Source organism: Microvirga sp. P5_D2 (genome assembly GCF_054049475.1).
On record NZ_JBFUMH010000015.1, the window covers coordinates 1 to 55,797 of the forward strand.

The 55,797-nt window shown below is 58.8% G+C and carries 58 protein-coding genes, 1 tRNA gene and 4 pseudogenes (1 of these 63 only partly in view); 38 read left to right on the plus strand and 25 right to left on the minus strand.

The window, feature by feature from the left end:
• Positions 1-452: 452 nt before the first annotated feature.
• On the plus strand, positions 453-1,433 hold the full coding sequence (locus tag ACXJKO_RS07200) for an aldo/keto reductase (RefSeq protein ID WP_457090405.1): 981 nt from the start codon (positions 453-455) through the stop codon (positions 1,431-1,433).
• Between the two features lie 187 nt (positions 1,434-1,620).
• Here the strand turns inward: ACXJKO_RS07200 and ACXJKO_RS07205 are convergent.
• Positions 1,621-2,025: pseudogene (locus ACXJKO_RS07205) on the minus strand (IS6 family transposase); the annotation flags it as partial.
• A gap of 56 nt (positions 2,026-2,081) precedes the next feature.
• The gene (locus ACXJKO_RS07210; protein WP_457090406.1) at positions 2,082-2,792 is read right to left on the minus strand and encodes an IS6 family transposase; all 711 of its coding nucleotides are present in this window, start codon (positions 2,790-2,792) and stop codon (positions 2,082-2,084) included.
• Between the two features lie 51 nt (positions 2,793-2,843).
• Between ACXJKO_RS07210 and ACXJKO_RS07215 the strand changes: the two genes are divergently transcribed.
• The 4 genes and pseudogenes from ACXJKO_RS07215 (at position 2,844) to ACXJKO_RS07230 (ending at position 4,370) form a co-directional block, all read left to right on the plus strand.
• Positions 2,844-3,212, plus strand: coding sequence for a hypothetical protein (locus tag ACXJKO_RS07215; protein WP_457090407.1), 369 nt, complete (start codon positions 2,844-2,846; stop codon positions 3,210-3,212).
• 444 nt (positions 3,213-3,656) lie between these two features.
• The gene (locus ACXJKO_RS07220) at positions 3,657-3,920 is read left to right on the plus strand and encodes a hypothetical protein (protein WP_457090408.1); all 264 of its coding nucleotides are present in this window, start codon (positions 3,657-3,659) and stop codon (positions 3,918-3,920) included.
• 171 nt (positions 3,921-4,091) lie between these two features.
• Positions 4,092-4,262 (plus strand): annotated as a pseudogene (locus tag ACXJKO_RS07225) (IS3 family transposase); the annotation flags it as partial.
• Positions 4,251-4,370, plus strand: coding sequence for an Rdx family protein (locus ACXJKO_RS07230; RefSeq protein ID WP_457090459.1), 120 nt, complete (start codon positions 4,251-4,253; stop codon positions 4,368-4,370). The pseudogene ACXJKO_RS07225 and the gene ACXJKO_RS07230, both read left to right, overlap by 12 nt.
• Positions 4,371-4,539: 169 nt before the next feature.
• Here the strand turns inward: ACXJKO_RS07230 and nadC are convergent, their stop codons facing one another.
• The 4 genes from nadC to ACXJKO_RS07250 form a co-directional block, all read right to left on the minus strand.
• Positions 4,540-5,415, minus strand: a complete 876-nt coding sequence (nadC, locus tag ACXJKO_RS07235; RefSeq protein WP_457090409.1) for a carboxylating nicotinate-nucleotide diphosphorylase — start codon at positions 5,413-5,415, stop codon at positions 4,540-4,542.
• The gene (locus ACXJKO_RS07240) at positions 5,412-7,007 is read right to left on the minus strand and encodes an L-aspartate oxidase (RefSeq protein ID WP_457090410.1); all 1,596 of its coding nucleotides are present in this window, start codon (positions 7,005-7,007) and stop codon (positions 5,412-5,414) included. The genes nadC and ACXJKO_RS07240 overlap by 4 nt, the downstream gene beginning before the upstream one ends.
• 9 nt (positions 7,008-7,016) lie before the next feature.
• Positions 7,017-8,015 carry a quinolinate synthase NadA gene (gene nadA / locus ACXJKO_RS07245; protein WP_457090411.1) on the minus strand — a complete coding sequence of 333 codons (999 nt, stop codon included), beginning with the start codon at positions 8,013-8,015 and terminating at the stop codon, positions 7,017-7,019.
• 158 nt (positions 8,016-8,173) lie between these two features.
• Positions 8,174-9,154 carry an NUDIX hydrolase gene (locus ACXJKO_RS07250; RefSeq protein WP_457090412.1) on the minus strand — a complete coding sequence of 327 codons (981 nt, stop codon included), beginning with the start codon at positions 9,152-9,154 and terminating at the stop codon, positions 8,174-8,176.
• 313 nt (positions 9,155-9,467) lie between these two features.
• Between ACXJKO_RS07250 and ACXJKO_RS07255 the strand changes: the two genes are divergently transcribed.
• The 8 genes from ACXJKO_RS07255 (at position 9,468) to ACXJKO_RS07290 (ending at position 18,318) form a co-directional block, all read left to right on the plus strand.
• Entirely contained in the window at positions 9,468-10,022 is a 555-nt protein-coding gene (locus ACXJKO_RS07255) for an NAD(P)H-dependent oxidoreductase (RefSeq protein ID WP_457090413.1), read from the plus strand.
• A gap of 637 nt (positions 10,023-10,659) precedes the next feature.
• Complete coding sequence (locus tag ACXJKO_RS07260; protein ID WP_457090460.1) at positions 10,660-11,832, plus strand: acyl-CoA dehydrogenase family protein; 1,173 nt, start codon at positions 10,660-10,662, stop codon at positions 11,830-11,832.
• A 76-nt stretch (positions 11,833-11,908) separates the two neighbouring features.
• Positions 11,909-13,342, plus strand: coding sequence for an LLM class flavin-dependent oxidoreductase (locus ACXJKO_RS07265; RefSeq protein ID WP_457090414.1), 1,434 nt, complete (start codon positions 11,909-11,911; stop codon positions 13,340-13,342).
• A 3-nt stretch (positions 13,343-13,345) separates the two neighbouring features.
• Positions 13,346-14,128, plus strand: coding sequence for an ABC transporter ATP-binding protein (locus ACXJKO_RS07270; RefSeq protein ID WP_457090415.1), 783 nt, complete (start codon positions 13,346-13,348; stop codon positions 14,126-14,128).
• Positions 14,125-15,006, plus strand: a complete 882-nt coding sequence (locus ACXJKO_RS07275; protein ID WP_457090416.1) for a branched-chain amino acid ABC transporter permease — start codon at positions 14,125-14,127, stop codon at positions 15,004-15,006. Before ACXJKO_RS07270 ends, ACXJKO_RS07275 begins: the two co-directional genes overlap by 4 nt.
• Positions 15,007-15,009: 3 nt before the next feature.
• Positions 15,010-16,077, plus strand: a complete 1,068-nt coding sequence (locus tag ACXJKO_RS07280) for a branched-chain amino acid ABC transporter permease (RefSeq protein ID WP_457090417.1) — start codon at positions 15,010-15,012, stop codon at positions 16,075-16,077.
• A 39-nt stretch (positions 16,078-16,116) separates the two neighbouring features.
• Positions 16,117-17,463: an ABC transporter substrate-binding protein gene (locus ACXJKO_RS07285; RefSeq protein ID WP_457090418.1), complete on the plus strand. Its 1,347-nt coding sequence runs from the start codon at positions 16,117-16,119 to the stop codon at positions 17,461-17,463.
• Between the two features lie 87 nt (positions 17,464-17,550).
• Complete coding sequence (locus ACXJKO_RS07290) at positions 17,551-18,318, plus strand: ABC transporter ATP-binding protein (protein ID WP_457090419.1); 768 nt, start codon at positions 17,551-17,553, stop codon at positions 18,316-18,318.
• Positions 18,319-19,563: 1,245 nt separating this feature from the next.
• Here the strand turns inward: ACXJKO_RS07290 and ACXJKO_RS07295 are convergent.
• The 8 genes from ACXJKO_RS07295 to ACXJKO_RS07330 form a co-directional block, all read right to left on the minus strand.
• Positions 19,564-20,286: a Crp/Fnr family transcriptional regulator gene (locus ACXJKO_RS07295; protein WP_457090420.1), complete on the minus strand. Its 723-nt coding sequence runs from the start codon at positions 20,284-20,286 to the stop codon at positions 19,564-19,566.
• 789 nt (positions 20,287-21,075) lie between these two features.
• Positions 21,076-21,152 (minus strand) — tRNA-Pro (locus ACXJKO_RS07300).
• A gap of 129 nt (positions 21,153-21,281) precedes the next feature.
• Positions 21,282-21,491 carry a cold-shock protein gene (locus ACXJKO_RS07305; protein WP_457090421.1) on the minus strand — a complete coding sequence of 70 codons (210 nt, stop codon included), beginning with the start codon at positions 21,489-21,491 and terminating at the stop codon, positions 21,282-21,284.
• Between the two features lie 240 nt (positions 21,492-21,731).
• Positions 21,732-22,844, minus strand: a complete 1,113-nt coding sequence (locus tag ACXJKO_RS07310) for a mandelate racemase/muconate lactonizing enzyme family protein (protein WP_457090422.1) — start codon at positions 22,842-22,844, stop codon at positions 21,732-21,734.
• 69 nt (positions 22,845-22,913) lie between these two features.
• On the minus strand, positions 22,914-23,603 hold the full coding sequence (locus ACXJKO_RS07315; protein WP_457090423.1) for a GntR family transcriptional regulator: 690 nt from the start codon (positions 23,601-23,603) through the stop codon (positions 22,914-22,916).
• A 28-nt stretch (positions 23,604-23,631) separates the two neighbouring features.
• Positions 23,632-25,140, minus strand: a complete 1,509-nt coding sequence (locus ACXJKO_RS07320) for a tripartite tricarboxylate transporter permease (RefSeq protein WP_457090424.1) — start codon at positions 25,138-25,140, stop codon at positions 23,632-23,634.
• Between the two features lie 43 nt (positions 25,141-25,183).
• Positions 25,184-25,651 (minus strand): tripartite tricarboxylate transporter TctB family protein, encoded by a 468-nt coding sequence (locus ACXJKO_RS07325; RefSeq protein WP_457090425.1) that lies wholly within the window; start codon positions 25,649-25,651, stop codon positions 25,184-25,186.
• A gap of 69 nt (positions 25,652-25,720) precedes the next feature.
• A complete protein-coding gene (locus ACXJKO_RS07330; RefSeq protein ID WP_457090426.1) occupies positions 25,721-26,695 on the minus strand; it encodes a Bug family tripartite tricarboxylate transporter substrate binding protein in 975 nt (324 codons plus the stop codon).
• A gap of 1,167 nt (positions 26,696-27,862) precedes the next feature.
• Here ACXJKO_RS07330 and ACXJKO_RS07335 point away from each other — a divergent pair.
• The 11 genes and pseudogenes from ACXJKO_RS07335 (at position 27,863) to ACXJKO_RS07385 (ending at position 37,142) form a co-directional block, all read left to right on the plus strand.
• Positions 27,863-28,657, plus strand: coding sequence for a MetQ/NlpA family ABC transporter substrate-binding protein (locus ACXJKO_RS07335; protein ID WP_457090427.1), 795 nt, complete (start codon positions 27,863-27,865; stop codon positions 28,655-28,657).
• A 28-nt stretch (positions 28,658-28,685) separates the two neighbouring features.
• Positions 28,686-29,432: an enoyl-CoA hydratase/isomerase family protein gene (locus tag ACXJKO_RS07340; RefSeq protein ID WP_457090428.1), complete on the plus strand. Its 747-nt coding sequence runs from the start codon at positions 28,686-28,688 to the stop codon at positions 29,430-29,432.
• A 38-nt stretch (positions 29,433-29,470) separates the two neighbouring features.
• Positions 29,471-31,012, plus strand: a complete 1,542-nt coding sequence (locus ACXJKO_RS07345) for a class I adenylate-forming enzyme family protein (protein ID WP_457090429.1) — start codon at positions 29,471-29,473, stop codon at positions 31,010-31,012.
• 413 nt (positions 31,013-31,425) lie between these two features.
• The gene (locus ACXJKO_RS07350) at positions 31,426-32,871 is read left to right on the plus strand and encodes an aldehyde dehydrogenase (RefSeq protein ID WP_457090430.1); all 1,446 of its coding nucleotides are present in this window, start codon (positions 31,426-31,428) and stop codon (positions 32,869-32,871) included.
• Between the two features lie 104 nt (positions 32,872-32,975).
• Positions 32,976-33,464, plus strand: a complete 489-nt coding sequence (msrB, locus tag ACXJKO_RS07355; RefSeq protein ID WP_457090431.1) for a peptide-methionine (R)-S-oxide reductase MsrB — start codon at positions 32,976-32,978, stop codon at positions 33,462-33,464.
• Positions 33,465-33,482: 18 nt separating this feature from the next.
• Positions 33,483-34,226, plus strand: coding sequence for a peptide-methionine (S)-S-oxide reductase MsrA (gene msrA, locus ACXJKO_RS07360; RefSeq protein ID WP_457090432.1), 744 nt, complete (start codon positions 33,483-33,485; stop codon positions 34,224-34,226).
• Positions 34,227-34,515: 289 nt separating this feature from the next.
• Positions 34,516-34,707: pseudogene (locus tag ACXJKO_RS07365) on the plus strand (PepSY domain-containing protein); the annotation flags it as partial.
• A 542-nt stretch (positions 34,708-35,249) separates the two neighbouring features.
• On the plus strand, positions 35,250-35,618 hold the full coding sequence (locus ACXJKO_RS07370) for a hypothetical protein (protein ID WP_457090433.1): 369 nt from the start codon (positions 35,250-35,252) through the stop codon (positions 35,616-35,618).
• 180 nt (positions 35,619-35,798) lie between these two features.
• Positions 35,799-36,125 carry a hypothetical protein gene (locus ACXJKO_RS07375; RefSeq protein ID WP_457090434.1) on the plus strand — a complete coding sequence of 109 codons (327 nt, stop codon included), beginning with the start codon at positions 35,799-35,801 and terminating at the stop codon, positions 36,123-36,125.
• A 114-nt stretch (positions 36,126-36,239) separates the two neighbouring features.
• Positions 36,240-36,971 (plus strand): cysteine hydrolase family protein, encoded by a 732-nt coding sequence (locus ACXJKO_RS07380; RefSeq protein ID WP_457090435.1) that lies wholly within the window; start codon positions 36,240-36,242, stop codon positions 36,969-36,971.
• A 15-nt stretch (positions 36,972-36,986) separates the two neighbouring features.
• Positions 36,987-37,142 (plus strand): glycoside hydrolase family protein, encoded by a 156-nt coding sequence (locus ACXJKO_RS07385; protein WP_457090436.1) that lies wholly within the window; start codon positions 36,987-36,989, stop codon positions 37,140-37,142.
• 195 nt (positions 37,143-37,337) lie between these two features.
• On the opposite strand, the gene ACXJKO_RS07390 is transcribed toward ACXJKO_RS07385, so the two are convergent.
• Positions 37,338-37,832, minus strand: a complete 495-nt coding sequence (locus tag ACXJKO_RS07390; protein ID WP_457090437.1) for a MucR family transcriptional regulator — start codon at positions 37,830-37,832, stop codon at positions 37,338-37,340.
• Positions 37,833-38,210: 378 nt separating this feature from the next.
• On the opposite strand from ACXJKO_RS07390, the gene ACXJKO_RS07395 reads away from it, so the two are divergent.
• From ACXJKO_RS07395 to ACXJKO_RS07415, 5 genes are all read left to right on the plus strand, one after another.
• Entirely contained in the window at positions 38,211-38,567 is a 357-nt protein-coding gene (locus ACXJKO_RS07395; protein WP_457090461.1) for a cupin domain-containing protein, read from the plus strand.
• A gap of 160 nt (positions 38,568-38,727) precedes the next feature.
• Positions 38,728-39,366, plus strand: a complete 639-nt coding sequence (locus ACXJKO_RS07400; protein WP_457090462.1) for a LysE family translocator — start codon at positions 38,728-38,730, stop codon at positions 39,364-39,366.
• Between the two features lie 194 nt (positions 39,367-39,560).
• Positions 39,561-40,355, plus strand: a complete 795-nt coding sequence (locus ACXJKO_RS07405; protein WP_457090438.1) for an NYN domain-containing protein — start codon at positions 39,561-39,563, stop codon at positions 40,353-40,355.
• Between the two features lie 63 nt (positions 40,356-40,418).
• Positions 40,419-40,763 (plus strand): hypothetical protein, encoded by a 345-nt coding sequence (locus ACXJKO_RS07410; protein ID WP_457090439.1) that lies wholly within the window; start codon positions 40,419-40,421, stop codon positions 40,761-40,763.
• 795 nt (positions 40,764-41,558) lie between these two features.
• Positions 41,559-42,305 (plus strand): Crp/Fnr family transcriptional regulator, encoded by a 747-nt coding sequence (locus ACXJKO_RS07415; protein ID WP_457090440.1) that lies wholly within the window; start codon positions 41,559-41,561, stop codon positions 42,303-42,305.
• 21 nt (positions 42,306-42,326) lie between these two features.
• Here the strand turns inward: ACXJKO_RS07415 and hpf are convergent, their stop codons facing one another.
• Entirely contained in the window at positions 42,327-42,752 is a 426-nt protein-coding gene (hpf, locus tag ACXJKO_RS07420) for a ribosome hibernation-promoting factor, HPF/YfiA family (protein WP_457090441.1), read from the minus strand.
• 53 nt (positions 42,753-42,805) lie between these two features.
• Positions 42,806-43,249, minus strand: a complete 444-nt coding sequence (locus tag ACXJKO_RS07425; protein ID WP_457090442.1) for a response regulator — start codon at positions 43,247-43,249, stop codon at positions 42,806-42,808.
• Between the two features lie 658 nt (positions 43,250-43,907).
• Here ACXJKO_RS07425 and ACXJKO_RS07430 point away from each other — a divergent pair.
• Positions 43,908-44,006 (plus strand): annotated as a pseudogene (locus tag ACXJKO_RS07430) (DUF1194 domain-containing protein); the annotation flags it as partial.
• 32 nt (positions 44,007-44,038) lie between these two features.
• Positions 44,039-44,551 (plus strand): DUF1194 domain-containing protein, encoded by a 513-nt coding sequence (locus tag ACXJKO_RS07435; protein WP_457090463.1) that lies wholly within the window; start codon positions 44,039-44,041, stop codon positions 44,549-44,551.
• Between the two features lie 64 nt (positions 44,552-44,615).
• Here ACXJKO_RS07435 and ACXJKO_RS07440 read toward each other — a convergent pair whose 3' ends face one another.
• Positions 44,616-44,852, minus strand: coding sequence for a hypothetical protein (locus tag ACXJKO_RS07440; RefSeq protein WP_457090443.1), 237 nt, complete (start codon positions 44,850-44,852; stop codon positions 44,616-44,618).
• A gap of 164 nt (positions 44,853-45,016) precedes the next feature.
• Here ACXJKO_RS07440 and ACXJKO_RS07445 point away from each other — a divergent pair, with 164 nt between their 5' ends.
• Entirely contained in the window at positions 45,017-45,766 is a 750-nt protein-coding gene (locus ACXJKO_RS07445) for a Crp/Fnr family transcriptional regulator (RefSeq protein WP_457090444.1), read from the plus strand.
• A gap of 880 nt (positions 45,767-46,646) precedes the next feature.
• On the opposite strand, the gene ACXJKO_RS07450 is transcribed toward ACXJKO_RS07445, so the two are convergent.
• Positions 46,647-46,808 carry a hypothetical protein gene (locus ACXJKO_RS07450; RefSeq protein WP_457090445.1) on the minus strand — a complete coding sequence of 54 codons (162 nt, stop codon included), beginning with the start codon at positions 46,806-46,808 and terminating at the stop codon, positions 46,647-46,649.
• Between the two features lie 191 nt (positions 46,809-46,999).
• Here ACXJKO_RS07450 and ACXJKO_RS07455 point away from each other — a divergent pair, with 191 nt between their 5' ends.
• Positions 47,000-47,446, plus strand: a complete 447-nt coding sequence (locus tag ACXJKO_RS07455) for a hypothetical protein (RefSeq protein WP_457090446.1) — start codon at positions 47,000-47,002, stop codon at positions 47,444-47,446.
• Positions 47,447-47,988: 542 nt separating this feature from the next.
• On the opposite strand, the gene ACXJKO_RS07460 is transcribed toward ACXJKO_RS07455, so the two are convergent.
• The gene (locus ACXJKO_RS07460; protein ID WP_457090447.1) at positions 47,989-48,129 is read right to left on the minus strand and encodes a hypothetical protein; all 141 of its coding nucleotides are present in this window, start codon (positions 48,127-48,129) and stop codon (positions 47,989-47,991) included.
• Positions 48,130-48,531: 402 nt separating this feature from the next.
• Positions 48,532-49,149 carry a recombinase family protein gene (locus ACXJKO_RS07465; RefSeq protein ID WP_457090448.1) on the minus strand — a complete coding sequence of 206 codons (618 nt, stop codon included), beginning with the start codon at positions 49,147-49,149 and terminating at the stop codon, positions 48,532-48,534.
• A gap of 96 nt (positions 49,150-49,245) precedes the next feature.
• Here ACXJKO_RS07465 and ACXJKO_RS07470 point away from each other — a divergent pair, with 96 nt between their 5' ends.
• The 3 genes from ACXJKO_RS07470 to ACXJKO_RS07480 all read left to right on the plus strand — a co-directional run bounded on the left by ACXJKO_RS07470 (position 49,246) and on the right by ACXJKO_RS07480 (position 51,571).
• Positions 49,246-49,737, plus strand: a complete 492-nt coding sequence (locus ACXJKO_RS07470) for an IS1096 element passenger TnpR family protein (protein ID WP_457090449.1) — start codon at positions 49,246-49,248, stop codon at positions 49,735-49,737.
• 614 nt (positions 49,738-50,351) lie between these two features.
• Positions 50,352-50,780: a hypothetical protein gene (locus ACXJKO_RS07475; RefSeq protein WP_457090450.1), complete on the plus strand. Its 429-nt coding sequence runs from the start codon at positions 50,352-50,354 to the stop codon at positions 50,778-50,780.
• A 347-nt stretch (positions 50,781-51,127) separates the two neighbouring features.
• Positions 51,128-51,571 carry a cupin domain-containing protein gene (locus ACXJKO_RS07480; RefSeq protein ID WP_457090464.1) on the plus strand — a complete coding sequence of 148 codons (444 nt, stop codon included), beginning with the start codon at positions 51,128-51,130 and terminating at the stop codon, positions 51,569-51,571.
• A 6-nt stretch (positions 51,572-51,577) separates the two neighbouring features.
• Here the strand turns inward: ACXJKO_RS07480 and ACXJKO_RS07485 are convergent, their stop codons facing one another.
• The 3 genes from ACXJKO_RS07485 to ACXJKO_RS07495 form a co-directional block, all read right to left on the minus strand.
• A complete protein-coding gene (locus ACXJKO_RS07485; protein ID WP_457090451.1) occupies positions 51,578-53,008 on the minus strand; it encodes a pyridoxal phosphate-dependent decarboxylase family protein in 1,431 nt (476 codons plus the stop codon).
• A 355-nt stretch (positions 53,009-53,363) separates the two neighbouring features.
• Positions 53,364-53,777: a VOC family protein gene (locus tag ACXJKO_RS07490; RefSeq protein ID WP_457090452.1), complete on the minus strand. Its 414-nt coding sequence runs from the start codon at positions 53,775-53,777 to the stop codon at positions 53,364-53,366.
• Between the two features lie 54 nt (positions 53,778-53,831).
• A complete protein-coding gene (locus tag ACXJKO_RS07495; protein ID WP_457090453.1) occupies positions 53,832-54,557 on the minus strand; it encodes an HAD hydrolase-like protein in 726 nt (241 codons plus the stop codon).
• A 64-nt stretch (positions 54,558-54,621) separates the two neighbouring features.
• Here ACXJKO_RS07495 and ACXJKO_RS07500 point away from each other — a divergent pair, with 64 nt between their 5' ends.
• Positions 54,622-54,987, plus strand: coding sequence for a GlsB/YeaQ/YmgE family stress response membrane protein (locus ACXJKO_RS07500; protein ID WP_457090454.1), 366 nt, complete (start codon positions 54,622-54,624; stop codon positions 54,985-54,987).
• A 195-nt stretch (positions 54,988-55,182) separates the two neighbouring features.
• Here ACXJKO_RS07500 and ACXJKO_RS07505 read toward each other — a convergent pair whose 3' ends face one another.
• Positions 55,183-55,419, minus strand: coding sequence for a hypothetical protein (locus ACXJKO_RS07505; protein WP_457090455.1), 237 nt, complete (start codon positions 55,417-55,419; stop codon positions 55,183-55,185).
• A 144-nt stretch (positions 55,420-55,563) separates the two neighbouring features.
• On the opposite strand from ACXJKO_RS07505, the gene ACXJKO_RS07510 reads away from it, so the two are divergent.
• Positions 55,564-55,797, plus strand: partial view of a DoxX family protein gene (locus ACXJKO_RS07510; protein ID WP_457090456.1) — the 5' portion only. The gene runs 171 nt beyond the window's last position; 234 of the gene's 405 nt are visible here — the first part of the coding sequence; it begins with the start codon at positions 55,564-55,566; the stop codon falls past the right edge of the window.

Sequence of the window (55,797 nt, forward strand, 5' to 3'; positions counted from 1 at the left end):
GGATTGTCCTCGCTGACGTACTCGTCGAGGCAGGCCGGGAACAAGGTGCCCTGGCTGCGCTCCTGGCCTTGGACAAACCGCTTCATCGCGATCCCTCCAGTCCGTGCTAACCCCACCAGATTACCAGATCCCGCGTTTTGACACAGCCTCGACCCGAAGCGGCCCTTCAGGGTGCGGGATTCTTTTACCAAAAACTATGGTGACTAAAGACGATAGGGAAGCTCAAGCTGAGAGGATCACTCAGATCGGTCGCACGTGCATCAGACCTTTCCAGCCAGTCGAGCGTTCTAATCGACACAAGATCTGTTCAATGTTCGCGCTGGCGACTGATCGCCTTCTGGGCGCCCAGCAACTGAGCTCTATAACCCCTCGGTCCAGTCGAAGCTCGGCACGCGGCCTCAGCCCGAGGGATGATCTGGCGAGGCCCGAACGAACGCTAGGAGACATAGGCTATGGATTATGTGAGGCTTGGCCGCTCAGGCCTTGAGGTTTCTCGCCTGTGTCTCGGCTGCATGACGTACGGAACTCCCGATCGTGGCAACCATCCCTGGACGCTGGACGAGGAACAAAGCCGGCCCTTCATCAAGCGTGCGCTGGAACTCGGCATCACGTTCTTCGATACCGCCAACGTTTATTCCGACGGCACGAGCGAAGAGATCGTCGGCCGGGCGCTCAAGGACTTCGCCCGGCGCGAAGAGGTGGTGATCGCTACAAAGGTGCACGGGCGCATGCGCCCCGGACCGAACGGTGCTGGCCTGTCACGCCTTGCGATCATGACCGAGATCGACAACAGCCTGCGCCGGCTCGGCACCGACTACGTTGATCTCTACCAGATCCATCGCTGGGACTACTCAACCCCGATCGAGGAAACGCTTGAGGCGCTGCACGACGTCGTCAAGGCCGGCAAGGCTCGGTACATCGGAGCCTCCTCGATGTATGCCTGGCAATTCGCCAAGGCCCTTTTTACCGCTGATCTGAATGGCTGGACACAGTTCGTATCCATGCAGAACTACTACAATCTCCTCTACCGCGAGGAGGAGCGGGAGATGCTGCGGCTGTGCCAAGCCGAGGGGATCGGCGTCATCCCCTGGAGCCCACTTGCACGCGGGCGTCTCACCCGTGACTGGGATGAGAGTAGTGCCCGCTCGGAGACGGACGAGTTCGGCAAAACGCTGTATGCCAGAACAGGCGAGGCCGACCGCAAGGTCGTGCAGCGCGTCGCCGAAATCGCGAGCCGACGCGGAGTTCCTCGGGCGCAGGTTGCATTGGCTTGGCTGCTGCACAAGTCGGTGGTGACGGCGCCGATTGTCGGCGCCTCAAAGCCGCAGCACCTGGAGGATGCGGTGGCCGCCCTGTCTATCAAGCTGACACCTGAGGAGATAGCTGAACTGGAAGAGCCGTATGTGCCACACGCCGTAGCAGGATTTGCATAGTCGGAAGAGCCAGGAGCAAACGCGAAACCGATAATCGCCGTGGGTTGACCCCCAGCCATCTCAGTGTGGCTTGGCCAACGTCGGTTCCTGGCACTCCCGGGACGTCAGCGCTTGGTCCGCTTCGGCGGGGTGTTGTCACGTTAACCAGCCTCGGGCGCATTGAGGCAAATTTGGCCACATGACAGTTTCAAGCGGCGACATTCGCCGCTACTTTCCACTCTGCCATGGCGTTGAGGCGGTGAAGGTAGGTCGCACGGGCACAGCGGCGGGAGCGGGGTGGAACGAACAGGTTGCGCACGGCCGAGAACACGCTGACGAACCGCTGCAGGTACCTGGGTGATCRAAAGCCTTGCATCACCCGCTCTCGGCGCCGGAACGGTAAATGCGAATTCTCGGCCCGGTTGTTGAGCCCTTTGTGCGAGCGGTGCTCGACGTCTGGCATGACTTGGGGCCGAGCGGCTGCGTAGGAGCCCAGCGTATCGGTGATCATTCGCCGGGGTGGGCCGCCCTGTGTCTTCAACAGGCGGATCAGCAAACGTTTGGCGGCCTTGGTGTCGCGGCGGCTCTGGACGATTTCATCGAGCACATAGCCGGGCATCGTCAACTTAACGGCTTGAGATAGGCCTAGCCTCTCGGTGGAGCGTCCGATTAGGGGCCCGTCGTGACGCCCGAGATCTCCGTCCAGACCCGAAAGGCGTGAGTTCGGGACATGCGATGATCGGCTGCGTTGGTCTTGGCAGGACGGCGGAAGAGATTGGCAACCTCATCGTGAACCGAGAGGAAGCGTTGCGCCTGGCCGGCTGACTTGAAGCGCTTCATGATGCGCTCTCGCCGGCGAGTCGGCTGGTGACTGTTCTCAGCTCGGTTATTCAATCTCCGATGCTGCCGATGTTCGACACCCGGCATGATCTCGCGCTTGGCCGCGCCATAGCTGGCCAGCTTGTCCGTGATCATCACCCGCGGAGCGATGCCTTGTTTCTTGAGCAGCTTGCGCAACAGGCGCTTGGCGGCTTTCGCGTTGCGGCGGCTCTGAACCAGAATGTCGAGCACGACCCCATGTTGATCCACGGCACGCCACAACCAATGCTTCCGGCCCGCAATGCTGATGGCAACCTCGTCTAAGTGCCATTTGTCTCCCGGTGCCGGAAGACGCCTGCGGATCTGCTTGGCAAAGCTGTCGCCGAACTTCAGCGCCCACTGCCGGACCGTCTCATGACTGACCTCGATGCCGCGGGCCGCCAGCATCTCCTCGACCATCCGCAGGCTCAAAGGGAAACGGAAGTACAACCAGACAGCATGGCTGATGACTTCAGCCGGGTAGCGGTGACGGGCATAGCGGGGATGACGGGTTGGTTTCATACCCCGCTTATGCTCGGGTCCAGTCACCGTCGCGTTAACCTGACGGTGCCCATGCGTGATACCCTGCATCTCGCAACGGCCGAGAACTGGTTTGTACCGCAGCGCCTAACAGCGGCAATGAACGATCGTCTGCAAACCACCGATATTCCGTTCGGTACCGTCATTGCACCGCTCAATCCTTTCCGTCGCACACTCGCGGTGCGCTCCGCGCCTTTCACGAGTGGGTCACCTGTAACTCCGGCATGGCTTGGCGGCTTATCCGATGATCCGCACCCCGAAATCATCTTGGAGCACACTGCCGTGATCCTCAGCAGCTCTGGAGCACCGCTGGCATTCGTGAGAGAATGGTTCCGGTCAGACCTTGTCTCGTTGGTCCCAAAAGTCTCGGCTCATAGCCAAGCCGCAGAGTACGAAGTGTGAGCGATGACAGCTCAACAGAACCTGGCGTCTCACGCCCTCAATGATCCTGAGTTGCTCGAGGAAATCCAGTTCCTGGACCACCAAGTTCAGTTCAGGCCGACGCACGCCGGCTGGATGTCCTTTGTGGTACAACAGGGACACCGACCGACCGTTCTTCTCGCGTCCAATCGCGAGACCCTTCTCATGGAATCATATAAGACCGTGGAGCGCCGGACGAGGGGAAGGGCTAAAGATTACGTACAGTCACCTTCTGCAGTTGTCGTCCGACAGCTTAATGGAACTCCAAGGCTGTCAAATGCGCGTGAGCTCAAGCGACTTGGAAAGGCAATCTTCAGACGCGGCCCAGACAGGGCCTGAGCCTGATCTTGGCTCGAGACCGAACCGCTGCTGCGCCAAGGCCCGCAATCCGATTAACTGACAACCTGCCTCTTACAAGGACCCAAGATGGGCTACAGCCTGATCCCACTGGCGCCCGGCGCCTATGATCTATTCCTGAACGACACCATCGTTGCCAGTGTGGTGAGAAACGGCTCACGTCAGCCTTACACCTGGACCGCCGAGTTGCTGGAGGATCTGCCACGCAGCAAACGTCCCTTGCCGTTCAAAGATATCGAGCACAGCTTTCCATCCTTGGAGGAGCTATGCGCCTGGCTCGGCCAGCCGACGCTGCAGATCAACAGTCGCCAGAACCCCACTCAGAGTATGTGAGATTGCAGGGGCGCTTCGTCAGCTCGTCCGCCTCTATGACGGGCAGTGTCAACTCCGGTTGAATACTGCCCCACTTTGAGCGATGGACTTGCTCCGAAAAATGGATGGCCTCTCAGGAAGGAGGATCTCGAGGATCTCTATCCCGCACATTTCTCCAAAGAGTTGTAGGATGAGGCCGTCCGGCTTGCTCGGACGAGCGGCCGCAGCCGACACGAAGTCGCCCAAAATCTCGGGATCGGCCACCGCGAGCCCGAGATTGATAATTCCCTTAAGGAGCGCCAGGAGGACATGATGCCCGAGCTGAAATGGCTGCAGCGAGAGAACGAGATCCTGGGCCAGGAACTCCTCTCGACGTTTGGTACCAATCTCGATGAAGTGGCCTTGGCTCCGGCCAACAGCGGTGTGTTTCAGATCACCTACGAGGCGAGATCGTCTAGGATCGCAGCGTGACGAAAGCTTTCTAGAGGCCAAGATCCTGAAGCAGCGTGTCTGCGACCCATTGGGCCCTAAACGGAGCCTCGCTCACAGTAACCAGTAGCGCTCCGACGGGCATTGGATAGCCACCGGAGCGCATGGCCTTGTAACTACCCTTGAGCTCAGCCTGATCGTGCAACCGACCTCATGCCACGTCCAGGCCTAGATCTAGGATCGGTGCGCTGTGTGTGATCCAGCCAGTGGAGATCAGGTCCACGCCTGATGCCGCGATCTGGGGTGCTGTTGCCACCGTGATCCGGCCGGATGCTTCCGTGGCGGCTCGCTTGTTTACTCGCCTTACGGCCTCTGCGAGGGTGTCCGGGCTCATGTTGTCGAGCAGGATCGCGTCAGCTCCGACCTCCAGCACCTCATCCAGCTGATCGAGGGTGTCGACCTCGATCTCGATCTTGACCAAATGGCCGACAGCCGTACGGGCACGCTCCAGCGCCGGTCGGACACCTCCAGCGATGGCGATGTGGTTGTCCTTGATTAGAACGGCGTCATCCAGCCCAAAACGGTGGTTGGCTCCACCTCCCGCCCGGACGGCATGCTTCTCGAGCGCACGCAGCCCCGGTGTGGTCTTGCGCGTGCAGACGATCCGCGCATGGCCATGAGGTCGAACAGCATCGACGAGTGTCGCCGTTGCCGTTGCGATGCCCGACAGCTTGCAGAGCAGGTTCAGAGCCACACGTTCCGCTGAGAGGATGCTCCGGGCCGGACCGTCAACCCGAAGAATAGCCTCGCCCCGTTCAACTCGAGCGCCATCGGGTCGGTCGATCACGATTGCAACGGCAGGGTCAATCAGTGTGAAGGCCAAGACTGCTGCGTCGACGCCAGCCACCACACCGGGCTCCCGGGCCATAATGGCACCGCGCAATCTGGCGTCAGCTGGAATAACAGCATCGGTGGTGATGTCGCCGGCTCGGCCCAGATCCTCGAGCAGTGCTGCGCGCACGATCGGCTCCACCAGCAGGCGAGGGAGCGGGGACAAGACGTCATGTGTGGGGACGGTGGGCTTCATGCAACTCTCCTGGTAGGCGCGGCTGTCTCCTCGATCTCGGCCGCGAGGCGCAGCGCCTGATCGAGGGTGATCTCGGTATGCTCTCCAGGCATTCGGGCAGGGTGGTCGAGCCGCTGATGGGCGCCCCGGCTTTCACGCCGACTGTGTGCGCAGACTGCGATCATCAGGCTCACCAGCGCAGCATCGCGCTCATCCGGTGAAGGCACCTCGTGAACCCGTGCTCGGAGGTGACGGATCGCATCCGTCAACCCTGCCGCATCACGGCGGACGCCAACCTGCCGATCCATACGCGACCGGATCTGCGAGAGACGCGAAAATGGTGGATCATCAGAGGCGGACGATTGCAGAGCAAAAGGAGGTGAGGGGGACTGGCCCGTCCTCGACCGGAGTGCTCGGCTCTTAACATCATCGGCAATCCAGGCGGCATAGGCCAGCGCCTCGAGGAGCGAGTTGCTCGCCAGCCGGTTTGCCCCGTGCAGACCGGTGGAAGCAACCTCGCCGCAAGCCCAGAGCCCTTCGACCGTGCTGCGGCCCTGATGGCCCACCTTGATCCCGCCCATGTGGTAATGAGCGGCTGGGCGTACCGGAATAGGCTCACGCACCGGATCGAGGCCGGCGGCTCGGCACAGCGCCGTCACGCCGGGGAATTTGTGGGTGATCTGCTCACCAAGCACCTGGCGTGTATCGAGGAACACGCGTGCACCCGCGCTGATCTGGGCAAAGATCGCCCGAGCGACGACATCGCGCGGCGCCAGTTCCTCTCCGGGAATGTCGTGCATGAAGCGCTCGCCACAGCTGTTAATGAGCAGGGCTCCTTCGCCACGCAAGGCTTCGGTGGCTAGCGGCATCGGATCACGGCCAGCCGCAATGGCCGTGGGATGGAACTGAACGAACTCGAGATCGCGCAGGATCGCCCCAACGCGGGCCGCCAGCGCCAGTCCGCCTCCTATTGCTCCCAAGGGGTTGGTGGTGTGCGCATAGAGCCCTCCGATTCCGCCTGTCGCCAACACCACGGCGCGGCCAGGGATCAGGATGGGCTCATGTCTGCGCACGGAGCCCCACCCCGCACAGAACACGCCGGTCACCTGACCGTTAGCATCGAGCGCCAGGTCAGTCACCTGATGACCCTCCCGAACCTCAATCCACGAGGCGCTCAAAACAGCTTGGATAAGGGCTTCCAGGACACGCTTGCCGGTTCGGTCCCCATCCGCATGAACAATCCGCCGGCACGAGTGCGCGGCTTCCAGTCCTAGGACCAAGTTGTCCCCAGAGGCGGTTCGATCAAAGACGGCGCCTTGAGCCACCAGCCACTCGATGCAGGAGGGGGCAGCGGCTGCGACCCGAGCGGCAACATCGGGATCGCAGAGGCCAGCGCCGACCCGGAGGGTGTCAGTCGCGTGCAGGGCAGGGTGGTCATCATCCCCGAGAGCGGCCGCAATCCCACCTTGCGCCAGCGGCGTGGAGGCCTGCTGCCCTAGGGGCGATGCCACAAGCAGGGTCACGGGCAGCGGCGCTAGCTGCAGGGCAGTTGCGAGCCCCGCGATGCCGCCACCCACGACCACCACTCGGTCGAGCGGATAGGCTGTTCTCATGGCCAGCCCTCAGCGCACAGCGAGCATGCGCTCGACAGCCCGCCGCGCCCGCCCGGCCACCGCCGGATCGATCGTGACCTCATGCCGACGCTGCTCCAGAGCCTGCCGGATCTTAGGGAGGGTGATGCGCTTCATGTGCGGACACAGATTACAGGGCCGCACGAATTCGACCTCCGGATACAAAGCCGCTACGTTGTCGCTCATCGAGCACTCGGTCACGAGGGCGACACGGGCGGGGCGCTTCTCGCCGACGAAGTCGGCCATGCCGGCCGTCGATCCGGCGTAGTCGGCCTCCGCTACGACCTCGGGTGGCGCCTCCGGGTGGGCTAGCACCACCACGTCCGGATAGCTCGCGCGCACCTCACGAATATCTTCTGCGGTGAAGCGCTCATGGACCTCGCAGTGGCCGGCCCAGGTGATGATCTCAATGCCAGGCACCTGGGCGGCGGTGTTCTGGGCCAGGAACTCGTCCGGCAGCATGATCACCCGATCGACACCAAGGGACTCGATGACCCTCTTGGCGTTGCCCGAGGTGCAACAGATGTCCGCCTCGGCCTTCACGGCCGCTGATGTGTTGACATAGGTGACGACCGGCACGCCCGGGTAGCGCGCCCGCAGCTGCCGCACATCCTCTGCGGTGATCGACTCGGCCAGCGAACAGCCGGCCTCGGCATCCGGGATGAGCACCGTCTTGTTTGGATTGAGAAGTTTGGCGGTCTCGGCCATGAAGTGCACACCGGCGAGCACGATGACATCAGCATTTGTGTTCACGGCTTCTCGCGCCAGGGCCAGGCTGTCGCCGACAATGTCCGCCACCGTGTGGAAAATCTCAGGCGTTTGATAGTTGTGGGCCAGAATGACCGCATTGTGCTCGCGCTTGAGGGCAAGGATAGCCTCAATATCACCGGCGAAGAAGGGCCATTCCATAGCCGGAACATGGTGCCGCACACGCGCATAGAGGTCGGGCAGGGGCAGGGATACGGACGCAAACGAAGCAGCACTGGCCATGGCAGCCTCCTATGCTCGTTCAGAGCATTAACTAATTACAATAATACTCTCAATGAGCATTACTGACTCGCAAGAAAGCCGGCTGAGTAGCCGGCGCATGACTTATGCTAAGCGCGAGTATAAGTGTTCGTCAACCCATAATCTGCTGCAACAGTGGCTCACCGTAAGCGGGGCAGGCGCACGCCGGGCGCCGGGCGCTCGACCAGCACCTCGCGCCGGAAGCGCACCAGCCGGGCCGGGCGCCCGCCCGTCTCGGTTGTGACCTCGCCTGTTTCCTCAACGAGCCCTTGCATCTCCACGAGACGGCGGAAGTTCTGCTTGTGCAGGCGCACGCCTGATAGAGCCTCCACCGTCCTCTGAAGGTCGAGCAGGGTGAAGGAGGCGGGCATCAGCTCGAAGATCACTGGCCGGTACTTGATCTTGCCGCGCAGGCGGCCAATCCCGGTCGCCAAGATGCGCCGATGGTCGAGCGCCATGGGCTGACCGGGGGCCAGCCGCACTTTCGAAGAGGCAGGCGGTTGTGCATCGCGGAGGGCCTCAGGCACCAGGCCGGCCTCGAACAGGAGCTCGTAGCGCTCAAGAACCCGGTCATCGGTCCAGCTCTCTGCCTCAAATCCAAACGTGAGTTCAATGCGCTCCTCGCGGAACTGTCTCAGGGGTTTGCCGCCAGCACGCGCCCACGCCTTCAGGGCAGGCTCAATGACGGTAAGTGCATTAGGCCGACCGTCCCGCCAATCCTCCCACGGAAGATAGACATACCAGTTCCGCCAAGTGGCATGGGCCAGTCCAGCTGGTTTGGCCTCTCGAACGAGGGCCAAGTAAGCGATCGACAGGGCATGCCCCGCAACCGGATCATGAGCTTCAGCCCGATCGCGGTCGCCAAACGTGTAGAGCTGCTCGACATAGCCTAAGGTCAGCTGGGTCTGTTCGGCTACCCAGGTCCGCAGCCCCATCTCCAGCGTTCGGTGCTGCGAGTGCAGGGGACCGGAGGGAAGGCCCTCCGGGAGCTGCGAGGCTGTCCTGACGGTAAGAACCCGCGGCTCGTCCGGGGTGGCTGCCATGATGACCGCACTGAGATCAATAGTGGGAGCAGGCTGCTTGAAGGCCTTGGGTCGCTGGGAGTTCGAGGCAGGAGACATGGAAACTCAAAAGGATATGAGGCGAGATGGTGGGAGCCTTTGTCACCCCTGTCGAGGGATTTGTCACGACGACCTGACGTGCAGCCAGCGCCAAGTCATCAGATTCAGTGCTTCTCCGTTTTTGAAGGCTTACGTAAACGGTACTATCTTGTGCCGCTTCCTAAGCAGTTTTGCTCTAGGCAAGGCATTTCCAGACTACGGCTGCCAGAAGGGAAAATTTCTTCTCTATCCGCATCGTTTTTTAGAACGAACAAATATTGCTTGCCCGTTCTTTATTCCGTACAAATTCTCTCTCAACTAGAGAGTGGATGCCATGTCCAAGATCGTTGCCCTGATCGGTAGTCCTTCGCCACGTTCACGAACGAAGGGCGTTGTTGATTCAGTTCTCGCGCAGATTGCCCAGAAGGGCGGCGCCTATGTCACAACAATCCATATCAGCACCCTTTTGTCCGATCTTGCTGTCCTGTCGYGCGAAGAGGCGTCGGATCAGGTCCGCGCTGCCTTGAGGGCTGTGGAGGAAGCCGACCTCTTGATCGTTGGCACCCCCGTTTACAAGGGATCCTATCCTGGGTTGTTCAAGCACTTCGTTGATCTGCTCGATTACAAAGCGCTTGCGGGTCTTCCTGTCGCCCTCATTGCAACTGGCGGCTCCGATCGCCATGCCCTCGTTATCGAGCATCAGCTGCGGCCCTTGTTCGGGTTCTTCAATGCCCACACTCTCCCGACAGGAGTTTTCATCCAGGACGGTGCGATTTCGGATGGCGAGGTGCAGGATGAACTCGTTGCGGCTCGGCTCCATCAACTCGTCCAGGAGGCAATTGCGTCCTTGGCTGGAAGCTCGATTGAATCCGTGAGGCGCGTCGCCTAATACCTGTTGATGATTTATCCCATCTTGCGATGACGTGAGGTGCTTGTTGGGCAGAGCGCATGAGCGCGCCGACTACAGGGCTGTTGGCTCCATGCCGAGATGCAGATGTACTGCCGTATTATCAGCCACTCTGCTGAAGAAGCCTTAAGGGTCAGTGGCATGGAGGCGGAGCGCTGGTGCATGGTGCTCTTCAAGCGGCAGCAATCCGTTCAATGAGTGCTGGGCCGACCGGAATGATCAAAACCCAATCAGTCGGCCTCTCTTGTTCTTTATACAGAACACTATGTACTCGCCTGACGCTGAGGGAGATCTTAGCTTGGATGCTGCCAAACTCCCTTGGAAGCAAGGCGCGCCGTAGTTCTTGCTGCGATAAAAGGCTTCTATGACTCTGTCAGCCTAGGCCGGTCAGCGGGCAACTATACTGTTGAAGCCAAGCCAGAGAATATTCTTCCCCGTACGCCTGTTTTTTAAAAAGAACGTTTCCGTTGACTCGGACGAGGGTTGGCCTCACGTTGAGGTGCATCTTTCACGGGACAGCAACAGGCAAAAAATGAGCGCCACAGCTTTTGCGAACATTCAACAATTTCAAGGTGACGCTTCGGATGACAGCTCTCACCGCCAGAGCGGATACGAGGTTCTGGCGAAGCGATTTCGACCGATCTTCGACAGGATTGCCGCCGGAGCTGTCGAGAGGGAGCGGAATCGTGCTCTTCCTAGGGAGCCTATCAAATGGCTCAAAGAAGCTGGCTTTGGCGCAGTTCGGGTTCCTGTAGAATATGGCGGAGGTGGAGCGACCCTCTCGGATCTCACGCGCTTGTTGATCGAGCTAGCGGAGGCGGACTCAAACCTTCCGCAAGCCCTGCGCGCGCATTTCGGCTTTGTCGAGGACCGGCTCGTATCCCAACCGGGAGCGCAGCGGGATGCTTGGTTGCAGCGCTTCGTCGCCGGTGAAATCGTCGGCGGTGCTTGGACCGAAATCGGCAACGTCAAACTTGGTGACGTCATCACCAAGGTCACGCCTTCCGGCGACCATTGGCTCTTGAACGGCACCAAGTACTACAGCACCGGCAGCATCTTTGCCGACTGGATCGACGTATATGCGAAACGTGCGGACACAGGAGCCGACGTAATTGCGATCGTCAGCACTCATCAGTCCGGTGTCGAACAATTTGACGACTGGAACGGCTTTGGCCAGCGGACCACTGGAAGCGGGACCACCATCTTCAAGGATGCGTCCGTGGCGGACGCGAACGTCATCGATTTCGGAACGCGCTTCAAATACCAAACCGCCTTCTACCAGCTTGTGCTGGTTGCTGTGCTCGCAGGCATTGCCAGAGCARCAGAGCGGGATGTCGCGCGAGAGGTTCGAGCCCGGACGCGCGTTTACAGCCACGGCAACGCCCGCAGGCCCGCCGACGACGTTCAGATCCAACAGGTCGTGGGGCGTATCGCTGCTGCGTCCTACGCAGCCGAGGCGATCGCCGGTCGAGCCGGGGAGGCGGTCCATGCTGCTTACGAGGCGTCGTTCACGGGGCCTGCCGGAAGCGAGCCGGAAGCGCATACCGTCGCAGAGATCGAGTCTGCGAAGGCACAGGTTGCTATCGCCGATCTCGTGCTGCGCGCCACGGGTGATCTCTTCAATGCACTCGGCGCTTCCGCAACGGCGGACGACAGAGCTCTCGATCGCCACTGGCGGAATGCTCGGACGGTGCTGAGCCACAACCCGCTGATCTACAAGGAAAAGATCTTGGGTGATTGGACCCTCAACCGTGGCGAGCCGGTCTATGTCTGGCAGATCGGCCAAGGCTAGCAGCCTGCTCGCAAAACGCACTCGTCCCTGCGGACCGCCTCATTGCAACAACACGTGCAGAACGGAACCTAATCCAATGAGCAAGACCATTCGCTTCAATGCATTCGACATGAACTGCGTCGGGCACCAGTCCCCGGGCCTTTGGGCGCACCCCCGCGATCGGTCCTGGCAATACAAGGACCTCGAGTACTGGACCGACCTCGCGAAGACCCTGGAACGAGGGGTCTTCGATGGGATCTTCATCGCCGATGTGATCGGCTACTACGACGTCTATAAAGGCTCGAACTACCACGCGCTCCAGCAGGCAGCCCAGATCCCGGTCAATGACCCGTTGCAGCTTGCGGCGCCCATTGCACTGGCGACCGAACACCTCGGCATCGGGATCACGGCATCGACGTCGTTCGAGCACCCCTATACGTTCGCCCGCCGGCTCTCGACGGCCGACCACCATACCAAGGGGCGCATCGGCTGGAACATCGTCACCTCGTATCTCGAGAGTGGGGCCAAGAACATCGGGGAGGGTGGTCTGCGTCGGCACGACAACCGCTATGATGTTGCGGCCGAATATCTGGAAGTGCTCTACAAGCTGTTCGAAGGAAGCTGGGAGGAAGGGGCGGTCGTACGGGACCGGGACCGGCGCATCTTCACCCATCCTGAGAAGGTGCACGAGATCGGGCACAAGGGACGCTATTTCGAAGTGCCCGGCTATCACCTCTCCGAGCCGTCCCCACAGCGCACGCCCGTGCTCTATCAGGCCGGCGCATCAGGTCCCGGCAAGGCCTTCGCCGCCAATCACGCCGAGTGCGTGTTCGTGGCCGCGCCGACTAAGCCTGTTCTGAAATCATACGTCGCGGACGTCCGCCGTCAGGCAGCCGAAGCCGGGCGGGATGCAAGCAAGGTCCTGATCTACACCCTCGTCACCATCATCGTCGACGAGACCGACGCGAAGGCCCAGGCGAAGTTCGAGGAGTACAAGCGGTACTCGTCCTATGACGGAGCACTGGTCTTCATGTCCGGCTGGAGCGGTATCGATTTCGGTCAGTACGCTCCGACCGATCTCGTCAAGAAGGTTGAAACCAACGCCATTGTTTCCGTTGTTGAGAACCTTGCAGGCGGTGGGAAGTCCTGGACGATCGAGGAGCTCGCGCAATRGGGCGGGATCGGCGGGCTGGGGCCGGTTTTCGTCGGCTCGCCTTCGACGATCGCCGACATCCTGCAGGAATGGGTCAATGAGACGGATGTGGACGGCTTCAATCTCGCTTATGCGGTCACGCCTGAGAGCTTCGAGAATGTAGTCGAGTTCCTCGTTCCCGAGCTTCAGCGGCGTGGATCCTACCCGACGTCCTACAAGCCCGGCACGTTGCGCGAGAAGCTGTTCGGCGAAGGCGCCTATCTGCCGGCAACCCATCCAGGTGCGCAGTACCGCGACATCGAGGCCATCAAACGGCGTGGGGCGGAAGCTATTAGCACTCCCGTCCGGGAGGACCGGCTCGTCGCGGCAGGAGAGTAAGTGATGACAAGTCCGATCCTCCAGCTGCGCGACGTCTCGCTCTCGTTCAAAGGTATCAAGGTGCTGCGCGACCTGAGCTTCGATGTCGTCAGAGGCGAGATCTGCGCTCTCATCGGCCCCAACGGGGCGGGCAAGAGCTCGCTCCTCAACATCATCACCGGTGTCTATCAGGCCAATGCCGGTGAGATCGTCTTCGAAGGCAAGCGCTTCGGGAAGATCACCCCTTTGGCGGCAGCACGGCACGGCATCGGTCGGACGTTTCAGCACAACGCGCTGTTCAGCCGGTTGACCGTTCTCGAGAATGTGCTCGCCGGGCTGACGCGGCACAGCCGGACCAGTCTCATCGAGCATGCTTTCGGCCTTCCCCGCGACCGCAGTGAGGACAGGGGCTTTCGCCACCGCGCCGACCATATGATCGACATCCTAGATTTGACGGCATACCCCGACACGATCGTCTCGACTCTGCCTTATGGCGTGCAAAAGCGTGTCGACCTGGCTCGGGCATTGGTAGGGCGGCCGACACTGCTGCTGCTCGACGAGCCGATGGCAGGCATGAACCATGACGAGAAGCGGCGGATGGCGCGCTTCATCGCCGATGCCAACCGCAATCTCGGCACGACGGTGGTGCTGATCGAGCACGATATTGGCGTGGTCATGGATTTGTCAGACCACGTTGTCGTGCTCGATTACGGCAGAAAAGTTGGCGACGGCAATCCTGACGAGGTGCGCCGGAACCCGGACGTCATTGCGGCCTATCTCGGCGCCGTTCATGAGGCAGCGGCATGAACTTTTTCATCGAAACACTGCTTGGCGGTCTTCTTGCCGGCGTGATGTATTCCCTCGTCGCGATCGGGTTTGTTCTGATCTACAAGGCGTCCGGTGTCTTCAATTTCGCCCAAGGATCAATGGTTCTCTGCGCAGCGCTGACATTTGTCACGCTGACCGAGAGTGGATTGAACTGGTGGATCGCGTTGCCCGTGACCCTCGCGATCATGGTCGTAATCGGCATTGCGATTGAACGCCTGGTTCTGCGCCCGCTCGTCAACCAGCCACAGATCACGTTGTTCATGGCGACCCTCGGATTGAGCTTCGTCATTGAAGGGCTGTCCCAGATCATCATGGGCGCCAGCGTCCACGAGCTTGATCTTGGGATCGTCGACGTACCGGTTGAGTTCGGGCCGATCCAGCTCAGCCAGTTCGACCTTGTGGCCGCAGCAACCGCCGGCCTCCTTGTTGTCGCCCTGTCCCTTCTCTTCAGCAAGACGCGGATCGGCATCTCCTTAAGAGCCATCGCCGATGATCCACAGGCTGCCCTGTCGGTCGGCATCCGCCTGCAGGTCCTGTGGCGGATCGTCTGGGGCGTCGCCGGGGCAGTGGCTCTCGTCGCAGGGTTGCTGTGGGGTGCGCGCCAAGGCGTCCAGTTCTCGCTGACGTTCGTCGTCCTTAAGGCCCTGCCGGTCCTCATCATCGGAGGTTTCACGTCGATTGCCGGCGCGATTGTCGGCGGGCTGATCGTGGGAGCGAGCGACAGTCTCGCCGAGATCTACTTGGGCCCGATCCTCGGCGGCAGTGTCTCGACCTGGTTCGCCTATGTTCTTGCTGTCGCCTTTCTGCTGGCCCGCCCGGCGGGACTGTTCGGCGAACGTGCCATCGAAAGGGTTTGATCCATGTCGCTTATCAGCTCTGAAGCACCGGCCGATTTTGTCGCCTCACCGGTCACCGGCTTCGACTCGAAGCGGATTGCCGCCACCTGCCTAGGTGCTGTGATCATCGCCGCGTATGGCCTCGTGCCCTTCATCGGAAACGACTACTGGCTTAACGCCATCCTCATCCCATTCCTGATCATGTCTCTGGCCGGGCTTGGGTTGAACATCATGATGGGCTATGCCGGACAGGCATCGCTTGGCACCGGGGCCTTCATGGCCGTGGGCGCTTACGCCACCTACAACGTCCTCCTCCGCCTCCCGGAACTCCCGCTCCCGATCAGTCTCCTTGCCGGAGGTCTGATTGCGGGTTTGGTCGGGGTGATCGTCGGCCTGCCCAGCCTGCGCATCAAGGGCTTTTACCTGATAGCCACCACCTTGGCGGCGCAGTTCTTCCTCGAATGGATGTTCAACCAGTACGGCTGGTTTTCGAACTACTCCACATCGACATCGATCTCGGCACCGCGGCTTTCTCTTCTCGGTCAAGACCTCAACACCACGGTCGGACGCTATCTCCTGACACTCGCGACTGTCAGCATCGTGGCGGCCGTCGCGTGGAAGCTCGTGCGAAGCCAGACCGGGCGGAACTGGATGGCGATCCGTGACATGGACACGGCGGCTGCGATCGTCGGGATCCCAGTCGGACAGGGGAAGCTGAGTGCCTTTTTCATCGGCGCCCTGATCTGCGGCTTGGCTGGGGCGCTCTGGGCGTTCGCCTATCTCGGGACAGTTGATGCGCGCAGCTTCAATCTCGACCGGTCCTTCCAGGTGATGTTCATCGTGATCATTGGCGGCTTGGGGAGCCTGATCGGTAACTTTCTGGGTGCGGCGTTCATCATCCTTCTTCCCATTCTGATCGACCACCTCGCCGATGACCTGCTCGGCGGCGCGATCGACGCCGGGCAATTGGAGAACTTCCAGAAGGTTCTATTCGGAGCCCTGATCATCTGGTTCCTGATCAAGGAGCCACATGGCCTGGCCGCCCTCCTGGGGCGGCTCCTGCGGCAGCTACAAGCCCTCGTTTCCCGCTGACCCCCATCCTCAATCGTCCTCAACAACGGAGAATTGTTTATGTCCCGATCCATAGGTAAGCCGTGGCGTGCTGTTGCGCTCGCCCTCTTTGGCCTCTCACTCACCGCGAGCCTGCCCGCCTCAGCTCAAGAGGCGAAGAAGCAGTATGTGCCGCTCGCGACATACCGGGTCGGAGCTTACGCTTCGAGCGGCATCCCGGTCTGGGCCGGAGCAATCGACTATTTCCGCTATGTCAACGAGGTCGAGGGCGGCATCAACGGCGTGAAGCTGTTCTGGGACGAGTGCGAAACCAACTGGGATGTCGAGAAAGGCGTCGAGTGCTACGAGCGCGTGAAGGGAGGCAAAGACGGATCGCCGGTGCCGATCTTCCTGCCCCACGGCGACCCTATCTCAAAGGCGCTCACCGAGAAGTCTGTTGCCGACAAGATTCCGCTTGTGACGCTCGCGTATGGGCGGACTGAGACGATCGACGGCCGTGTGTTTCCCTACTCGTTCCCAGTGGTGTTCAGTTTCTGGAGCGAGGCTTCCTCTGTCATCAACTTCATCGCCGAAAAGCAGGGCGGGAAGGACAAGCTGAAGGGCCTGAAGATCGTTACCCTTTATCATGACAGTCCCTATGGCAAGGAGACCCAAACGCCGCTGGCTTACCTCGCTAAAACGTATGGGTTCGAGGACATTCAAGTCCCGGTGCCGCATCCCGGCAACGATCAATCGGCCCAATGGGCAAAGATTCGTCAGCTGAAGCCGGACTGGGTTTTCCTACTCGGCTGGGGCGTGATGACGCCGGTTGCGATCAAGACCGCCGCCAAAGTCGGCTTCCCTGTCGATCGCGTCATCGGCGGCATTTGGTCTGGCTCGGAAGAGGATGTCCGGCCGGCCGGATCCGTCGCAAAGGGATACCTCGCCATCACGCCGTTCCCGGCCGGCTCCGATTTCGAGATCCACAAGAAGCTCAAGGAACATATCCTCGACAAGGGCCTCAGTGACCTGAAAGACCTGAAGAGCTTCGGTTCGGTCTACTACAACTCCGGCGTCAACGAGGCGATTATCACCGTCGAGGCTCTCCGCACAGCGCAGAAGAAGTTCGGCGCCCGCCCAATCAACGGCGAGGAGGCGCAGTGGGGGCTTGAAAACCTGAACCTGGACGACGCCCGTCTCAAGGAAATCGGTGCGCTTGGATTGCAGCAGCCCCTGAAGCTGTCGATCAAGGACCATGAGGGCGGCGGTGCCGGCAAGGTCCTGCAGTGGGACGGCGCCAAGTGGAACGTCGCCAGCGACGGCTGGGTCAGGTCGGACAGAGAGCTGCTTCTGCCCTTGATCTACGAGCGTGCGGCCGCTTACGCCAAAGAGAAGGGCATTACCCCCCGGAGTGAAGCGGTGAATTAATACCGGCTTGATAGCTGGACTGACGGACGGGCGTCGGCTCGTCCGTCAGTCTGCCGCATAACACGAGATCCTCCGACGGAAAGCCCAATGAGCGACGCTGAACCTTTTCTGAGCATCCAAGACGTGGAGGCGGTCTATGGCCAGTCCATCCTAGCCCTTCACGGCATATCAATCACGGTGGAGCCGGGCTCGATCGTGGCGCTGCTCGGGGCCAACGGCGCGGGCAAGACAACGACCCTGAAGGCAATCTCCAATCTGCTTGCGTCCGAGCGCGGACGCCTCAGTCGAGGTACGATCACGTGGCGGGGGCAATCCACCTCCGCGCTCGATCCGTCGGCCCTTGTCGGGAGAGGCATCGTTCAGGTTCTGGAAGGACGCCATGTTTTCCCCCAGTTAACGGTTGAGGAGAACCTGCTGACGGGGGCGTTTCTTCGCAAGCCGAGTCGTCGCCAAATTTCCGAAGAACTTGAACGCGTGTATGCTTGGTTCCCGCGCCTGAAAGAGAGACGCCGCACAAAGGCCGGCCTCACATCGGGCGGCGAGCAGCAGATGATCGCAATTGGCCGTGCGTTGATGACCCGCCCGACGCTCGTGCTGCTCGACGAGCCCTCAATGGGTTTAGCTCCAATCATCGTTGAAGAGATTTTCGAGATTATCAAGAAGCTGAACGAGCACGACAAGGTGAGTTTCCTGCTCGCCGAGCAGAATGCCGCCCTAGCGCTACGATACGCGGACCATGCTTATGTCCTTGAGACGGGTCGCGTCGTGCGATCGGGCCCGGCTGCGGAGCTGTCAACCAGCGATGATTTGAAAGAGCTATACTTCGGTGCTTCAGTTCCCTCGCTGAATCATTGATGATGCTGTAGGTTAAGCCCTCCTGCCCTCAGGTCATGTAAGGCCCCGTTCAGGGCCGGTCATCGTTGTGAGCTCATGTGAAAGGGGAGGGCAAGTTGCTTTCTGCCTTGCACCGGAGCTTCCATAAGCCCAGCTCGTTCGAGCCATTGCTGGAAACGCCGGTCTGCGACGTGCTTAGCCTTCTGCTGTGTATCCTCGATGCCTTGCAACTGCACCCCGGCTGATGTCGGAACATCATTCAGATACCAACGGAAGCGGCCCTGGTCGCTTCCGCTCAAGACGCGGTACACGCGTGCAAAGACGTGGAGGTGCAGACTGCCCACCACATCGTGAGGGTTGTTGTCGTCAGGGATTGTAGGCTTCCACCGCAGTGCCATTTCGCGCCTTTCTCAGCACTCACACTGCCTACACCGGAAGGGCTAAAGAGATGTTATTGGATCTTCTGCCACAACGATTGTAATCCAGCATTTCAAATGCTGCTGTAACCCGTGCGTGCCCTGAACCAACATGAGATCGCTTTCATACAAGGTGGCGCAGGCGCGCCCGGTAGGCTCGCGGCTGCGGTCTCTCTTGTTTGCAACGAACCGATCCTGAACAGGCCTCTCAGAGGAGGGTTCGCTGTCTCGGGAACAGCCCTACTCTTCGTCTGATTTCTTTATCCTTCAGCCATTGCCTGTGAGTGAACGGCAGGCGGCCACTCCTACCCGGTAGGTTAACTGTCAGGCCCAACTCAGATGGCCAGAGGAGCTTACCCTACCTTACTGACATGTGACGCCTCCCAACTGAAGGTTCAGCAACGCGAATACTCCTGAGGAGTGCTACGCTATCGTACTGTCCTCAGGTAATATGTGCCCAGGCGTGGAAAACCAACAACTTTACCACGTCAGCTTCAGGGGAGGGCACCTATGACTGCTGTTCATTCACTGGCACCCAACGGCCCCACAGCACGCGATTGCACCTTCAATCTGTTTAGGAACAGACTGCGACCAATGATTATCTGCGCCGTGCCTGAGCATTCTCCCATCCCGAGCTTCATCAATTCGGACGACTGGAGGTTTGACCAAGTGCTTCGCCCTGCAGATGTGACGCCGGTCGGCTTCCGCAGCCGGACTGCACAGGCAGGTGCGCGTTTCAACAGTTACTATCTCTTTCAAACCACAGCGGCTGCTCGCGGCGCTAGCATTGCCTAAGACCACGGCGGCTGGCTCCGAACCATGTCGTGTGGAGACCTGAACAGCAATGATGCTAAGGGGCGCTGGGGAGGCGTTGTTCGAAGCGTTGGCGGGTCAGGCTATAGCACTCGCACACAGCCGCCTCGAGACCTGGCCGATCCGTAACCGTAATGAGGGCCCGCCCCTGGCGGATCAGGCCGGAGCTCTGCAAGTTCCGAACCACCAGGGTGACCGTTGAGCGCTGCACTCCCAACATGGCTGACAGGTGCTCGTGGGTGAGGGGCAGGGTATCGGCGCCGATCCGGTCCTGCATCGTCAGGATCCAGCGGCAGCAGCGGGCCACCACGCTGTGCACCGTGTTACACGCCATCGACTGCAGGGCTTGGGCCAGCAGCGCCTCAACAAAGCGCAGGACCACCTCCCGGACGGCGGGACGCGTCTCGAAGGCGTGGCGCAAGGCTGGAGTGGGAATGCGCAAGGCGGTGCCGGTGCTCTGGACGATATAGCGCCCCAGCGAGCGATGAGTTGCTAGGGCCGCGGCCAAACCAAACATCGCCTCACGTCCGAATACGGCCATTTCCACTGTCTTGCTGTTGGCCAGGACCGTCACCAGGGAAACCACTGCCGTCTGGGGAAAGTAGGCATAGGGCATCTCATCATCGGTCTCATGAATGACAGTACCCTTCACCAGCTTCACCGGCTCCAGATGYGGGTCCAGGGACCTGAAGTCCTCAGAACTCAGTGCAGCGAGCAGGTGATTGGTGCAGTGATCCAGCGGATGTTTGGACTTGCCCATAGCAACACTCCTGCGGACAGTCGGCGCTATGTCGGCAGTCTTGAGACGGGCCTACGGCAGCTGAGAGCACAAGTGAATGGCGACGACTGCTGTTGCGATCGCAAGCGTGGTGAGACACAGGTCAACAAACCAAGGCGACGCTCTGCTGGTGATAGAAAGCTGTTTCAGCAAAGTACAACTCAAAGGGATGCACGAACACAAGTTAGTGCCCTAGCTGGGTCGGAAGACCTGCAAGTCAACCCGGCTAACATGCAGCGGGACAACCATGTTGGACCTGTGCTGGAATCATCACGAAGAAGAATTAGGCTTCCTGCAGGTGTCCAAGTTCCATAATCTTTGACCAGCTCTGTGCTGGTCGCCGCAAAGTTAAGATGGCGCTGCTGCTCATCATCTCCCAAGACTTCTTGTCAAAACTCTCGTTCGGCGAAATTCGTGCAATCGCAGGCCACCACATCCGGGCACACTACCGGCGGAGCTCGAATGTTTACCGAAGAGGGCGAAGCTCGCGCTCTTAAAGGGAATGGGGCTTCGGGATGACGGCACTAAGGTCCACCGTGGGCGCTGCGTGGTGCTGCRGGCGCGTTTTCGACTGCCGAGAGGAGAGGGATGCCATGGATACTCAAAAGGGCATAGGAGCCGATAGGATCACAATAGAAGTGCCTGTTCTGCGCGTCGAGACGGACTTTGAATGGGCGGCTCACGTTATGAATAGCCGCCTATCAGCCGCGCAGGATCCTAGTGAAGAGGTGAGGGTCCTGTCCACTCGGCCTGGGCCGACGTCTCCGGCATTGGTCGGGGCGGCAGGATTTGAACCCGCGACCCTCTGCTCCCAAAGCAGATGCGCTACCAGACTGCGCTACACCCCGTAGATGCCAGAAGCCGACACTCAGTACCACTGAACAGGGAAAATAACCAGGAGCCCTGCGCTCCCTCGAATGAAACGGCCGCTCCGATTGGGGCGGCCTGAGATTCATCCCCTTATTGCTGCCGTCGGTTCAGGCCGTCTTCAGATCAACGGCCGACTCTTTGCCGGTGCGGCGGTCTGCCTGAACCTCATAGGAGATCTTCTGACCTTCCGCGAGGCCGCGTAGGCCGGAGCGCTCCACAGCGCTGACATGCACGAACACATCCTTGCCACCGGCATCCGGCTGAATGAAGCCATAGCCCTTCTGTTCGTTGAACCACTTCACAATCCCTGTCGCCACGAAAGTATTCCCTTTATCTTGCTGTTGATTGAGACCCTAACACCTGCCTGCTTGCTGCCGCTCATTGCAGGGCTTGCAGCCTTCGCACAAGCATCAGTTTATCCAGCCGACGCCACCAATCAAGCCGAGCCGACTATCGCCAAAGGGAAAGGGGCTGCTGAGCGATCCACGGCCCTTTCGATTGCTGAGCGTCCCGCCACAGTCACCTGAAGGCCGAAGAGAAGGGTACGGTCGTGTCGCTTAAGTCCTGACCTCGAATTCCGCGACCAGTCCGTCCTTCGGCTCAAGTCCCGTACCCGGCGCGGTCGAGACGTGAAGGAAGCCTTCGATCGGCTGAGGCACCTCCTTGAAGATGGCGTTGTAGGCCATCCACTTGTGAAAGTGATACTCGACGATCGTTCCACTGGCGAGACCGGCTTGGAGTGCGACGTTGTGCGGGCCGCTGCCGTTCCCGTGCCCGATGGGCTTGTTGAAGGCCTTGGCCAGGGCGGCTATGCGCAATCCCCCAGTGTAGCCGCCGTCGTTGTTCACGTTTGGCTGGACGATATCAACGGCATCCGCGAGCAGCAGGTCCCGCATGGAATACTTGTGGTTTTCGGCGACACCGATTGGGATCGTCGTTTTCTCCTTGAGGGCTACGAGAAGCCGCGGATCGTTGTCGAGGCAAGGTTCCTCGAAAAGGCTGATGTCCAATTCCTCGACGAGACGGCACAGACGAATGGCCGAGTCAGATGTCATCCTCGCGTTGGCGTCCATAGCGAGTTTAACGTTCGGTCCGACGGCGTCGCGCATGGCTTTCATGCGGACGTAGTCATCATCGGGATCCGGCACAGCCTGACGTCCCACGGTGTTCTTGAGGTAGTTGTTGCCCAGATCGACGAGGTGCTTGGCCTCCGCTGCGAGTTCCTCGGGGCTGTAGACCGGGGCGCCCCCATAGGCGGCGCCATGGGTAATGTAGACGGGAATCTTGTCGACGGCGCCACCGAGTAACTTGTGAACCGACTGGTTGCACGCTTTGCCCTTGAGGTCCCACAGGGCGATGTCGATCGTGGACAGGGAACTGACGAGGGCACGCCCGAGGTCACGTTGCGCGAAGATGAATTGCTTGTGCAGCTTCGCGGCGATCCGCTCGATCCGCATCGGATCCTCGCCCACGAGGGACGGAGCGACGTAGTTGTTGATGAAGTTGGTCATGCTCGGGTGGAAGTACCCACCCATGCCCCAGCCGACGAGACCGTCATTGGTTTCGATCTCAACCATGACCGTCCGCTCCACGTTCGGCAGCTTCCTGAACGGCGGCGGCGTGATCGGGATGTTGTCCAGGTAGTGGGCTTCTACGCGTGCAATCTTCAATTGGGTCTCCTTTTGTCGTTGCGATCGGTCAGGCGCTTCGTGGCATCGGTCGGCTTGGCGTGATCTTCTCTACGTGGGTGGCGAGAACATCGGGGCGAGGCGGTCGAGATAGATGTCGAGCGCGTTCCGGATATGAAGCCGCATCAAATTCTCGGCATTGTCCGGTTCACCTGCCTCGATCGCCTCGAGAATGTCCTGATGCTCCTTCGTGCGCTTGGGCGCGCGGGCGGGATCCTCCGCGAGGATGTAACGATAGCGCTCCAATCCGAGGTAAAGCTCGGCGAGCATATCGGATGCGCGCGACATGCCGCTCAGCCGGATGATCTCCGCGTGAAAGCTCTCGCCGAGCGTGAACAGGTCGAACGGATTGCCGAACCCTTTGGTATCGATCTGCTGACAGATCAGCCGCGCCCGATCGGTCGATACCTCGCCCCTGCTGACGCGTATCGCGGCGCGGCTGGCGACGAGTCCCTCGATGCGTTCGCGGAGGTTCGACAACTCCTCAATCTCCTCGGCCCGCAGCGGGGACACGTAGAGTGCGCGGTTCCGTTGCTTGATGATCAGGCGAGCATTCTCGAGACGCACGAGGGCAGCCCGCAAAGGTGTCCGGCTCACGCCGAGGTCGGCTGCTAGCTGTTCCTCGGTAATGCGCGATCCTGCGGGAAGCTCTCCCGTCACGATGCGGCGCACGAGTTGGGCGAAGGCCCAGTCAGGAGCGGATTCCTTGCTTTCCATCGGCAGCATGAGATTCGAAACCATGGTGATCATCCAAAGCGACAGGTTAGGTTCAGGCGGTCTTCAGCCTGGCCTGGAAGGTGGCCAACCATTTCCGTCCGAGGGGCACGAGGAACAGCGCCGCCGTCAAAAGGAACAGAACAAGGGCGAGAGGGCGTTCGACGAAGATCGTCGGATCGCCGCCCGAGCTCAGCAGGGCGCGGCGCACGCCTTGCTCCAGGATGGGACCGAGCACCACGCCGAGGAGGGCCGGAACGGCGGGATAGCGCAGCTTTGCCATTACCCACCCAAGGATGCCGAAAGCCAGGGCGCACCATACGTCGAACATGCTGTAGTTGATGCCGTATACACCGAACATCACGATCCCGGCGATCAGCGGAAGCAGCAGGGCGAGTGGCACGTAAACGATCGAGGCCAGCACGGGCGTGAGCAGGATCGTCAGGAAGACGAGCATGAGGTTACCCGTATAGAAGGTGCCGATCATGGGCCACACGAAGTCGGCATTCTCCTGGAACAGGAGCGGACCCGGTTGGAGGCCCAGCATCAGCAACCCGCCAAGCATGACGGCCGTCGTGCCAGACCCCGGGATGCCGAGCGTGAAGAGTGGAATCATGGCCGAATAGGATGCGGCGTTATTGGCAGCTTCGGGGGAGGCGACGCCCTCGATGGCTCCCTGGCCGAACCGCTCCGGCGTCTTCGACATCTTCTTCGATGCCGCATAGGAGAAAATGGTTGCAGCCGTCGCTCCGGCACCGGGAAGCACGCCGACGATAAAGCCGACGAGAGATCCCACGACGAGATCCTTCCAGCAGATCACCATGTCGCGCAGGCGCGGGAACAGGGACCGGAAGGTGTAGGTTGGTGTGAATGCTGCTCCTTCGGTCTTCTCGCCGATCGCCGAGAAAACCTGGCCGAGGCCGAAGATGCCAATGGCAACCACAGAGAACTCGAGTCCGTCCATGAGGTTGACCGTTCCCATCGTGTAGCGGGGCGCACCCGTCACCATGTCGAGACCGATCATGCCGAGCCACAGGCCCAGCGCCAGGGACGCGAAGCCCTTCCAGCCATCGGAGCCGCCGAGGACCGTCGTAAATGACAGCGCCATAACCATCAACGCCGTCATTTCGGCCGGGCCGAAGGCGACGGCAAACTCGGCGAAGGGAGCGGCCACGGCGGTAAAGAGAACGAGGGCGATCAGTCCGCCGACGAAGGAGGCGTATACACTCATCCCGAGTGCCCTGCCTGCCTCCCCTTTGCGAGCCATCGGGTAGCCATCCATGGTGGTCATCATGGATGCGGACTCCCCGGGAATGCCAAGCAGAATCGACGTCACGGCACCGCCGTACATCGCGCCGTAATAGACGCCCGCGAGGCCGGCCATGGCCGTCGTGGGCTCGAACTTGACGACGAGCGGCAGCATGATTGCAACCGCCGCAGCCGGACCCAATGCGGGCAGGACACCTACGGCAAGTCCGAGGAGGACGCCGATGAGGGTCGCGAGCAGCATCTTGTAGCTCAGGGCCTCGGCGAGGCCGCCTGCAAGAAGGTTAATGGTTTCCATGTCCTGCGCTCATTCGTTGGATTCCGGGGGCTTCGGACCTGGTTCACTCGCCGAGGAAGCCGTAGGGGATCGGGACGTTGAGTCCGTAGTCGAACAATAGGTAGGCGAAGACGGCGAAGGCCATGGCGACGGACCAGACGATCACATGTCCCCGCGGGGTTTTGGGCACCTCGATCAGATAAGCCACCGCTGCGACGTAGAGCGGCGTCAGGAGAACCATGCCGACAGTTTCCGCGAGGAGGAGAAAGAGCGCGGTCGCAACGATGATGCCGCCAATGGGCAGCAATTCGGCAAGAGGGATCGTCTCCGATGCCTCGTCCTGACCACGGAGCTCACGGGAGAGGATGCCGACCGCGCTGACGGAGAGCAGTCCGCCCGAGATGAGTGGGAAGAAGCCAGCACCCGTGATGTTGTCCCCGAGAACGCCGTAGGAAAATGCCTGGGCCACGACCCATGCGCCCATGATGAGGAGGAATAACGCGAACCCGACTTCCAGGCGGTACAGCTTCATGTCGATCGACCTTCCGATGGGATGGTGTCTGCGCGGCCGGCGCGGTAGCTGCAGCCACGCAGTTCAGGGTTACTGGCTGGCTTTGATCTTCTTCATATACTCGGAGTACATATCGCTGTACTTCGGCATCGCCTCGCCAAATGCCTTGCTGTCGAGGAAAACCGGCACGGCGTTGTTGCGGTCGACATACTCGGCCTTCCACTCCGGCGACTCGGCTACCTGCTTCATGACGCCCTCCCAGAACTTGACGGCCTCGTCGGGAATGTCCTTCGGCATCACGATCCCACGCAACTGGGTGAGTTCGATGTCGAAGCCCAATTCCTTGAAGGTCGGAACATCGGGGAGTTGTTCAAGGCGGGTTCCGGACGTCACCGCGAGGGCCTTCAGCTTGCCGGCCTTGACCTGCGAGAGAACTTCAGAGGGATTGCCGAATTGGACGTCGATGTGACCTCCGAGGACGGCGCTCAAAACCTCCCCGTCACCGCCGAAGGGAATGGTGCGGGCCGTGATGCCAAGCGGCTTCTCGAGCATTCCGGCAAGAAGGCCGGGGTCCGTCACGACGCCCGTTGTACCAACGCGGATGGTCTTCTTGGCCTTGATCGCATCGAAGGTATCGAGACCGGAATCCGCCTTGACCGCCATGACGTAGGGATCGGCAGCAATGGCTGCGATCGGAGTAAAGTCCTTGTATGTTACGGGGGATTGGCCGAGCAGCGGCGTCGTGAAGAAGCTCCCGCCGATCGTGCCAAGGAAGTACGGGTTGGCCTTGCGCTGGGCCACGAAGTTGTAGCCGACGGCACCGCCGCCRCCGGGACGGTTCTCGATCATGATCTTGGTCGGAACCAGATTCTTCTTCTCGATGATGTTGGCGATGGTGCGGGCAACGATGTCGCTGCCTCCACCTGCGGATCCCTGCACAACGAAGGTGAAGTCCCTTTCCGGATAAGGCGCCGCGTTCGATGCGGACGTCGCGAGGATGGCTACAGCGGTGATGATCCCGCCGACCGTCTTTCTTCCGAGGCCTGACCAGTTGGACTTTCTCATTGTTATCCTCCCTGTAGTGAGACCTTGATCATCTAAGATTGTACGATTGGATACAATTATACTATTGTCGAGATGCCATCTTTGGTTGGGCAGTTGCGAGATCATAGGAATGTTGCAAGCCGATATCCGCCGGCGAGGTATGCCCTGAGGAAGGCCAATATGATCGATTCTCCTTCGCCTGCGACCTCCCGGGTCGTTAGGCGTCGGGACGATCTCGAATGACCGTGTCTGATGGGATCAATCTTCAGAATTCTGCTGATGCTCTAGGCGATGATGCCAACCCAACCGCTACGGCCATGATCAGTTATTCACACGATGGCTGGACAAAGCCCCACTTTACGTGACGCTGATCCGCACGTATTCGAACGACAATGTCACAGCCAATCGATCGATCAGTTGTTCGTAGATGAGTCAATCGACTAGAAGGACACGCATGGCGGTTTGCCGATCATCACCGTAGGACTCGATCGCAGAAGCGACATCCGTGTCCCTCTGATCGATGTCGGGCTCGGACTGAACGTGATGAGCCATCGTCGCTATCCTTTAAGAGCAGCGATCCTATAGCTTCGAACGGAGCAGGCACTACGACCAGCCCATATCCCGCTGTCCCACGAGCAAGGCATAGCAGTTTAATTTCTATAATGTTTGTTATCGGCTCCTTCCTTGTAGCCGCAAAGTTAAAATGTCCCACTGGGCCAACTATTCAACGTCACGCATTCCTGAGCGGCAGTGGATGGGGATGTGACAAGGGCTGGATAGAATCGGCGAACGGGAGCACGCAAAGGTTTTTGTTTCCAGTCTATTGACATCATAACCGACCTAAGTAACGATCATATCGTTCGATATTAAGAACTTATCCAGCGCTTAGGTCTCAATGCCCTAGGAAGGCGATGCCATGTCCTACGATGCTCGTTTCACCCTATCTGATGTAAGAGCCGACGATGAGCCATAACGTCGGCTGTCGTGCGGCGTGAAAGCAGGGTGAGAATGCGCACGCTTCCCGCCAGCAACTCCGCCGACACAACTCAACTGCATCGTTCTATTTTCTCTCAGACCTCAGTTACACCATCGTCCAATTGGCAGGTGAGGGGCCTCTTGCGTCTGAGCTCGCTCGACAGAGAGCTATCAATCAGCACATCAAACACATATCCCGTATGGAGCAGATGAATGAAGAATGGACTCATGCGAGCGCTGCTCGCCGCGCTGTTGACGGTCTCGGCTGCAGGCGCACTGTCAGCACAAGAAAAGAGCCTGAAGCTTGGAGTGACAGCAGGACCATATGGAGACGTTGATCGCTTCGCTGCAAGCCTTGCTTCGAAGCAAGGGCTGAATGTTGAGGTGATCGAGTTTGCTGACTACCAAATGCCAAACGTTGCCTTAGCGTCTGGGGACATCGACTTCAACGATATGCAAAGTCGGAAATACCTCAGGGCGCAGACAGAGGCACGTGGATACGATTTTGTTGTCATCGCTCCAACGATCATTGTGCCGATCGGCCTCTATAGTAGCAAGCATCAGAACATTTCTGACATTCCCGCTGGTGGTCAAATCGGTGTGCCAAACGACCCAGCCAATCTGACCCGAGCGCTTGGCTTTCTGGAACGGCGTGGGCTTATCAAACTTAAGCCAGAGTCCCAGGACAATGCTACTCTCTTGGATATATCCGAAAATCCTAAGAAGCTCCGCTTCGTTGAGCTGGATCATGGATTGCTGGCGCGATCGCTGGACGACACGGAAGCATCCATCATTACTCTCAACTATGCACTGAATGTTGGCCTTGATCCGAGCAAAGCACTGTCGCTTGAGGATTATACGAATGACTTCAACACAGTCAATTTTGTGGCGAAGCGTGGACGGGAGAATGAGCCTGGAATCCAGAAGTTCATCGGCATCTACAGATCAGACGAAGTAAAGAACTTCGTACGTGAGAAGTTCAAGGGCCACGTGCTTACGGCTTGGTAGTTCGGGAAGCGGAGAAGATCGAGTCTCGATGTCAAACATTTCGATTGAACGTGATGGCAGCCTCGCCATTGTGCGCATGCTCCGTGAGCAAAAACGGAATGCTCTCAACGTTGCCCTCATTGAGGACATGCACGACGCTGCCTTGGCATTGCGCAGGGAGCGTGACCTGTCAGTCGTCATCCTCAGCGGCGGTCCCGGCGGGTTTTCTGCCGGCGGCGATTTGAATGAACCACTTCAGTTCAACGAGGATATCTCGATCTACGATAAGCGTCACTACGCTCTCCTTGGAACTGAGATGGTTCGGCTTTGGCATGCTCTTCCTCAGGTCACAATCGCAGCAGTCGAGAAGTTCGCCATAGGAGGTGGCCTCACGATCGCCATGGCGTGCGATTTTAGGGTTTGTAGCCGGTCCGCCTATTTCTGGGTGCCGGAGGTGGGACTGGGGTCGAACTATGGCTGGCATTCTACTCCACGCCTCATTGCTCTTGCCGGCGCAGCCGTCACCAGAAGGATGATATTGCTGGGCGAGCGCATTCACGCCGAGGAAGCTCTCGGTTGGGGATTGATTGACCGCCTTGTTGAAGACGGCGAGGCTGAAAGCGGTGCGATCGATCTCTCCCGGACCTTACTGGCCCAGCCACGGATGGCTCTTGCTGTCAGCAAGCAGAATATCAATTCGGCCCTGGATGTGCTGAATGATGTGTCAAGTCATGGCGACATGGAGCAGGTTCTGCTCTGTCGTGAGGATCACAACCAGTCTCGGATGCGGGGCTAAGGAAGGCGGCTGTGTACCATCTCCCAAGAGCTCAAAGCTTGGCTGAGTATGCCTTCCTGAATGCCGAAATCGCGCCGGAGCGGCTGGCGATCGCGTCCGAGACTCACGAGCTGACTTACTCCCAGCTTGCTGATGAGGTTCGGAAGACAGCTCATTTCCTGCTCGGGCTTGGGATTTCTCCCGGGGACAATATCGCGGTGTTAACGACGCCGCGTGCTGACGCCTTCATCCTCTTTCTTGCAATCAACACCATCGGTGCGGTGTGGCTTGGGCTTAACCCACGCTATAGGCAGCCCGAGCTTCAGTATATCTTAGAGGACGCGAGGCCGCGCTTCCTCTTTCACATCGGCGAATTCAGAGGGCGCGATTATCACTCCGATATCGCTTCGCTCATTGCGGGCATGGACTTCATTAAGGGCTGTTACGCGCTCGATGGTAGTGACAAGAGATCGCTCTGGGAACTCGTGCATGACTACTCCTCTTCGGTTGCGAGTGAGGATGTCTTGGCCAACGGCCACCGGAGCGACTTCCCGGCAATGCTCGTTTACACGTCAGGCTCAACTGGGCGGCCGAAGGGCGTGCTTCTACCGAACAAGGCGATGGTTCAGCGCAGTCGTACCCAGCTTGCCCAATGGCCAACGCGCAGCTATCCAGTCGTCTACAACCCCTATCCGATGAATCATATCGGGAGCCTTCATTGGGTCTCGTCCTATGCCATTGTAGGAGGGGGGACAATCCATTTTCGGCAGCAGTTCGAGGCAGAAGAGCTGCTCAAGCTGGTCGAGACTCACAAGGTCAATGTCCTTGAGCTGTTTCCGACGATGTATAAGCTTTTGCTCGAGGCACCATCGTTCGACCCCTCGAAGCTCCAATCCATCGAGTGGCACATCTACTCCGGTGCCCCGATGCCGATTGACATCCTAGTTGTTCTGAAGGGAATGAGCGGGCGCATTGGGACGTCGTACGGCATGTCGGAAACCTGCGGTTCCGTGACATACGCTCGACCAGATACCGACTTGGAAACGCTTGCCATTACAATCGGTCGCCCTGTTCCTGAAGGCGAAGCTCGACTCATGAGCGACGATGGACTTGTAAGCGAAGTCGGAAAGCGTGGGGAGATACAAGTCCGCCCTGAATATTGCATGCTGGGTTATCTCAACCAGCCTGACTTGAGCACGAAAGCATTTACGGAAGATGGCTGGCTCCGGACCGGCGACGTCGCGGAGCTTCTGCCGGATGGGAACCTGCGCTTTGTGGGACGTTTGTCCGATATGTACAAGTCAGGCGGTTATAATGTCTATCCGCGCGAGATTGAAATCGTTCTGGAGGCTCACCCAGCCATCGCACTTGCTGCAGTCATAGGAGTTCCTGATCCGGTCTTCGGAGAGGTCGGTATTGCGGTTGTCGAATTAAAGCAAAGCGCTGAATTGAACCCTTCTGTTCTCAAAGAGTGGTGCTCTTCACAACTGGCAGACTATAAAATCCCAAAGAAATTTGAGCTCCGCCAAGAACTGCCTCTGCTTTCAGTTGGAAAGGTGGATAAGGTGAGCCTTCGAGCTGAGTTGCGGTCCCGGGCATAGGTAGCAACAGCTAGAGGTACTTGTTTAAGCATCGCTGTGCCCTGACCCATAGCGCAAGACAGTTCTTGTCAAAACGTTTCTTCAGCGAAATTCGGCAAGCCTGCAGTCCCGACCGCCATTTAGAGGCACATCACGGATAGATGCTCAGATGTCCGTTAACGACAGCAAAGCAGGCGTTCCTGAAGGCTAGGGGAGATTCCTGCTTTGACCCCAAGCGGTCCTTCCCGATCCCGCGCCTGCGGTTCGTTCCTCATGCTGATGCCCAAGGGAGTACAGGCGGTAATAGGACGGCTTGGATTTGGCCCCAAGGTCCGGATAGGACATTCTCGGGCGGCAGGGTTGCCCCCGCCAGCGGGCTCTCTATCAATGAGGAATAGCCGGCTTGCTCCCTAGGAGGGGAAACGGAGGACGTCATGGATACTCGGCTTCTGATCGGTGGGCGCGGGGAGGCAGCCCACAATGGCGCGACCTTCGAGCGGCGGGATCCCGTGACAGGCGAGGTCGCTACCCGGGCGCCGGCGGCCGGAGCCGAGGACGCCAACAGGGCGGTCGATGCGGCAGCGGCCGCGTTCCAGGCCTGGGCCGGGATGGGGCCGGGTGAGCGCCGGGTCCTCCTCCTGAAGGCCGCTGACCTCATGCAAGCCAACGTTGATCGGTTCACGGATCTGATGATTAGGGAAACGGGAGCCACGGCACCGTGGGCTGGGTTTAACGTGAACCTAGCCTCGAACATGCTGCGCGAGGCCGCCGCCATGACGACGCAGATCACAGGTGAGGTCATCCCGTCCGACAAGCCGGGCACGACGGCGCTCGCAATCCGCCAGCCCGCCGGCGTATGCGTCGGCATGGCACCCTGGAATGCCCCCGTGATCCTCGGAACGAGAGCGGTTGCCATGCCACTGGCCTGCGGCAACACAGTCGTGCTGAAGGCTTCCGAACTGTGCCCCGGCACGCATCGTCTGATCGGCCAGATCCTGTCCGAGGCCGGCCTGCCGCCAGGGGTCGTCAACGTCGTGACCCATACCGCTGCCGATGCTCCGGCCGTTGTGGAAACTCTAATAGCTCACCCCGCCGTCAGGCGCATCAACTTCACGGGCTCGACCCGGGTCGGGAAGATCATCGCCGAGACAGCCGCGAGGAACCTAAAGCCGGTCCTGCTGGAACTGGGGGGCAAGGCACCGCTCATCGTGCTCGACGACGCCGACATTGATGCGGCGGTGAATGCGGCTGCCTTTGGAGCCTTCCTGAACCAAGGTCAGATATGCATGTCGACGGAACGGATCATCGTCGATGAGGCCATTGCCGACGAATTTGTGGCAAAACTCGCCGCCAAGGCGAAAGCGCTGCCCGCCGGGAACCCGCGTGAGCAGGTCGTGCTCGGTTCGGTTGTCAACATCGAGGCGGCCGAGCGCATCGAAGAGTTGGTGCAGAACGCCGTGGCACAGGGTGGGTCCGTTGTGGCCGGAGGAGGCCGAAACGGCACGATCATGGAGGCGACACTCGTGGACAACGTCGTCCCTGGCATGCGCATCTACGCCGAGGAGTCCTTCGGTCCGGCCAAAAGCATTATTCGCGTCAAGGGCGTGGAAGAGGCTATCCGCGTTGCCAACGATACGGAGTACGGACTCTCATCCGCAGTATTCGGGCGGGATGTCCAGCGGGCGCTGCAAGTGGCAAAGCGCATCCAGGCTGGCATCTGCCACATCAACGGTCCCACCGTCGGCGATGAAGCCCAGATGCCCTTCGGCGGCGTCAAGGGCTCCGGTTACGGTCGGTTTGGCGGCAAGGCAGCGATCGCGGAGTTCACGGACCTTAGGTGGATCACGATCGAGGACCCGGGCCAGCATTACCCGTTCTGAAGCCGAGCCTTCGGCAGACGGCCTGGCCATGCGACACCCCGGGCACCTGCCTTGATGTTGACACGCGGAGGCGCATTCCTTGTCAGGCTCTGGAGGTGGTCACCATGATAACGCGGCGTGTTTTGGTGGGCGGCGGGGTGGCAAGCCTGGCCTTGGCCGCCGGGCTACTCAGGCGCGCACCTCCTGCCTTAGCCGGTGAAGGCTTCGGCGTGGCTCACACCGATACGGAGTGGCGCAAGCTTCTTAAGCCGGATCAGTACTCCGTACTCAGGCAGAGCGGCACCGAGGCTCCATTCTCGAGCCCATTGCTCAACGAGCACCGCGACGGGACCTTCACCTGTGCCGGCTGCCAACGCGATCTGTTCTCCTCCAAGACCAAATTCGAGAGCGGGACCGGATGGCCAAGCTTCTGGGCGCCGTTGGAAAAGTCCGTGGGGCTTGCGGAAGACACGTCCTACGGCATGGTGCGGACATCGGTCCATTGCAGTCGCTGCGGTGGCCATCTCGGCCATGCATTCGATGATGGTCCGCCTCCGACAGGCCAGCGATACTGCATGAACGGGGTCGCCATGAACTTCATTCCTGCCGCCTGATTCAAAGGGAGTTTCTCGATGCGCCAAGCCCGCGCCGTCACTGTCGAACGCAGCACTTGGCGTTCACACGCCGCCCTCGTGACATCGGCCCTGCTCATGACGGTTGGGATCGTGACAGCCCAGCCCTCCGGTGCACAGGAAGGCATTGCCATACCAGCCCCGACACTGGACCTGCCCGTCCGCCCAGTCGCCACAGAGACAGCGGTCGTGGCTGGGGGCTGCTTCTGGGGCGTCCAGGGCGTGTTCCAGCATGTGGCAGGCGTTTCGAACGCCGTCTCCGGGTATGCGGGTGGCGCGAAGAAGACCGCACACTACGAAGAGGTCGGCACAGGCACGACCGGTCATGCCGAGGCTGTCGAGATCACCTATGACCCGAGCAAGATCAGCTACGGCAAGATCCTCCAAATCTTCTTTGCCGTGGCTCACGACCCGACCCAGCTCGACAGGCAGGGGCCAGATGTCGGGACGCAGTACCGGACGGCCATCTTTCCCCGTAGTCGTGATCAGGCCGATGTCGCCAAGGCCTACATTGCACAACTCGATCAGGCACGGACGTACAGGAAGGCCATCGTCACGACTCTTGAGCCGGACCGGGCATTCTACCGGGCGGAGGACTACCACCAGGATTTCTTGACGCTCAATCCGACCTATCCCTACATCGTTCACAACGATCTGCCGAAGGTCGAGAACCTCAAGCGCCTGTTCCCGGACCTTTACCGCGAACGTCCTGCCCTGGTGTCGCAGTCGAGCCGAACGAATTGACCGGTAATCCAGGCTTGGAAAGCGAGGCCCTGCGGTTCCCATCCAGTTCGTTCATGGGGTCAAGGTCAACTCGACTTCATCGCATTTAAGGGGCGACGGGCAAGGCGTTCGACCTGGATCCGGAGGTCCGGGATGGCCACGATCTCCCACAACTGCTCGATGGAGGAGGTCCGACGACATGAAGTCGATGTGAGGGGATGCCTTTTGCGTTGCGGACAGCGCAAGTATCAGCAACGTCGATGCCGAGGTAAAGCGGGTCCGGGCGCAGTTTCCCTTGCGTGAACAAGGTGGCATGCCGTGGTCGAACGTCTGGGGTGGCAAGGTCAACGAATGGGCCAATGGCAACAACTTCGGCTACCCGGCCGGCGTGCGCGTGGCCGTGCCGATGTCGGACGAGCACCTGAACCACGTCAGCCCTACGACCTGGTCTCTGGAACAGGCGCAGGTTCCGGAGCCCGGCGGCCACGCCCATGGGGCGGAATTAACCGCCGATCCTAAATGTTGGAAAACCTATTCTCTTGAGACGCCTGAGTTCGGGCGTGATCTCGTCGATGTGGAAATGGATCGTGCAGTCACAACCAACAGTATGGCGAAGACAATACTTAAGCATCAGGCCCGTTTGGACGGCTCGATACGGGTCATCTCAAACAAGGCGAGCATGATCAACGGCGTCCAAACACCGATCTCGGCCCGTGGTTCGAACGGATATATCGGTCAGGATCTGCTCCAAACGATGATGTTTCTGGCTCCCGAGGTACATGAACAAATGCTCGTTTTTAATGCTTACACAGGACGTGATGACTGCGTTCTTCTCTACCATATGGATATCTTCAATCAAACCTGCGGGCGTAACCTGGGATACCGCCGCAAAGGCGATGCAAAGCATTATCTGATCGCCCACCCCAAAGTCTTCGCGTTTTTGGTTGAGTCCGCCGCTTTCGCGTATTCGCGTTATGATATCGTGGTGCACGTGACGAAGAGGCAACGGATCACGATCCGAGCTTCCAGTCAGGAAAGGGCCGCATGATGTCGGATCTGAATGACCTGCCTGATTGCATCCTCGACATGCTCACGAGACCGACAGTCGAAACGCTCGTTCGGTTCTTCCCGGAGCGCACGTACGTCCATACGATCCATTGGAGCGAATGTCTCAAGGAGGAAAAGCGTTTCAAGCAGTTCTTGGAGCACAGCGGTCATCCGGAGTGGGAGCGCATAAACTCCTTTAGGGTTGTGGCAGATATCTTTGAAGGAAGGCTGTGGGACCTTGCTAATGAGCACGGTGTTCGTCCCTGCCATGGAACATCTGGGCGGAACGGGGATGGCGACCTTGAGATCGTTATGGTCTTCGCCTCCGTAAAGGATGCCATGGTCTTCAAAATGGCCTTGCCCTGACGATCATGACGGCCCGAGGAGGCATCTTCGGGCGACCATTTTTAGGGGGCTGCCGCGACGCTCCATGAACTGCTGAAAAATGGTTTGAAGAGGACGGTCGCTGGGAGGCAGGATTGAAAATCGGTTTTGCCCTCGCCGAGTTCGGCTGCATGGTAGCTTCAACCTGTTCGACGTGCCCCTATGACCGACCTTCACCAGCAAATCTCCGATCTCGAAGCTGAGATCGACGCCTTGTCCGATATCGCCGAGCAGTGCCGGAAAAGCATGATCGTAGCGAAGGTGGCGACTGGTGCAGGCATCCTGCTGTTCCTGGCGTCTCTTCTGGGCCTACTCCGGACCGATGCCATCGTTCTCGTCATTGGGATCGCTTCCGCACTGGCTGGGATCGGGTTCCTCGGATCAAGCAAAGGCTCCCTCGATCAAATCATTCGAAACGTCAGGGTGCTCGAAGCACGTCGGGCCGAGATGATCGACGCAATGGAACTTCGAACGGCGGCAGATATCTGAGAGAGCGTCCCCAGAGCGAACGTAGTCTACAGGGATCTGCTACTTTATTTCTACTGCCGCTTTGCTTACAGCCGGGTCAGGAGTATCCTCATTAGGCGATCAGGAGGGCTCGCCATGACACCTTCCAACAGCCAGATTATCGTCAGCGCAAAGCCTGAAGCTGTCGCTCTCGATGTATCGCAGACCGCCGTCATTGTCGTGGATATGCAGAACGACTTCGGCGCTGAAGGTGGAATGTTCGCTTTAGCTGGGATCGACATCTCAGGTATCCGAAAAGCCATTGCACCCACTGCTCGGGTTCTGTCTGCCGCCCGTCGAGCCGGTTTGCCGGTCATTTACCTGAAAATGGGCTTCGATCCTGACCTCTCGAATGCTGGCCATTTGGAGGCCCCGAACTGGATCAAACATAGACCTCTGCGCGTGGGTGATGTCACGATGGCTCCTGATGGCACTGCAAGCCGCATTCTGGTCCGCGATACGTGGAACACCGAGATTGTCCCTGAACTCACGCCTGAACCGGGCGACACCGTGATCTATAAGCACCGCTTTAGCGGCTTCTATGAGACGGAGTTGGATCAGGTTCTCAGGAAGCGCTCCATCACAAGCCTGATCTTTACCGGCTGCACCACGAGCGTGTGCGTCGAGTCCACGATCCGCGATGCCATGTTCCGCGACTACACCTGCCTGCTCCTGGAGGATTGCACCGCTGAGCCTATTGGGAGTGGTCTCCCTCGCAGCAATCATGATGCGTCCCTGCTGGCAATTCAGATGCTCTTCGGGTGGGTATCCGGCTCGAACGAACTGATCACCGCCCTTGAGGCGCATACAACACCAGTTCTGGCCTAAACGCATTCGCATGACGTGAGCGCATTGCTTTGGGACGGGCTGGCAAGCCAGTTCCAAATTCAAGGAACCGCAGACGAGTTGTTGCGATGGAATCAAGCGCGGGACCGGGCGCTTCCTGGATTGACCAGACGACGGCTCGCCGAGCGAGACCTGTTCTTCAGCGAGGCTTGATCGTTATTCGTAAGAACCGATGTCCGGAAAGGCGGTTAAGATCCGCCGCAGCACGGACGCTGGTCGAACTGTTTGGTGAAGGGTTTCGGACGGTTACAGGGAGGGCGGGGCAGATTCATCCCGCACTGAGACCGGACTGTGAACGTAGAAAGGCCGCTCGATATGAGCGGCCTCTCAGACTTATCGCGGCTGTCTTTAGACAGCCTTTTTCCGTCCGCGCTTAGCGGGAGCCTTTGCAGGAGCAGCCTTCACTTCGTCATTGGCTGCGGCTTTGGCCTGGGCTGCCTTTGAGCGTCTCTGGCCAAGGCCCGTGCTCCTCGCCAATTCCGAGCGGATCTTAGCATAATTCGGCGCGACCATCGGATAGTCGCGAGGCAAGCCCCACTTCTCCCTGTAAGCCTCGGGGGTCAAGCCCAGCTTTCCAAGGTGCCGCTTGAGCGATTTGTACTGCTTTCCGTCTTCCAGGCTGATCAGGTAGTCCGGGGTGACAGACTTCCGCACGGAGACGGCGGGCGTTGGCTTCGCCTCGTCCTGCTTTGCAGCGGGCTGGCCGACATTCTGGAGAGCAGCGTGGACATTCCCAATGAGACTGGGCAGGTCCGCAACCGGCACAGAATTGTAGCTGACGAAAGCTGATACGATGTCAGCCGCAAGCTCAATGTAGTTCGATAAAGGTGTTTCGTCGGACATTAGAAAAGCCTTTGCTTGAGGCACCTGCCAGGGCTGTGACCTCGTGTGCTACGTTCGCGAGTTGCAAGTAGCTAATGAGCGGCAGCTAAAGGCGCAGTCCTGGAATTGCAAGTATTATGCCGGTTTCCGCGCTCCTAGCTTTGTCATATTGTAGTTCGCCAACAAACAGTTGTGCATCCGAAGCTCGTCCCTCAAAGATGATTAACGGAATGGATCTCTGGACAGTTGAAGATCGATAGTCGGAACAAAAACAGTTTGAACCGGCACGGACGGGCAGGGTGCCTGCCGAAAGCTTGCAGCTTGCCGACCGACCACGGCCATGCAAACCGTTTGAAACCCGTCCACGTCTCTTCGACTCAGGGCGACTATAGCGTTTGCGTGTCAAACAGCCCGCCAGGATCCGGGGCTGGCTTTCACCGACATTCTTACGACGAGTGGCATGTCATCATCGAGGGTCGGTACGAATGCCAAGTCGGGGACGAGGTTCGCATCCTCGGCCCTGGTGAGGCCATGTTCATACCTGGAGGCACGATCCATGGGCTCAAGAATCTTGGCCCAGGCGTCTGGCGACAGATGGGCATTACCTCGCCAGCCGGGGTGTTCGAGGCGATGATAACCGAGGTCGTTGGTGCGCAGGTTGATAGCGGAAATCCGTCCAGGGCAGGATCGCCGGGATTCCGGGAGATCGCGGCCAAGTATGGAGTCGAGTTCACCCCAACCTCAGAACAGGGCTGAGGCAGCATGTCGGATCTCTATGCGGGCTCAAACTGTTCAAAGCGCCAAAACAGCACGTTCGACGAACCTTGGAAAAGAATGAGAGGCTTAATCTCAGGGGGAGCCATCGGACGGCCATTTGTGCCCTGTTCACAGCATACGGAGTGTGCAATTGAACCCTATGCAACCGGAAACGTCCGATCTTCTAACCCTTGTCTCCATTGGACTTGTTCAACTCCTCGCGGTGATATCGCCGGGTCCGAGTCTCCTCATCACTGCACGTACAGCGGTGGCCCAGTCACGCGTAGATGGGGTAAAGGTGGCGCTTGGTTTGGGGACCGGGACGGTATTGTGGGCGGTTGCTGCCCTCCTTGGTCTCAACGTGCTGTTCCGAACTTTGCCGCCGCTCTTCATCGCAATGAAAATCCTGGGTGCACTCTTCCTGCTCTGGATTGCCTTCCAGATCTTCCGTCACGCGGCAGATCCTATCACTCTTGATGGCCCAAAACGAGAAACGGTCGCGAACCCGTTCGTGAAGGGCTTTCTCACCCAGATCTCCAATCCAAAGGTCGCGGTATTTTTCGGATCAATCTTCATCGCGATGCTGCCTGCCGATGTTCCGCTTTGGATGACCCTGGCGCTCGTTGCTATCGTCTCGTTCAACGAAGTGTGGTGGTATTCCGTAGTGGCCCTGTTTTTTGGCTCGGGTCGTGTTCGGAGATTCTATATCGACGCGAAGAAGTGGATTGACCGCACGACTGGCCTGTTCCTCGGCGCATTGGGCGTGCGGCTTCTCTGGGCAGCGCGTGAGATAGCTTGATGTTGCCATTGGCGCATCATGATCTTTTCAAACTGGGTTCAAAGCATTTGAAGAGGGTCGGCCCAGGACGCTCGATGAACTGCCTGGACGCGGCCTGAGCATAAACGAGAAGTGGATCTGGCGCTCGAAGATGACACCCCGAGCAGAACAGTTAAGCTGGCACTCCCTCGGTCTTGTCTCTTGCCGGAAGCATCATGGTGTCAGAAATTCGTTCAACCCGCCTTGCCGTCCTCATCGATGCTGATAACGCGTCGGCCAAGATCACAGGCAGGCTCTTTGAGGAGATCGCCAAGATCGGCGAAGCAAGCGTGCGCCGTATCTACGGTGATTTCTCTGGCCCACGCCTGAAGCCTTGGGCTGATATCCTGGCGCAGCATGCAATCATTCCCCAACAGCAATTTGCCTACACGGCAGGCAAGAACGCGTCTGACATTGCCTTGGTGATCGATGCCATGGATCTCCTCCATAGCGGACGGTTTGACGGGTTCTGCCTCGTCTCTTCCGACAGCGATTTCACCCGCCTTGCATCCCGCATCCGGGAGCAGGGACTGGACGTTTACGGATTCGGGGAGCGGAAAACCCCGGAAAGCTTCCGGCAGGCGTGTCGCCGCTTCATCTACACCGAAAACCTCTTGCTTGCKGAGATTCCCACGCCAGGGAAAGAGACAGCCAAAGCGGTGAAACCGCTCCAACCGCCGAGTGCTGCAATTCCACTCATTCAGAAAGCCTTGTCGCAAGTGGAAGTGGAGGAGGGCTGGGTTAGCCTTGCGATGTTGGGCAAGCGGTTATTCAACATCGCGACGGACTTCGATCCTCGCACCTACGGCTATCGCAAGCTGAGCGACCTCGTGCGTAAGACCGGAGCGTTTGAAGTCGTTCAGGCCGAGACAGGTGGATTGCGTGTCCGCCCCATGCCCCAGGAAGCTAAGGTATCAGGGAAGAAACAGGCTCGACAACGAGGCGTGGTCGCCAAAGAGTCGAGTTCCTGATTTTGCCTCGGTATCAGGTCCCGTCCAACGGGTTAGGTCATTTCCATCAGCATAGGAGCTATCGTGATCAAGGTCGATGTCGTCCCAAAGATGCACGTAGTCGTTGAGCAAGTTGCGCCCGACGCAAACGGGTCTATTCGCTACCAGTGGAGCGTGACAATGCTGGCCTCCGATGCCTTAGGCAAAAGATCACTTGGCTATCGCGGGTCAGGCTCCATCAATAAGGATCTAACCGATTTGCAATTTAAGACTGGCCCAGAGGTCCATGACGAAAACCTCCCGCGATGGACACCTATGAATCCGACTGACAGGCCCGACATTCGGAAGCAGATCGCCCGCCTTGCAAGAGCCGCTGCCGAGAAGTTGGTGAAGAGCGGTCAGCCTATGTTTGAACACCTTATTCCATAGCAGCACTACGACCCGCGTGTGGGATCGATGGCGCAGTTCGTGCTTCAAAACAATCCCGCCGTCCGATTCCTTCAACGGCCTGGGTTTTCAGTTGTTTGCAAGACCAACACCAAGCTCGTGATGCGTTGCGAGATGATGTAGAGGATTATGCTCTTTGCTGCCTTCAAAGAGTAGGCTCGGTGCTGAGCTACGTCGCCCCGTGATTGTCAATTTGCTTGCTGCACCTGAGACTGAAGTCTTTCAAATCCTTTTCGAGAATCTCTCGTCGCCGGACCAGGACATCCTGGTGGTGCACATCGATCTTCGGTAACCGGATCTATTCCTCAATCAATTCGAGCATAGACAGCATCTCGGCTTCAGGCATGATCCAGCCGCGCGATCTTTGGTGCATGAATGATCCTCCGAGTGCAGACGGCAGCGATGTGGAGATCCAGTGTGACAGGATCAAGACGCCGCCTCCAGGCTCTCCAATGCGGCTTCGATGCCGCTTGTTCTGCTCCAAAGCCCTGTAAGTGAGCCGGTAGCCGCACCCTCAGCGGTCGGCAAGCAGTCCATCTTTCCACGATCAATCTAATCAGGCGTTTTCAATCGCTATGATTGCGGCTCTTCTTCAAGGTTATGAAAGCAGGGTTCGGCCTAATAACGTAAATTATCCATAGTTTTTATTCGGAACTCCGAATGATACCGAGATTGGTTGAGATATGAACTTTCTGCGTCAGGATGCCTCACAAGAAAACTACTTGCTTTTAGCTGTGCTTCATAAGCATTACAGAGTCATAGGGGCAGGCTAAGAAAATGTATTCTGACGAAATGCTGTATGCAGGCGCTGTCCAGGGGCACCGCGCGAACAAATTGCTGGGTGCTCTGGAGCCGGAAGACTTTGCCTGTCTGGAGCCGCACCTGGAGATCGTGAAATTGCAGCATGGTCAGGTGCTCTGCGAGACAGGTCAGCCCCTTCACTACGCCTACTTTCCGCACAACATCATTATCTCGCTGATGGCTGTCATGCATGACGGTCGTTCTGCCGAGATGTCGGTTTTTGGCAGCGAGGGCGTCACAGGTCTCACAGGAGCGGCGGTCACCAATCAGGCTTTTGGACGCTATGTCGTGCAACTCACCGGCACGGCCTCGCGCATCAAGATCGCCAAGTTGTACGAGGTGATCAGCACACGCCCTAACATTCAGCGCCTGATGCGCCAATTCATGGAGGCCATCATGTCACGGGTTCTCCAGAATGTTGCCTGCAACGCGATCCATAGTGTCGAAGCCCGTTGTGCTCGCCTGATCCTGAGCACGAGCCATCGGGTTGACCAGGAGATCATCCCTCTTACCCATGAGTTCTGGGCGGATCGTCTGGGAACCCAACGCTCGACGGTCAGTGCTATAATGAAGAAGTTTCAGACCTCGGGATGGATCGGACAAACCAGGGGCGGCATCACCATCATGGACCCGACTGCTCTTAGAGAGGTCTCGTGTGAATGCTATCAGACAGTTCACGACGTTTTCGTGCGCCTGCTGCCGTATACCGCAAAACAGAATTGAACGGTTGCAGCCATCGCCCTCTCACCCTGAGTCCTCTGCATACGACAGGTCTTCATCGGTATCCGGTGCTAGGCTGATACGCTCACGCAGGACCACATCTTTGTCGGTTCGCTCGGCCTTATCCTCGCGAAGCTCCCGCTTGGTCCGCCGAAGCTGCTTGGCGACCTTCGTGAGGGCGGCATTGAAGGCGAGGTAGATGTCCTTGTCACTGCCCTCAGCGCTCTTCATCGGGAGCCCGCCCATCTGCATGTTCACGCTACAGCGGTAGGTGATCCCCTCCTTCGTGAAGTGAGCCGACGCGGTGTTCAGCCGTCCGAAGTATTTGCTGGCGACCCGCAGAATGTTCTCGCGAGCATGATCCGGCAGTCCATCACCAAGGTGGATGTTCGAGCTTTGGATCGTGATCGCATTATCCGTGCCTTGGTGTGCCACAGTGTCGTCTCCCATCAACGGGCTCTCGGGTGAATGCTTCAGGAAGGCGCTATCGGAGCTTATCAAGGCTATGTCCGTAGCCTCTTCACCACCTCAGTGCCTGTGTGAGCCACGACCGTCTCGTACCAGCTTGCCTCAGCCGCTTTTTCGGCCTCGATCAGGACTTCCAACGCTCTCCAAGGCTTCGGCATGAACCGAACATTCCGCAGGGTTGTGTCGAGGTCCTTTTCAAGCGGCGCACCCGAGGTCAAAACCGTTCTGATCCACGGCCACTTGAGCCGCACCGTCCGTGCGAGGTCCACGCCGTCCATCAGGCAGGGCAACCGCACATCGGCAAAGAGAAAGGCCACGTCGCCTACGTTCTGGTTCAGATAGTGCAGAGCCTCCTCAGCGCTGGATGCCTCCACAACCCGGAAGTCTGTTTCCTCCAACAGCGCGACTGCAAGAGCCCGAAGCTCATGGTCGTCCTCGACGATTAACGCAACGCGCCTGCATTTAGAGCCTTGTCCCATCCTGCGGACCTCCCTTGTCCCTTAGGGTCGGGCATGCTTTCAGAGGAGCAACGTGCGGCTTCTTTCGAGAAGCCTGTCACGGGTGCATTACTTACAAGCGCTTCACCGTCATTCTGATTAGAGCCGCCCTAATTTCTCGAAGCATTCGAAACTTTTCCGGTGCTGTCAAAGTAAAAGATCGATTTGTTGGCCCATTTGCTTCAAAAGTTTGATTTATGTTTATGTAAAAGTGCTTAACATAAACATAGATTGAAAAATACAAAGAAAACCATCGCAATTGTACGCTTGTACGGGAACAGCTTTGGCTTTTGGGTATTGATTGACTGCCGAAGGATGGCGAGATTTTTCCTGAGGCTTCTTCATTGTCACTCCCTTCCACTGGCAGGAGATCGTTCACGGTCTCCTGCTTCTTTTAGATAGCAGTGCAGTCGGAGAACGGGACGGGTGGGAGCCGAAGCAGGGTGGAGGGCATCGTATGCTTTCAAGAAAAGCCCTTGCTACTCCTTTCATCGGCCCTGACGCTGCGTGGCTGCCTTTCCTGACTGCGTTCTTCTTTCTCGTCGGTTCTTTCAGAGGCTTTGCGCAAACGGAGGTCGATCTGGCCTTGGTGCTGGCCGTGGATGTGTCCCCATCAATGGAGGTTTAAGAGCAGGAGTTACAAAAGAGAGGCTTCATCGAGGCATTCCGATCCATGGAGGTCCACAACGCCGTCCGCAAAGGTGCCATCGGTCGAGTCGCCGTCATGTATGTCGAATAGGCCGGTTCTTCTCATCAAGAGATCGTCGTTCCCTGGACCGTGATCGAGTACCCGCAGATGGGTTCAGATTTTCTACAAGTCTCGCTGGTCACCCCCTTCGACGCGGCAGGCACACGTCTATATCGAGCGCCATTGATTTCAGGGTCCGAGAGCTTCGCGAAAGTCAGGTCCGTGCGTCCCGTCAGGTCATCGGTATCTCCGGGGATGGGGTCAATAACCAGGGGCGAATGGTGACCAAGGCCCGTGACGAGGCCATAGCGCAAGACATCACCGTCAATGGGTTGCCGATCATGCTGAAGCGACCCGATCCCGATGGCTCAGGATTGGAAAGCCTGGACCACCACTTTCGGGATTGCGTCATTGGTGGTCCGGGGGCCTTCTTGATCCCGGTCAGGAAGCAGGGTCACTTGGCCGAGGCAAGTAGAGAGAAGATCGTTAGGGAGGTCGTGGACTTACCCCAATTCCAGCCTTTGAGCCAGCTTGCCCGAGATGAGCGGTCCCGGTGCTTCCATGACCCCTGTTCCGAAACAGGGTCATTCCGCTGAAGCTGGCATGCGGGACGCAACTGTGGGCAGTTCCCCACGGTCGCTTGAATGACCGTGCTTCGCGTCAGCTAATGCGCTGAGCCACCCAATCCTCTGCTTCATCCAAATTAGTGAAAATCGGCTGCGCCAGTCCGTCCAACTTGCCGAACCCATGTTCTAAGTACCAGCGTCCCGCTTTCCTACCGTGTTCCTCCGATAGCCGCACCAACACCGCCACAAGACGATTGTTGGCGAAAACGAGACGGCCCTCTTCATCGCGGGCATTCGTCTCCACAGTAACCGGTTGGAAGCCAAGTTTCATGCGATCTCTCAGCACGGGCCAGGAGGATCATGTAACGTTGCCCATCCCGTCCACAGCAATATCGATACAATCCTGCTGGGCGCAGCATCTTAGGCTCGCTCGTAGCGTATAGCCACACCAAGGGTGCGTCTGCTAAGATCACCTTCTGGTGAGGGACGGCGGTCATGACCACCCCGTTCGTTCGAAAGCTTGAGTATGGCGCGGGGCTGTCTGATCAGGACCGGGAGGTGCTGGAACAGGCTGTCCGTGACGTTCGACAGTTCAAGCCGCAACATGATCTGATTCTCGAAGATGACAGTCCTGAGAACGTTCATGTGATCTTAGCGGGCTTCGCCTGCCGCTATAAGATGCTACCGGATGGCGGTCGTCAGATCATGGCCTACCTTGTTCCAGGCGACTGCTGTGACCTGCACGTTCCGATCCTAAGCAGGATCGACCACACCATCGGCACCCTCACAGCCTGTAAAGTCGCCCTTCTTCCTCACACCGTGATTGAGGACCTAACAGCCCAGTCCCGCAACATCACCCGTGCTCTCTGGTGGTCCACGCTTGCAGATCAGAGCACCCTGCGCGAGTGGCTGGTCAACATGAGCCGGAGACCTGCCGACAAGCGACTGGCGCACCTTCTGTGCGAGTTGTTGGTGCGCCTTCAGGCGGTGGGAATGGCAACAGGGAACAGCTTCGTGCTGCCGCTGACGCAGCGGCAGCTTGCCGACACGCTCGCCATGACCGGCGTCCATCTCAATCGGATTGTGCGACAACTTCGGTTAGAGAGTCTGATCACGCTGAAAGGGCACGCCGTCACCATTCCAGATGTGGAGAAGCTCAAGACCTTTGCTGACTTCAATCCCAACTATCTACACTTGACGCAGCGCCTCGATGCCGTGCGGCAGAAAGGTCCGGCTGATCGCTGATACCCGAACTGATCGAGGCTCGTTCATTCGAAAATCCGACAGACACAGGACTGCAATCCTCCACTAATAGGTCTCTAATTTGCATAGCAGGTTGTGGAGATGAAGATGACCAATAGCGTTTCACTGGATACAGGATCGGTAGGTGACCGGTTACGCATCGAGGTCGGGTCTTCAGGTCTTCCACTCACAGCCTAAGCGTTGATTGATGCCCTGATCGACATTGATCTCGCCTACGAGCGCAAGTGCCAAGAACTCAGCGCCAGTCGCTTAGGTGCCACCCACCAATATCACCTATTGGGGAAGCTGCGCGAGCAGCACCATCAAAGATGTGAACCCTACGTTCGGCAACTAATTGCATTACAAGACGGACTGAAGACCAGGAGCGGGTCCTGACAAGGGCTAGGGCGGAACAGTGTGCGCCGAGGATGCACGAGGCTTGTCATCGCCACGGTCATCACATAGTCACCACGCCATCGTCCTTGGAACCGTTCTCCCGACCGTTGGTGCCGACCGTCAAAAAGGCGGAAAGGCAACGGTTCTCAACGGTTTCGTTGAGCATCGCGCCTTGCCCGCAGGAGAAGAGTGATGATCCCTCGTCAGAGCGGTCAAGCCTCGTGTTGCCGTTCGGGATCAAGCCGTTAAGTCAGTAGCTGAACCACGGCAGCCATCGTCCAGTCACCTGATGCGGGCCAATGACCCGTGTCCACAGCGTGTCTGATGAGCGCGGTTCCCGCGCCAGAAGAAGGTAGAGTTCTCGACGAGTTAAGAGGACCGCGCCCTTGTGATCGGCTGGTCCGGATCTAATCCCCCATCGAGCTACATCGCCGAACCGGTCTATCGAGAGCCAGGGCCTCTGGCCACGGGCGGGAGATAGACCGGTTCATTGACCGAGTGCGACCGTAGGCTCGCGCTCGGTCGGAGAGCTTTCCTTCTGGATGATGCGCCGGGAGCAACGCCCTGCGTCGCCCCGATGATTGGCCTGAGGAGCCGTGCGGCTGCGGGCCTCGCCCGATGGGCTCGTGTCCTCACCTTCGTTCCTCACGCCAATCTCTTCAAACAGTTTTACTGATGAACTCGTGAGTAAAATACGTCCGCAAGAAAGATATAGAGTTAAGATACGCGTCGGACGTATAATGGTGTCATTCATTAATACAAGAGTTTACTTCAATGATACATATAGGAGTTCTTACAGGAATACCTGGATCTGGCAAAACCCGGAAGATGATCCAGGAGATGGCATCAGGCAAAGGGCGCTATGTCTTCGCGACGAGCCGGATCGACCTCATCGAGGAGCGCATCCAGGACTTGAAGCGGCAGGTGATAGCTACCGGGATGAACCCCACAGTTCATGCGATCCATGGCGAGACTGAGTGCGGTCGTGGCCCCGTGCTCGCCCAGATCGCAGAAGCCGCCAGCCTTCACCAGCATGAGGGGCACGTTGTCGTGCTCATCACACACGAGGGCATGATGGGAGCTAACCTCGATGGCTTCGCAGGATGGCACATCTACATCGACGAGAACCCGGCAGCCGTCTGCTCCAATGTGTTCCGGGTGCCTGCAACAGCCACCTACCTCGAAGCTGCCTATGATCTCGTTCCCCTCGAGGGAACGAAGTGGTCACGGCTCGTCCTCAAACCAGAAGCTCCCAGCCCGCCGCGATCATCAACGATGAGTTCCTGAAGGGGCTCGCTACCTTCGACAAGCGGGCTCGCTCCTCTCAGGGCATCTACGTGGACATCAACGATTGGTCGAAGGTAAAGGGAAGCGCTCGTCCCTTGAAGTGGTGGTCGGCGTGGACGCCTGCCGACCTCACAGCCTTCGAGAGTGCGACCATCGCGGGCGCGGGCTACTTCCACAGCATCGGGTACAAGGCCACGCAGGCGTGGTTCTCGGACAAGGTGCGCTTCGTGCCCGAGGAAGTGACCGCTCCCGAACGTGCTCGTCCCCATGTCCTGATCCACTACTTCACCCGGCACCGGGGATCGACAGACTTCTGGAAGAAGGACGAAGGGCTGGCCCGTTTGCTCGCTGTGCTCGACCACCTGAAGCAGGTTCCTGATCTCGGCTATTGGGCCACCAACACCAAGATCCACCCGTACTTCGTGGGAGCCCGCCTCTCAGGCGAGATGGTCTCGCCTCGGCAGGAGGGAACGAACGCATTGATGCACCACGAGACGTGTGCGTTCATCTACTCCTCGAAGGCCGTCCCTGCGGATGGTCCCTCACTGGAAGTGTTCGGTCTCAAGAAAGAGGATGTCGAGCGTGCCCGAGAGATCGAGGATCTCATCCAGTTCGTTCTTCGCGGTGCTCTTCGGAGGTCCGACTTCGACGGCGAGTACAAGGTGTATCTCTACGACCGGCATCAGGCTGAAGCGCTCGCATCCTATTTGGAGCAGGAGGGCATCGCCATGGCCGAACTCATCGCCGTCGAGGAGGCCGGGATCATGGATGAGATGCGTGAGAAGCTCGGACGGAAACGCATCGATTTGGACGAGAGCAGCAAGGCAGAGCGCGATGATCGCCGTCGCGAAGCTGATAAGGCCAGAAAGGCCCGAGACCGTGCGGCTGATCGTGAAGAGAAGAGCAAGGCTGGGACGCTGCGGGGTCGTGGGCGACCGAAGAAGCAGACTGGAACCTCGATGCGTTCGCGACGCTTCCGGTCTGAACTGACATCAGCAGCGAAGAAGAACCGCTACGGGTGGAAGGAAGACCTGTGCGCAATCCGTGAGCGCGAAGCCGCTGAGGCGAAACGGAAGAAGACCCAATCACATGGCTGGCAGGGACGGCTCCGACAGCGCTATGGATTGCTTGATCCGCTGCACGGAAGCCGTTCCGGCTCCTGTCTCACGGGCCGTCTCCCGGATGCCTCGACCGGCCAGGAGCATCGCCTTGATGGTCTCAACACGGTCATTTGCCATAGGTGGGCGACCCAGCCGCTTCTTGCCTCGAACCCGATCCAGTCCGGCCACAACTCTGGAACGGATTATGGCTCGTTCGAACTCGCTGAACACGCTGAGAAGCTGGAACAGCATCCTGCCGGATGGGGTGCTCGTGTCGATGGCTTGCTGATGCAGGTAGAGATCGACCCCACGCGCCTGCACGTCCGCCAAGAAGGAGACGAGATCTTGCAGCGACCGGCCCAGACGATCCACGCTCCATGCAGCAATGAGATCGAACTCTTTGCGGGCGATCCCCTTCAACAAGCTGTCGAAGCCAGGACGCTGGTCCCGGCCCTTCGCGCCGGAAATGCCTTCGTCAGTGTGGACGGCCACGACCGTCCAGCCGAGACGGACCGCGACCTCGTTCAACTGGCGCAGTTGGTTCTCGACCGTCTGGTTCTTGTCCGTGCTCACACGAGCATAAAGGGCAACACGCTTCGTCATCCCCGCAGTGACTCATAGGAGCCGAATCCCGTCAAATGGTTTGAAGAGTCAGAACGAGGTAGGTTTGCTGTGATGGACTGAAGATTGGAGGAGCCCATGACCGAAGCAGGCACCCATATTGTCCGGGTCACTGTCCAGGACGAGCCGACCATCTACCGGGAGATCGAGGTCGAAAGCCGTAAAACGCTCAGCGATCTGGCCGAGGCCATCGTCCACGCGTTTGGCTTCGAGTTCGACCACGCCTTCGGCTTCTACTCAAAGCTCAAGGGCCAGGACGTGATGCGCTCCCAGCCAAAGTACGAATTGTTCGCCGATATGGGTGAGAGGACGGAGGCCAAGAGCGTGGAGAAAACCCGCGTGGCCGACGCCTTCCCCGATGTGGGCCACAAGATGCTCTTCCTCTTCGACTATGGCGACGACTGGCGCTTCGTCGTCAAGGTCATTGGCTTGGGCCAGAAGGCCGCGAAGACCCGTTACCCGAAGGTGCTCAAGAAAGTTGGGAAGGCTCCCGAGCAGTACGGTGACTGGGATGATGACGATGATAGCGACGAGGAGGAGCATGACAACGACAACGACAACCAACCCTGACCCCGTGCCAAAAACAGATGTATTCCGCCACGCCCGAAACAGCTTCAAGGACGACCGGAAAATAAGGGATTTAGAGAGGCAAATCCGGAAGGGTTTTTGGAACAGGGGAAGAGGCAGGTTTTGTCAAATTCGACAAAATAGGCTGATCTGGTGATCGGCACGCTGGAATAGGATGGGCTGGCGGTTCGTCAATGGCCGTGGATCTGCGATCCGGATGATAGATGCGGGATCTACCTGACGAGTCTCCAAACGGTTCAATGAGGGTCGGAGCCACGATGCGACAAAAATGGCAACCAGAGACTGATTGCCATTATGGAAGACCTGCTCTATGAGGCACGCTATACTTCGCCCGAAGGTTTGCACACATACTGCCAATCTCGACATCCTCCCGCCGCTGCGCGACGCCGAGGGTGAAGGCACCGCTACTCCCGTTCGTTTCTTAAAATGAACAACAGCCGCGACATGCGGCTGTCGGAGAGGTTCGCGTACGGGCTTCTCTAGCTACTTCAATTCCATTTCCCAGAATCAAATCAACAGTGCGGCTCGTGGCTGCCGGAAGGATTTGCGTACGGACCTTCTGGCTGCTGTGCGGCCGCTAAAGGAGATGTCTACTCATGACATATGTAGAAGTGTACGTGTGTGAACCAGTTCGAAGAGTAATTAAGACGGAGGTCTTTAGCCGCGATCCGTCGAGCCGCATTGGTCAGGTTTGCGACCGTTACTTGGAAGTCGTGGCCCAAGATATGCCCGCCCTCTCGCAGAACGAGTGGGTGGCTTTGATCGACTACTATAATGGCACAGATCGTGGTCCAATTTCGGTTCAGTGCCTTGCTCATGATGTCCGTGAGGGCATCGAAATGGATGGCCTTGCTGATCGTTGGGAGATCGATGGCGACGATCTCTGTAATCGGTTGCTGGCTATGACTTTTGGTCAGAGGACAGCGATTATGGAGATAATCGACCGCTTCTGGTCCGAGTACGGTGGCAAATCGGTTGATCGTGCTGAAGCGCTCGCTGCCATAGGAGCGAAGATCGCCCGCTGATAGGCTGGTCTGAATTATTGGACTGGCTTCAATGCGCACGTGCGAGGGCAGTCAGGGAGACCTGACTGCCCTCGCACAGCCCTGGATGTTCCAAACCGTTCAAAAGGTCGGAGCCAGGACGCTCGACGAACTGCCGGGGATTGGCTCTGGGAGGACGGTTGCAGCGAGACATGGCAAGCAGACTGGATCTCGCTACCGCATCAACCGGGAAAGATGCACCCGTTAATGTCGCGCACGGGCAGGCGTGCCGAGAGTAGCGGGTCGATGTGATTTCCACCCATGATGGTTAGGCGCATACTGTTTCCAGAGTCACCTGTCATTGGGAGCACCAAATGACACAACCCAGCATGAGCGTCCCCAAAGCAGCCGATCACCAAACTTTTGAGGTCTTCGGTGAGACCGTGGTTATCCGGCAAGATCCTGCCGGACCGCTCCTAAACGCTGCCGTGATTGAGGAGATTGTACCACCGAATGGTGCCGCACCCCTGCACCGCCACAGTAGGGAAGATGAGATCTGCTACGTGATCGAAGGGACCTTTCGAATCTGGCGCGGCGATGAGGTAATCGATGTCAGCCCAGGGGGCGTTGCATTGTTGCCGCGCGGTCAGGTTCACACCTTCAAGAACATTGGCACGGGTCTTGGTCGCCTTCTGACCGTCATCCTGCCTGCGGGATTTGAACAGTTTTTCGCGGTCGTCGCCGAGCGCCATCTCAGGGACGAGGACATGGATGAGATCATGGCCATCGCAGCCGATTTCGGGTTGGAGATCTTAGGTCCGCCGCCGAACTGAGCAGCGTCAAACAACTGTGTATTCCGTCAGCACGGCACGCCATGCTTGGATAACCGCCTCGATGGTGCGGTCTGCATCCGCTTCGGTGGTTAGACCCGAGGTCACCGATACTCGCATGACCCACTGACCACGCCAGACGGCTCCACCCATGAAGCACGTCCCATCAGCCTGGATGTACTGAATCGTTTTGCGCGTCAGGTAATCCCCAACCTCAGACGGCTCATCCGCACCGAAGCGGACAATAACTTGGTTGAGCACCACATCGTTCAGCACCCTCAAGCCCGGTTCAGTCGCAAGACCACTGGCAATACGCTGGGCAAGGCGGCAATGACGCTCCACCGTGGCTGCGATTCCCTCGCGTCCCAGGTGCTTGATCATCGCCCAAGTCGCAAACCCGCGTGCTCGCCGTGACAGTTCGGGCACGAAGTGAGTGGGATCGCGCTCACCCTCAGAGACGGGCGGCAGATAGCTGGCCGCAATGGTCATGGCCCTGCGGTGAGCCTCTGCGTCTCGCACGATGGCATACCCGCAATCGTAGGGCGTCTGAAGCCACTTGTGACCGTCCGTGGCCCACGAGTCAGCATCCTGGGCTGATGCCGTAAGATAGGCTCTGTCGGGGCAGGCACGAGCCCAGAGCCCGAACGCCCCGTCCACATGGACCCAAGCTCCATGGGCTCGGGCAGTGGGGATCAGATCCGCGAAAGGATCACAGGCTCCGGTGTTGATCTGCCCGGCCTGCATGATCGCGATCATGGGACCGGACGAGTTCGCCATGGCCTCACCAAAGGCGGAAGGCACCATCCGTCCAGCCTCATCGGTCTTCACGCGGCTCACACGCTCATAGCCCAAGCCCAAGAACTGCAAGGCCGAGAACACTGTTGCGTGGGCGTCTTCGCCGATCACGACGTGAATCGGAGGGGCACCGAACAACCCTTTGGCTTCAACATCCCAGCCAACCTGCCTCAGAACTTCACCGCGTGCGGCGGCGAGGCAGACGAAATTCGCCACTGTCGCCCCAGTTACAAACCCGACAGTCGCCTGTCGTGGAAAGTCGAGCAGATCCAGCAGCCAGCGGACTGCAATCGTTTCGGCTGCTGCTGCCGCAGGTGCTGCCACATGGTTCCCGGCATTCTGCCCCCAGGCGGAAGTCAGCCAGTCAGCGGCAACGCCCGCAGGGTGCGAGGCTCCCGCCACCCAGCCGAAGAACCGGGGTCCGATATGGGTGTGCAGGCCCGGTGCGGCTCGGGTCACAAGATCATCGAGAGCAAGCTCGGCAGGAATGCCGCTCTCAGGTGTCGGCTCCTCGAAGGCTTGCAGAGCTTCTGGGTAGGTTTGTTCGGGGCGCTGAGGCCGCTCCCCAATGGAGTTGCGGAAAGTGGTCGCGTACGCGGCAGCTTTCTCGAAAAGGCTCGCTACATCCTGGGTTGGGGTTTCCATAACCCGTACTCCCCTACAACCGGAGGGCTTGTGGATATTGAACAACGGTGCGTTGAAACTCCGACTTCACCAAGGCGCATCATGCTGCGATGGCCCCAAGCACCGGCTTTGGCGTCGAGGATCGTGGTCCATGGGGCTGAGAATCTTGCAAACACTTTGAAGTCCACCCACGTCAAACGTGTAGGAGATCGGCCATGCTCACGCGTCTGTCCGCCCTTGTCCTGCCCACGATGATCACGTGGGGCGTTGTCCTGTCCGTCAGCGTCGTGTCTGCTGGTCCGGCGCTGGCGAGCAAGATCATCGGAAACGGCTAAGCTTGAGGCGGCTTGAGAAGGCTTTGGCCCTTGGAGTGCTGCTAATAGCCCTTCCATAATCCTGGTGTCGCAATCTCCAGCAGATGCCCGTCCGGATCACGAAAATAGACGCTGACGCCACCCCTGGGCCATTGGGTGCGACCTTCGAGTGAAACTCCCGCCTCAGTCAGATGCCGCTGCCACTCGTCCAACTCATCCTGTGGAATCGAGAAAGCGACGTGCATGGGACCGTGGCCGTCGTGCGGTGGGATTGATCCACCAGGGGTCTCGATGGGCTGAAGAGACCCACCCTGCGGGAACAGCAGAAGCACGCCATTGCCGCCCACATCATAGGCCCGCATCCGGTGATCCTCGTGGATGCAGGGCAGGCCGAGCACGTCACCATAGAAAGCGGCAGCGCGGTTGAGATCAGCGACATACAAGGCGGTCTCAAGAACCCGGTTCAACCTCGGCATGCTTGGCTCCTCATTGCTGCCGATCCAACGCTGTCCTGGGCTTAGTGATGCCGATCAGACTTGGAGAAGGTTCCTGACAGTAGCGGCGAGATCATAGGGCGAGGGGCACAAGATGGTTGCCCCTGCCTCGATAAGTTCCGCCTCGTCCCCATAGCCCCACAGGGCTCCCACGCTTGGAATGGTATGGCGGGAGGCTGCCAGCATATCGTTGGCACGGTCCCCGATCATCACCATCCGCGTGGGGTCGATCTGCTCGACACCGATGATGTGCTCAATCAGCAGACCCTTGTCATCGAATCTGCCTTCGAAGTCGGTCCCATACACACGCTCGAACAGGTGCCCCAAGCCGAAGTGCTCAATGACCTTCTCGGCAAAGCCCACGGGCTTGGCCGTGCAGACAAACAGGCGAGCCGGAAGGGCATAAAGAGCCGTAAGTGCCTCCTGCATGCCGTGGTACACGGTGCCACCGAGCAGCCCATTCTGCGGGTAGTGCTCACGATAGAAGCGAACAGCTTCCTCCACGTTTTGGTCGGGTCCAATCAGTTTTGGGAATGACCGTCGCAAGGGTGGGCCGACGACCCAGGTTAAGTCTTCAGCCGGTGGGCATTCCGCGCCCAGGCACCGTAAGGCATGCTGGTACGATCCGATGATCCCCGGTGCCGAGTCATAAATAGTGCCATCGAGGTCAACCAGAATTGCAAACACGGTGGCTCCTGCGCCAGACAAGGTGGTACATTGTTCTTCACTCGAAGGGGAAATCAGTGAAGGAAAGGCCCTCACAACCTCGATTCATGGCCCATGTCCACCCTAGATGAACAACTGCCAGCCATCCATATGGAAGGGCATGACGAAGAAGCTGAAACCTGGACCGAGCCGTTCGCGGACACAACGTAAGCCGACACCTTCAAACGGTTATCGTTCCCCAGTTCGCATCAGTATTGATCGTGAGGTGCTTGCTGCCTTGGACAAGCGTGCCATCGCCGCCCAGGTGGGAGTTGGCGTTGTGGCAGGCTGGCTGGCAAGCTGGCTTGTGGGTGGATCAGGTCTTCTTCAATATGTGATCACCGGACTCGCGGGATCGCTCATTGGTGGCTTTCTCTTGGAGCGCCTCGGCATTGATCTAGGGATTAGAAATCCTCTGGCGCACCGTATTGCCACGGCCACGCTAGGGGCAATGGTCATCGTCTTACTGGCCCGCATCATAGGCTGACCGGCATAGAAGAATGGACGCCGCACGATCTCGCCATAGCGGTGAAATCGTCTCATATCTGCCAAGGGTTCAAATCATTTCACAGGTTTTGGCCGTACCCTTATTCCTTATTAGGAGACCAGTCAGTTGAACGGTGCCAGAGGACGCTCAGGCAAAAATGAGCAGGCCAGGAGGAGACGCCACAGGTCATCTTGCTCACTTCTCATCGTCTTCAGGCAGGGATTCAACATCACCTATGCCCCAGACCCGGTAACCAGCACGTCTTTCCAGTGCCTCGACTTGTCGCAGAATCTGTGTGGCGAGTGTCGCCTCACGCCGGAAGCCCTCATCACCAGGGTCGGTTCCAAGGCGGAGTTGCATGTCACGCGCCCTCGCTTCGAGAGCGCGTCTTAGGACCCGCAATTGCTCTTGATCCAATTCGAGCAACATCATGGCCCTCGTTCCTGCTCCCCAGTGGTATAGATCTGCCGGTGTAACCCGGTCTTAACGTGCCTCCTATTCCATTCGGCCCAACCGCACGGAACTGATCAACACCAGAACCGTCGCGAGCTGAAGCCAAACAGAAGGGGGAACTTCATGGTAAGCCGGAGCGAGGATGCGGCGTTACTTCTAGGTCGCTTGTTTGTCGCTGCACTTTTCCTGCCCTCCGGCTACAGCAAGCTGACATCCTATTCCTCTGTTGTGTCCTCGCTTGCCGCCAAGGGGCTGCCCTATCCTGAGATTCTGGCTGGCGTCTTGGTAGCCGCCGAGTTTCTCGGTCCTTTAGCCCTGATCATTGGGCTGTGGCCTCGCTGGACGGCTTTGGCACTG

Excerpts from the sequence above, each read along its gene's own strand:
- msrB (WP_457090431.1), top strand. The coding sequence starts at position 32,976 with ATGATAACGCGGCGTGTTTTGGTGGGCGGCGGGGTGGCAAGCCTGGCC.
- ACXJKO_RS07400 (WP_457090462.1), top strand. The coding sequence starts at position 38,728 with ATGCAACCGGAAACGTCCGATCTTCTAACCCTTGTCTCCATTGGACTT.
- ACXJKO_RS07480 (WP_457090464.1), top strand. The coding sequence starts at position 51,128 with ATGAGCGTCCCCAAAGCAGCCGATCACCAAACTTTTGAGGTCTTCGGT.
- ACXJKO_RS07370 (WP_457090433.1), top strand. The coding sequence starts at position 35,250 with ATGATGTCGGATCTGAATGACCTGCCTGATTGCATCCTCGACATGCTC.
- ACXJKO_RS07350 (WP_457090430.1), top strand. The coding sequence starts at position 31,426 with ATGGATACTCGGCTTCTGATCGGTGGGCGCGGGGAGGCAGCCCACAAT.
- ACXJKO_RS07460 (WP_457090447.1), bottom strand. The coding sequence starts at position 48,129 with ATGCCGGTCGTAGAGATACACCTTGTACTCGCCGTCGAAGTCGGACCT.
- ACXJKO_RS07215 (WP_457090407.1), top strand. The coding sequence starts at position 2,844 with ATGCGTGATACCCTGCATCTCGCAACGGCCGAGAACTGGTTTGTACCG.
- ACXJKO_RS07315 (WP_457090423.1), bottom strand. The coding sequence starts at position 23,603 with ATGGTTTCGAATCTCATGCTGCCGATGGAAAGCAAGGAATCCGCTCCT.
- ACXJKO_RS07285 (WP_457090418.1), top strand. The coding sequence starts at position 16,117 with ATGTCCCGATCCATAGGTAAGCCGTGGCGTGCTGTTGCGCTCGCCCTC.
- ACXJKO_RS07390 (WP_457090437.1), bottom strand. The coding sequence starts at position 37,832 with ATGTCCGACGAAACACCTTTATCGAACTACATTGAGCTTGCGGCTGAC.
- ACXJKO_RS07220 (WP_457090408.1), top strand. The coding sequence starts at position 3,657 with ATGGGCTACAGCCTGATCCCACTGGCGCCCGGCGCCTATGATCTATTC.
- ACXJKO_RS07325 (WP_457090425.1), bottom strand. The coding sequence starts at position 25,651 with ATGAAGCTGTACCGCCTGGAAGTCGGGTTCGCGTTATTCCTCCTCATC.
- ACXJKO_RS07380 (WP_457090435.1), top strand. The coding sequence starts at position 36,240 with ATGACACCTTCCAACAGCCAGATTATCGTCAGCGCAAAGCCTGAAGCT.
- nadC (WP_457090409.1), bottom strand. The coding sequence starts at position 5,415 with ATGAAGCCCACCGTCCCCACACATGACGTCTTGTCCCCGCTCCCTCGC.
- ACXJKO_RS07275 (WP_457090416.1), top strand. The coding sequence starts at position 14,125 with ATGAACTTTTTCATCGAAACACTGCTTGGCGGTCTTCTTGCCGGCGTG.
- ACXJKO_RS07455 (WP_457090446.1), top strand. The coding sequence starts at position 47,000 with ATGGCATCAGGCAAAGGGCGCTATGTCTTCGCGACGAGCCGGATCGAC.
- ACXJKO_RS07475 (WP_457090450.1), top strand. The coding sequence starts at position 50,352 with ATGACATATGTAGAAGTGTACGTGTGTGAACCAGTTCGAAGAGTAATT.
- ACXJKO_RS07415 (WP_457090440.1), top strand. The coding sequence starts at position 41,559 with ATGTATTCTGACGAAATGCTGTATGCAGGCGCTGTCCAGGGGCACCGC.
- msrA (WP_457090432.1), top strand. The coding sequence starts at position 33,483 with ATGCGCCAAGCCCGCGCCGTCACTGTCGAACGCAGCACTTGGCGTTCA.
- ACXJKO_RS07470 (WP_457090449.1), top strand. The coding sequence starts at position 49,246 with ATGACCGAAGCAGGCACCCATATTGTCCGGGTCACTGTCCAGGACGAG.
- ACXJKO_RS07210 (WP_457090406.1), bottom strand. The coding sequence starts at position 2,792 with ATGAAACCAACCCGTCATCCCCGCTATGCCCGTCACCGCTACCCGGCT.
- ACXJKO_RS07465 (WP_457090448.1), bottom strand. The coding sequence starts at position 49,149 with ATGACGAAGCGTGTTGCCCTTTATGCTCGTGTGAGCACGGACAAGAAC.
- ACXJKO_RS07505 (WP_457090455.1), bottom strand. The coding sequence starts at position 55,419 with ATGATGTTGCTCGAATTGGATCAAGAGCAATTGCGGGTCCTAAGACGC.
- ACXJKO_RS07445 (WP_457090444.1), top strand. The coding sequence starts at position 45,017 with ATGACCACCCCGTTCGTTCGAAAGCTTGAGTATGGCGCGGGGCTGTCT.
- ACXJKO_RS07425 (WP_457090442.1), bottom strand. The coding sequence starts at position 43,249 with ATGGGACAAGGCTCTAAATGCAGGCGCGTTGCGTTAATCGTCGAGGAC.
- ACXJKO_RS07280 (WP_457090417.1), top strand. The coding sequence starts at position 15,010 with ATGTCGCTTATCAGCTCTGAAGCACCGGCCGATTTTGTCGCCTCACCG.
- ACXJKO_RS07485 (WP_457090451.1), bottom strand. The coding sequence starts at position 53,008 with ATGGAAACCCCAACCCAGGATGTAGCGAGCCTTTTCGAGAAAGCTGCC.
- hpf (WP_457090441.1), bottom strand. The coding sequence starts at position 42,752 with ATGGGAGACGACACTGTGGCACACCAAGGCACGGATAATGCGATCACG.
- ACXJKO_RS07340 (WP_457090428.1), top strand. The coding sequence starts at position 28,686 with ATGTCAAACATTTCGATTGAACGTGATGGCAGCCTCGCCATTGTGCGC.
- ACXJKO_RS07500 (WP_457090454.1), top strand. The coding sequence starts at position 54,622 with ATGACGAAGAAGCTGAAACCTGGACCGAGCCGTTCGCGGACACAACGT.
- ACXJKO_RS07240 (WP_457090410.1), bottom strand. The coding sequence starts at position 7,007 with ATGAGAACAGCCTATCCGCTCGACCGAGTGGTGGTCGTGGGTGGCGGC.
- ACXJKO_RS07440 (WP_457090443.1), bottom strand. The coding sequence starts at position 44,852 with ATGAAACTTGGCTTCCAACCGGTTACTGTGGAGACGAATGCCCGCGAT.
- ACXJKO_RS07250 (WP_457090412.1), bottom strand. The coding sequence starts at position 9,154 with ATGTCTCCTGCCTCGAACTCCCAGCGACCCAAGGCCTTCAAGCAGCCT.
- ACXJKO_RS07200 (WP_457090405.1), top strand. The coding sequence starts at position 453 with ATGGATTATGTGAGGCTTGGCCGCTCAGGCCTTGAGGTTTCTCGCCTG.
- ACXJKO_RS07335 (WP_457090427.1), top strand. The coding sequence starts at position 27,863 with ATGAAGAATGGACTCATGCGAGCGCTGCTCGCCGCGCTGTTGACGGTC.
- ACXJKO_RS07320 (WP_457090424.1), bottom strand. The coding sequence starts at position 25,140 with ATGGAAACCATTAACCTTCTTGCAGGCGGCCTCGCCGAGGCCCTGAGC.
- ACXJKO_RS07290 (WP_457090419.1), top strand. The coding sequence starts at position 17,551 with ATGAGCGACGCTGAACCTTTTCTGAGCATCCAAGACGTGGAGGCGGTC.
- ACXJKO_RS07375 (WP_457090434.1), top strand. The coding sequence starts at position 35,799 with ATGACCGACCTTCACCAGCAAATCTCCGATCTCGAAGCTGAGATCGAC.
- ACXJKO_RS07490 (WP_457090452.1), bottom strand. The coding sequence starts at position 53,777 with ATGCCGAGGTTGAACCGGGTTCTTGAGACCGCCTTGTATGTCGCTGAT.
- nadA (WP_457090411.1), bottom strand. The coding sequence starts at position 8,015 with ATGGCCAGTGCTGCTTCGTTTGCGTCCGTATCCCTGCCCCTGCCCGAC.
- ACXJKO_RS07270 (WP_457090415.1), top strand. The coding sequence starts at position 13,346 with ATGACAAGTCCGATCCTCCAGCTGCGCGACGTCTCGCTCTCGTTCAAA.